The sequence below is a fragment of the Solwaraspora sp. WMMD792 genome (genome assembly GCF_029626105.1).
In the GTDB taxonomy this organism is placed as follows: Bacteria; Actinomycetota; Actinomycetes; order Mycobacteriales; family Micromonosporaceae; genus Micromonospora_E.
Genome location: NZ_JARUBH010000009.1, coordinates 5638271 through 5695941 on the forward strand (window position 1 = coordinate 5638271; position 57671 = coordinate 5695941).

General features: G+C 67.5%; 49 protein-coding genes (2 of these 49 running past the window's edge). 23 read left to right on the top strand and 26 right to left on the bottom strand.

Features of this window, described 5'->3' with window-relative positions; all coding sequences use genetic code 11:
* The 3 genes from O7629_RS26235 to O7629_RS26245 all read left to right on the top strand — a co-directional run.
* Positions 1-41: the end of an ABC transporter substrate-binding protein gene (locus tag O7629_RS26235; RefSeq protein ID WP_278174689.1), read on the top strand. Its footprint begins 1306 nt before the window's first position; the window shows 41 of its 1347 coding nt (coding positions 1307-1347); its start codon lies off the left edge, out of view; the stop codon is at positions 39-41.
* Positions 42-190: 149 nt separating this feature from the next.
* Positions 191-778 carry a hypothetical protein gene (locus tag O7629_RS26240; RefSeq protein ID WP_278172507.1) on the top strand — a complete coding sequence of 196 codons (588 nt, stop codon included), beginning with the start codon at positions 191-193 and terminating at the stop codon, positions 776-778.
* 90 nt (positions 779-868) lie between these two features.
* Entirely contained in the window at positions 869-1117 is a 249-nt protein-coding gene (locus O7629_RS26245) for a hypothetical protein (protein ID WP_278172509.1), read from the top strand.
* A gap of 159 nt (positions 1118-1276) precedes the next feature.
* Here the strand turns inward: O7629_RS26245 and O7629_RS26250 are convergent, their stop codons facing one another.
* Positions 1277-1486, bottom strand: a complete 210-nt coding sequence (locus O7629_RS26250; RefSeq protein ID WP_007073996.1) for a BldC family transcriptional regulator — start codon at positions 1484-1486, stop codon at positions 1277-1279.
* 289 nt (positions 1487-1775) lie between these two features.
* Positions 1776-2624 (bottom strand): hypothetical protein, encoded by an 849-nt coding sequence (locus O7629_RS26255; protein ID WP_123606442.1) that lies wholly within the window; start codon positions 2622-2624, stop codon positions 1776-1778.
* 173 nt (positions 2625-2797) lie between these two features.
* Here O7629_RS26255 and O7629_RS26260 point away from each other — a divergent pair, with 173 nt between their 5' ends.
* Positions 2798-3916: a Glu/Leu/Phe/Val dehydrogenase dimerization domain-containing protein gene (locus O7629_RS26260; protein WP_278172511.1), complete on the top strand. Its 1119-nt coding sequence runs from the start codon at positions 2798-2800 to the stop codon at positions 3914-3916.
* Between the two features lie 318 nt (positions 3917-4234).
* Positions 4235-4456 (top strand): DUF3073 domain-containing protein, encoded by a 222-nt coding sequence (locus tag O7629_RS26265; protein WP_123606444.1) that lies wholly within the window; start codon positions 4235-4237, stop codon positions 4454-4456.
* A 232-nt stretch (positions 4457-4688) separates the two neighbouring features.
* Here the strand turns inward: O7629_RS26265 and amcA are convergent, their stop codons facing one another.
* From amcA to O7629_RS26290, 5 genes are all read right to left on the bottom strand, one after another.
* Positions 4689-4943, bottom strand: a complete 255-nt coding sequence (amcA, locus tag O7629_RS26270) for a multiple cyclophane-containing RiPP AmcA (protein ID WP_278172512.1) — start codon at positions 4941-4943, stop codon at positions 4689-4691.
* Positions 4915-6021 (bottom strand): cyclophane-forming radical SAM peptide maturase AmcB, encoded by a 1107-nt coding sequence (gene amcB / locus O7629_RS26275; protein WP_278174690.1) that lies wholly within the window; start codon positions 6019-6021, stop codon positions 4915-4917. The genes amcA and amcB overlap by 29 nt, the downstream gene beginning before the upstream one ends.
* A gap of 190 nt (positions 6022-6211) precedes the next feature.
* A complete protein-coding gene (purM, locus tag O7629_RS26280) occupies positions 6212-7381 on the bottom strand; it encodes a phosphoribosylformylglycinamidine cyclo-ligase (protein ID WP_278172514.1) in 1170 nt (389 codons plus the stop codon).
* A gap of 104 nt (positions 7382-7485) precedes the next feature.
* Entirely contained in the window at positions 7486-9072 is a 1587-nt protein-coding gene (gene purF / locus O7629_RS26285; protein ID WP_233606602.1) for an amidophosphoribosyltransferase, read from the bottom strand.
* Positions 9073-9261: 189 nt separating this feature from the next.
* Positions 9262-9576: a sterol carrier family protein gene (locus O7629_RS26290; protein WP_278172517.1), complete on the bottom strand. Its 315-nt coding sequence runs from the start codon at positions 9574-9576 to the stop codon at positions 9262-9264.
* A 196-nt stretch (positions 9577-9772) separates the two neighbouring features.
* Between O7629_RS26290 and O7629_RS26295 the strand changes: the two genes are divergently transcribed.
* Positions 9773-12205 carry a carboxypeptidase regulatory-like domain-containing protein gene (locus O7629_RS26295; protein ID WP_278172518.1) on the top strand — a complete coding sequence of 811 codons (2433 nt, stop codon included), beginning with the start codon at positions 9773-9775 and terminating at the stop codon, positions 12203-12205.
* 88 nt (positions 12206-12293) lie between these two features.
* Here the strand turns inward: O7629_RS26295 and purL are convergent, their stop codons facing one another.
* Genes purL through purS form a run of 3 tightly spaced genes read right to left on the bottom strand, consistent with a single transcriptional unit; the run spans position 12294 to position 16011 of the window.
* On the bottom strand, positions 12294-15071 hold the full coding sequence (gene purL, locus O7629_RS26300) for a phosphoribosylformylglycinamidine synthase subunit PurL (protein WP_278172519.1): 2778 nt from the start codon (positions 15069-15071) through the stop codon (positions 12294-12296).
* Entirely contained in the window at positions 15068-15751 is a 684-nt protein-coding gene (gene purQ / locus O7629_RS26305; RefSeq protein WP_278172521.1) for a phosphoribosylformylglycinamidine synthase subunit PurQ, read from the bottom strand. Before purQ ends, purL begins: the two co-directional genes overlap by 4 nt.
* Entirely contained in the window at positions 15748-16011 is a 264-nt protein-coding gene (gene purS, locus O7629_RS26310; protein WP_278172523.1) for a phosphoribosylformylglycinamidine synthase subunit PurS, read from the bottom strand. Before purS ends, purQ begins: the two co-directional genes overlap by 4 nt.
* Positions 16012-16482: 471 nt before the next feature.
* Between purS and O7629_RS26315 the strand changes: the two genes are divergently transcribed.
* On the top strand, positions 16483-17157 hold the full coding sequence (locus O7629_RS26315) for a DUF1986 domain-containing protein (protein ID WP_278172525.1): 675 nt from the start codon (positions 16483-16485) through the stop codon (positions 17155-17157).
* Positions 17158-17373: 216 nt separating this feature from the next.
* Positions 17374-17793 (top strand): heavy metal-binding domain-containing protein, encoded by a 420-nt coding sequence (locus tag O7629_RS26320; RefSeq protein WP_278172527.1) that lies wholly within the window; start codon positions 17374-17376, stop codon positions 17791-17793.
* Positions 17794-17825: 32 nt separating this feature from the next.
* Here the strand turns inward: O7629_RS26320 and purB are convergent, their stop codons facing one another.
* Positions 17826-19259 (bottom strand): adenylosuccinate lyase, encoded by a 1434-nt coding sequence (purB, locus tag O7629_RS26325; RefSeq protein ID WP_278172528.1) that lies wholly within the window; start codon positions 19257-19259, stop codon positions 17826-17828.
* 324 nt (positions 19260-19583) lie between these two features.
* On the opposite strand from purB, the gene O7629_RS26330 reads away from it, so the two are divergent.
* Positions 19584-20873 (top strand): IPT/TIG domain-containing protein, encoded by a 1290-nt coding sequence (locus tag O7629_RS26330; protein ID WP_278172529.1) that lies wholly within the window; start codon positions 19584-19586, stop codon positions 20871-20873.
* On the opposite strand, the gene O7629_RS26335 is transcribed toward O7629_RS26330, so the two are convergent.
* Positions 20809-21522 (bottom strand): class I SAM-dependent methyltransferase, encoded by a 714-nt coding sequence (locus O7629_RS26335; RefSeq protein ID WP_278172530.1) that lies wholly within the window; start codon positions 21520-21522, stop codon positions 20809-20811. The two genes, O7629_RS26330 and O7629_RS26335, sit on opposite strands and share 65 nt — an antisense overlap.
* Positions 21523-21853: 331 nt before the next feature.
* On the opposite strand from O7629_RS26335, the gene O7629_RS26340 reads away from it, so the two are divergent.
* Together O7629_RS26340 and O7629_RS26345 are read left to right on the top strand one after the other, a co-directional pair.
* The gene (locus O7629_RS26340) at positions 21854-23029 is read left to right on the top strand and encodes a tRNA guanosine(34) transglycosylase Tgt (protein WP_278172531.1); all 1176 of its coding nucleotides are present in this window, start codon (positions 21854-21856) and stop codon (positions 23027-23029) included.
* Positions 23030-23036: 7 nt separating this feature from the next.
* A complete protein-coding gene (locus O7629_RS26345) occupies positions 23037-23948 on the top strand; it encodes a hypothetical protein (RefSeq protein WP_278172533.1) in 912 nt (303 codons plus the stop codon).
* A 12-nt stretch (positions 23949-23960) separates the two neighbouring features.
* Here O7629_RS26345 and O7629_RS26350 read toward each other — a convergent pair whose 3' ends face one another.
* The 5 genes from O7629_RS26350 to O7629_RS26370 all read right to left on the bottom strand — a co-directional run bounded on the left by O7629_RS26350 (position 23961) and on the right by O7629_RS26370 (position 29807).
* Positions 23961-25214 (bottom strand): aminotransferase class III-fold pyridoxal phosphate-dependent enzyme, encoded by a 1254-nt coding sequence (locus tag O7629_RS26350; RefSeq protein ID WP_278172535.1) that lies wholly within the window; start codon positions 25212-25214, stop codon positions 23961-23963.
* Positions 25211-26836 (bottom strand): GMC family oxidoreductase, encoded by a 1626-nt coding sequence (locus O7629_RS26355; protein ID WP_278172536.1) that lies wholly within the window; start codon positions 26834-26836, stop codon positions 25211-25213. Before O7629_RS26355 ends, O7629_RS26350 begins: the two co-directional genes overlap by 4 nt.
* Positions 26837-26899: 63 nt before the next feature.
* Positions 26900-27703, bottom strand: coding sequence for an SDR family NAD(P)-dependent oxidoreductase (locus O7629_RS26360; protein ID WP_278172537.1), 804 nt, complete (start codon positions 27701-27703; stop codon positions 26900-26902).
* Positions 27700-28947: a glycosyltransferase family 4 protein gene (locus O7629_RS26365; protein ID WP_278172539.1), complete on the bottom strand. Its 1248-nt coding sequence runs from the start codon at positions 28945-28947 to the stop codon at positions 27700-27702. Before O7629_RS26365 ends, O7629_RS26360 begins: the two co-directional genes overlap by 4 nt.
* Before the next feature lie 35 nt (positions 28948-28982).
* Positions 28983-29807, bottom strand: a complete 825-nt coding sequence (locus O7629_RS26370) for an Rmt family 16S rRNA (guanine(1405)-N(7))-methyltransferase (RefSeq protein WP_278172542.1) — start codon at positions 29805-29807, stop codon at positions 28983-28985.
* 293 nt (positions 29808-30100) lie between these two features.
* On the opposite strand from O7629_RS26370, the gene O7629_RS26375 reads away from it, so the two are divergent.
* From O7629_RS26375 to queF, 7 genes are all read left to right on the top strand, one after another.
* Positions 30101-31363: a DegT/DnrJ/EryC1/StrS family aminotransferase gene (locus tag O7629_RS26375; protein ID WP_278172544.1), complete on the top strand. Its 1263-nt coding sequence runs from the start codon at positions 30101-30103 to the stop codon at positions 31361-31363.
* A gap of 128 nt (positions 31364-31491) precedes the next feature.
* Complete coding sequence (locus tag O7629_RS26380) at positions 31492-32676, top strand: 2-deoxy-scyllo-inosose synthase (RefSeq protein WP_278172546.1); 1185 nt, start codon at positions 31492-31494, stop codon at positions 32674-32676.
* The gene (locus O7629_RS26385) at positions 32669-33694 is read left to right on the top strand and encodes a Gfo/Idh/MocA family oxidoreductase (RefSeq protein ID WP_278172548.1); all 1026 of its coding nucleotides are present in this window, start codon (positions 32669-32671) and stop codon (positions 33692-33694) included. Before O7629_RS26380 ends, O7629_RS26385 begins: the two co-directional genes overlap by 8 nt.
* A 28-nt stretch (positions 33695-33722) precedes the next feature.
* On the top strand, positions 33723-34955 hold the full coding sequence (locus tag O7629_RS26390) for a glycosyltransferase family 4 protein (protein WP_278172550.1): 1233 nt from the start codon (positions 33723-33725) through the stop codon (positions 34953-34955).
* Between the two features lies 1 nt (position 34956).
* Positions 34957-36939, top strand: a complete 1983-nt coding sequence (locus O7629_RS26395) for a radical SAM protein (RefSeq protein ID WP_278172551.1) — start codon at positions 34957-34959, stop codon at positions 36937-36939.
* Positions 36936-38192 carry a DegT/DnrJ/EryC1/StrS family aminotransferase gene (locus O7629_RS26400; RefSeq protein WP_278172552.1) on the top strand — a complete coding sequence of 419 codons (1257 nt, stop codon included), beginning with the start codon at positions 36936-36938 and terminating at the stop codon, positions 38190-38192. The genes O7629_RS26395 and O7629_RS26400 overlap by 4 nt, the downstream gene beginning before the upstream one ends.
* Before the next feature lie 7 nt (positions 38193-38199).
* On the top strand, positions 38200-38571 hold the full coding sequence (queF, locus tag O7629_RS26405) for a preQ(1) synthase (RefSeq protein ID WP_278172554.1): 372 nt from the start codon (positions 38200-38202) through the stop codon (positions 38569-38571).
* A gap of 92 nt (positions 38572-38663) precedes the next feature.
* Here the strand turns inward: queF and O7629_RS26410 are convergent, their stop codons facing one another.
* The 4 genes from O7629_RS26410 to O7629_RS26425 all read right to left on the bottom strand — a co-directional run bounded on the left by O7629_RS26410 (position 38664) and on the right by O7629_RS26425 (position 44457).
* Complete coding sequence (locus tag O7629_RS26410) at positions 38664-40001, bottom strand: aminotransferase class III-fold pyridoxal phosphate-dependent enzyme (protein ID WP_278172555.1); 1338 nt, start codon at positions 39999-40001, stop codon at positions 38664-38666.
* 68 nt (positions 40002-40069) lie between these two features.
* Entirely contained in the window at positions 40070-40897 is an 828-nt protein-coding gene (locus O7629_RS26415; RefSeq protein WP_347403695.1) for an APH(3') family aminoglycoside O-phosphotransferase, read from the bottom strand.
* A gap of 16 nt (positions 40898-40913) precedes the next feature.
* A complete protein-coding gene (locus O7629_RS26420) occupies positions 40914-42266 on the bottom strand; it encodes an aminotransferase class III-fold pyridoxal phosphate-dependent enzyme (RefSeq protein WP_278172558.1) in 1353 nt (450 codons plus the stop codon).
* A gap of 319 nt (positions 42267-42585) precedes the next feature.
* Complete coding sequence (locus O7629_RS26425; RefSeq protein ID WP_278172560.1) at positions 42586-44457, bottom strand: radical SAM protein; 1872 nt, start codon at positions 44455-44457, stop codon at positions 42586-42588.
* Positions 44458-44792: 335 nt separating this feature from the next.
* On the opposite strand from O7629_RS26425, the gene O7629_RS26430 reads away from it, so the two are divergent.
* The gene (locus O7629_RS26430) at positions 44793-45998 is read left to right on the top strand and encodes an aminotransferase class III-fold pyridoxal phosphate-dependent enzyme (protein WP_278172561.1); all 1206 of its coding nucleotides are present in this window, start codon (positions 44793-44795) and stop codon (positions 45996-45998) included.
* Positions 45999-46035: 37 nt separating this feature from the next.
* On the opposite strand, the gene O7629_RS26435 is transcribed toward O7629_RS26430, so the two are convergent.
* From O7629_RS26435 to O7629_RS26445, 3 genes are all read right to left on the bottom strand, one after another.
* Positions 46036-46548: a DinB family protein gene (locus tag O7629_RS26435; protein ID WP_278172563.1), complete on the bottom strand. Its 513-nt coding sequence runs from the start codon at positions 46546-46548 to the stop codon at positions 46036-46038.
* Between the two features lie 59 nt (positions 46549-46607).
* Positions 46608-47498 (bottom strand): WD40 repeat domain-containing protein, encoded by an 891-nt coding sequence (locus O7629_RS26440; RefSeq protein WP_347403738.1) that lies wholly within the window; start codon positions 47496-47498, stop codon positions 46608-46610.
* 95 nt (positions 47499-47593) lie between these two features.
* Positions 47594-48604, bottom strand: a complete 1011-nt coding sequence (locus tag O7629_RS26445; RefSeq protein WP_278172564.1) for an alcohol dehydrogenase catalytic domain-containing protein — start codon at positions 48602-48604, stop codon at positions 47594-47596.
* Between the two features lie 529 nt (positions 48605-49133).
* Between O7629_RS26445 and queC the strand changes: the two genes are divergently transcribed.
* Genes queC through queD form a run of 3 tightly spaced genes read left to right on the top strand, consistent with a single transcriptional unit; the run spans position 49134 to position 50835 of the window.
* Positions 49134-49835, top strand: a complete 702-nt coding sequence (gene queC, locus O7629_RS26450; RefSeq protein WP_278172565.1) for a 7-cyano-7-deazaguanine synthase QueC — start codon at positions 49134-49136, stop codon at positions 49833-49835.
* Positions 49832-50479, top strand: coding sequence for a 7-carboxy-7-deazaguanine synthase (queE, locus tag O7629_RS26455; protein ID WP_278172567.1), 648 nt, complete (start codon positions 49832-49834; stop codon positions 50477-50479). Before queC ends, queE begins: the two co-directional genes overlap by 4 nt.
* A complete protein-coding gene (queD, locus tag O7629_RS26460) occupies positions 50479-50835 on the top strand; it encodes a 6-carboxytetrahydropterin synthase QueD (RefSeq protein WP_278172569.1) in 357 nt (118 codons plus the stop codon). The genes queE and queD overlap by 1 nt, the downstream gene beginning before the upstream one ends.
* A 62-nt stretch (positions 50836-50897) precedes the next feature.
* Here the strand turns inward: queD and O7629_RS26465 are convergent, their stop codons facing one another.
* Both O7629_RS26465 and O7629_RS26470 read right to left on the bottom strand, forming a co-directional pair.
* Entirely contained in the window at positions 50898-54347 is a 3450-nt protein-coding gene (locus tag O7629_RS26465) for an MFS transporter (RefSeq protein ID WP_278172572.1), read from the bottom strand.
* Positions 54344-56293, bottom strand: coding sequence for a hypothetical protein (locus tag O7629_RS26470; protein WP_278172574.1), 1950 nt, complete (start codon positions 56291-56293; stop codon positions 54344-54346). The genes O7629_RS26465 and O7629_RS26470 overlap by 4 nt, the downstream gene beginning before the upstream one ends.
* Before the next feature lie 1025 nt (positions 56294-57318).
* Between O7629_RS26470 and O7629_RS26475 the strand changes: the two genes are divergently transcribed.
* Positions 57319-57671, top strand: the start of a protein-coding gene (locus O7629_RS26475; RefSeq protein ID WP_278172576.1) for a PIG-L family deacetylase. Its footprint extends 427 nt past the window's final position; 353 of the gene's 780 nt are visible here — the first part of the coding sequence; its start codon is at positions 57319-57321; its stop codon lies beyond the right edge, outside the window.

Sequence of the window (57671 nt, forward strand, 5' to 3'; positions counted from 1 at the left end):
TCAAGTCGCTGGCCGCAGCCGGGCTGCCGATCGCCGAGTAGACCGGGCCGGTAGCAGATCGGGCCGGCGGTCGCCGGTCCCCCGCCGGCCGGTCCGTCCAGCTGGCACTTTCTCGGGATCACAGGCAGGTCGCCGCTGCGTACGGTTTCCCTTGTCAGCAGCCAGGACGATCTGCGGAAGAGGCGGCAGGATGAGTGAGTGGGTCGATCCGGCCCTCGGTGACGAGGCGGTCGAAGCGGAACAGGGACTGGGCCCGAGCGGCGACCCGGGCCACGACGATGCCGGCTACGAGCCGTACGGCGACGGCCCTTACGGCGTCGAGCCGTACGGCGACGGTGGGTCCTACACGATCGTCCAACACAATCTTGACGGCTCCACCGACGTGCTGGTCGACCGGGACGGGGACGGCCTCGCCGACGTGGTCCTGCACGACGGTGACGGCGACGGGCTGGCGGAGGCCGCGTACGTCGATGGCGACGGGGACGGTCGGCTGGAGAGCATGCTGCGCGACTTCGACGGCGACGGGCTGGTCGACGAGGTCAGCGCGGACACCAACGGCGACGGCTGGATCGACGTCGTCGCCACCGACACCGACGGTGACGGCCTGATCGACCAGGTGGCGGCCGACACCGATCACGACGGACGGACGGACACCTGGGTCCAGGACACCGACTACGACGGTCGGGCGGACCAGACGCTGCGCGACGCCGACCAGGACGGCGTGCCGGAGACGGTGACCTACCTGCATCCGACGGTCAACCCGTACGCGGCGAGGTGAGGCCGGGTCGCGCCCGGGTCGCGGCCGGCCGGATGGCACCCTACTGTCGACATCCGCAGCTGTTGTGACTGAGCGATGGAGGGACCTGGGATGACCGAGGCACAGGAGTCGGTGGAGACGCGCGGTGACGATCGCGTCGATCTGCTCAAGGCCGACACCAACAACGACGGGCAGACCGACGTCTGGGTGGTCGACACCGACGGGGACGGCAAGGCCGACATGTACCAGTTCGACACCGACGGGGACGGCAAGGTGGACATCACCATGGTCGATCTGGACGAGGACGGCACCCCGGACGAGGTGGTCGACGGCGACGGCGGGCACCCGCCGGCGAGCTGAGTACGGTACGCATCGTGACGACGGCGGCCCGGCGGATCTCCGCCGGGCCGCCGTCGACGCAGTGCACGTCGACGTCCATGAAACAAGGGGCGGTGACCCCGGACGAACCGGGATCACCGCCCCTTGGCGTAGCCGATGTCAGCCACTTGGAGAGGCCAGTCAATCACCCTGCCGCTGCTGGGGAATCTGCCCCTGCAGCAGGGCACGTACTTCCGACTCCCGGTATCGGCGGTGGCCGCCCAACGTCCGTATGGCGCTGAGCTTGCCGGCCTTCGCCCACCGGGTGACGGTTTTCGGGTCGACTCGGAACATCGACGCCACCTCGGCCGGCGTGAGCAACGGCTCTGGTTCGTGCGTACGCGATGCCATCAGTCACTCCTCCACAGTGCTATAGACATCGGCCGGGGTCCCGCCGGCCGACGCGTCTCCCATGGTCCGGCTAGTCCCCGATGTCCGACATGGGCCGAACGGCCGAACGTCCTTGGATGGACGGATGAGCAATGACCGATTTTTATCCCTTTTTTGTGACAGAACATACCATAATCGGACTCTTGATCACCGGTCGTGAACGGGTGATTACGAATCTTATTCAGGATTCGCGGCAGAATCTGCGCCTAATACCCGGTGATTGAAACCGATTCGTCCTTTTGATCGACTACTAGTTGCAGCGCTCCAGTAGCTGAACGGCACGCCACCGGGCAACCAGCTTCTCGTACGCCTCGCCGGCCGCCTCGGCGTCGCCCCGGCCGAGCGCCGCCAGCCCGGCGCTCACCAGACCCGGCGAATCGTCGGCCTCCAGCGTCTCGTCCGGCAGCAGCCGCACCAACCCACCGTAGTCAAGCTCCACCACCGACCGGGGATGGAACTCCTCGAGCCACCGGGCGCTCTCTTCCACCGCCTCGGTGATCGGCGCATCCCCCACCGACTTGCGCAACACCGACAGTCCGCGCGACGCCCGGCGACGGGCCTTGGAGATCTCGGTCCGATAGCGCAGCGCCCGGCGCGCCCCAGTGACGATCAGGTCACGCTCGGCCAGGTCCACGAAGACGAACCATCGCAACGGCACCCCCCAGGTGGCGGCCTGCTCGTGCACCCGCGGCACCCCGTGCTCCAGAACCCGGGCCCCGCTGCGCCAGTCGTCGATCACCGCCCTGGCCTGACCGGCCAGTACCGGCGGGACGAACGCGTCGGCCAACACCGACGGGACACCGTCGCGCGCGCTCAACGCCGCCTCCGCTACCCGCACCCGCAGGTTCCATGGGCAGACCAGCAGCGTGTCGTCCGACTCCAGCACGTACGCCTCGTCCGGCAGGTCGGGCAGCCGGGTCCAGCCCGCGCCGAGCGCCTCGATCACGGCCGTCCGCTGCCGGCCCGGCCCTTCCAGCGGGCCGACCGCGCGGCCTTCCCGCACGTATCGGCGCCAGTAGACCTGACGCTCACGGTCGAACGCGGCCAGCGGCTCGTACACCCGCAGGTATGAGGCGAAGGAAGCGAAGAGGGACGGCACGGCGCGATCCTCCCACGAAACCGCACGACACCGCCCCTGCCGGGGGCAAACACCCCCGCAGCGGGCTGGTCCGTCGCGCTGCGGCCGATACTAGGCTCGGAGCCAGCAGGGCCCACCGGCCCGGCGCACCGGACGCACCTCACGAGGGTGCCGACACCGTCTCAGGAGCAGACATGGGCGTCTTCACCACCACTGCCGGCCCCGGCACCGCCACCGGGCACGAACAGGTCGTCTTCTGCCAGGACCAGCCGACCGGGCTACGAGCGATCATCGCCATCTACTCGACCGCGCTCGGGCCGGCGCTCGGCGGCACCCGGTTCTACCCGTACGCCTCCGAGGCCGACGCCCTGCACGACGTGCTGGAGCTGTCCCGGGGGATGGCCTACAAGAACGCGATGGCCGGACTGGACCTCGGTGGCGGCAAAGCAGTCATCTGGGGCGACCCGGAGCAGCTCAAGACCGAGCCGCTGCTGCGCGCGTACGGCCGGTTCGTCGAATCGCTCGGCGGGCGCTACTACACCGCCTGTGACGTCGGCACCTACGTGCCGGACATGGACGTCGTGGCCCGGGAGACCCGGTTCGCCACCGGGCGTAGTCGCGAGCAGGGCGGGGCCGGTGACTCCTCCGAGCTCACCGCCTGGGGGGTGTTCCAGGGCATGCGCGCCGCCGCCGAGCACCGCTGGGGTTCGGCCAGCCTCGCCGGCCGGCGGGTCGGCGTCGCCGGGCTCGGCAAGGTCGGCCGGCAGCTGACCGGTCACCTGCTCGACGACGGAGCCGCGGTGGTGGCCACCGACGTCAGCGAACGGGCGGTGGACTGGGCCCGGAGCACCTACCCGCAGGTCGACCTGGTGGACGACACCGACGTGCTGATCCGTCAGGAGATCGACGTCTACGCGCCCTGCGCGCTCGGTGGGGCGCTCGACGACGACACCGTGCCGGCCCTGCGGGCCGAGATCGTCGCCGGGGCCGCCAACAACCAGTTGGCCCACCCCGGCGTCGAGAAGTTGCTCGCCGAACGGGGCATCCTCTACGCCCCGGACTACGTGGTCAACGCCGGTGGGGTGATCCAGGTGGCCGACGAGGTGACCGGGGCCGCCACACCGTCGGCCAACGGCCGGTACGGGTTCGACTTCGACCGGGCCAAGGCCCGAGCGACCGGTATCTACCAGACCACCCGGGAGATCCTGCGCAGCGCCGACCGGGAGGGCGTACCCCCGGCGGTGGCGGCCGACCGGCTCGCCGAACGCCGGATGGCCGAGGTCGGTCGGCTGCGCGCGATCCATCTCCGGTGAGCCACCGCCAACCCGAGCGCCGCCGTCCTGGGCGCTGACTCGCCGGTCCGCCCCGGGTGGCCGTCACCGGGCGTGTGGAGAATCACCCGTACGGGTCACGAGCGGCGGGGATCGGGCTCCTTACCCCGCCGCTGCCCGTGACGGACCCCGCCGCTGCCCCTGACGATGTCGGCCGCCGATGACGCGCGGGAGCGACCCGATGCAACCCGAGGTGCCGAACCTGGGTCCGCCCATGTACCGTAAGAGCCACGAGAGATGCCTGACGTCATCGGGGCCCGCCTTCGGGCTGCCCCGAATTCTGTGCGAGGGGGTCGAGCCATGGGGCGCGGCCGTGCTAAGGCCAAGCAGACAAAGGTGGCCAGGGAGCTGAAATACCACTCCCCGAACACCGACCTCGCCGCCTTGCAGCGAGAGCTCGCCGGCAGCGGCAAGTCGGACCGTGATTTCGACGACGAGTACGATCCGTACCTCGACGACGATGACGAGGACGACCCAGCCGACGACGACCGGGGTAACTGGACACCCTCATCGTCCCGCTGAGGGTCCGACTGATCAGAGCACGCGGTCAGTGTCCGCGTGCTGATTCATGTCGACGAGGACTCCGGCCCGGCTGGTCGCCGTACGTCTGTCGGAATGCCACCATCCGGTGGTGCGTACCCCGAACGGGGTAGGCACCACCGGATGTCCGTCGCGCCAGGCGGGCGACTGATAGGTGCCGCCCTGCCCGGGGACGGGGCCGGGCAGGGCGCCAGATACGCGCTGGTCGGAGCGGTCAACGGGGGCGGTTGTTCCAGTTGTAGAAGGTCGGGATGTTCTCGAAGTGGTTCCAGGCGCAGACCGCGCCGTCGGCACCGGCTGCCTCGGCGCGACGCCGCCGGGCCTGTTCCGCTTCGGCGAGCAGCAGTGCCAGACCGTCCCGGACGGCGTACACCCGGTCCGCCACCTGATCGTCGCCACCTGCCTCGGCGACGGTGGCTCCCGGGGCCGCGCCGACCGGTTCAGGCCGCTGCCGGCTGGTCTCTGGCATGGGCCAACACTCCCTCCAGTAGATGGATCTTGCTGTTACGGCAGTGGTTGGTCTCCGTACCATCAAAACGCCCGTGTTCGAAGTAACGGTTGGCAGCGTGACCACCTCCGCAGAACCCGAAGTACGGGCAGGTGGTCCGGCATGCCTCGACGCCCGCCACGAACTCGGTGACCCAGGGTGTCCGTTCCGGCGTGGCGAGGATCTCGGCCAGCCCGCTGGCCAACACGTTTCCGCTGGTGAAGTCCCCGTACCGCGGGTCGGAGAAGCCGGCCAGCTCCGGCGAGAGCAGCACCACCGACCCGTCGTACCCGATGGTGGGGATCGGGTCGAGCTGGCGGGGCAGCACCTCGTCGGCCGTGCCGTCGAGTACGGCTGCCGCGTACCGCAGTGACCATTCCACCTCGCGCAGATGGATCCGCGGTGCCTGCCGCCAGGCTCCGACCAGTTCCGCCCAGAAGCCGGCGACGGCCCGGTCCGGCCAGCGGTTCGACCGGACGTTCACGCCCTCCGTCTCCTCGATGTTGACGCCCAGCACGTCACAGCCGAGGTCGAGGAAGAACCGGTACAGCTCGGTGGCCAGGCCGGGGCTCGGGTCGCTGACCACGCAGAGCGCCGAGAATTCGATCCCGTGCCGACGTAGCGCTTCGACACCGCTCCGGATCTGGTCGTACGCGGGCCGACCACCCCGGGTGTGCCGGCTGTCGTTACGCGCCCGCGGGCCGTCGACGCTGACGCTGACCCGGATCCGGTGTTCGCGGAAGAACTCGCACCAGGGGTCGTCGATCAAGGTCGCGTTGGTCTGCACATGGTGCTCCACGTCGGCGCTGAACGGGCTGATCAGCGCCGCCAGGTGGTCCCGCCCGGCGGCCAACGGCTCACCGCCGTGCCAGACCACGGAGAACCGGCGTCCCTGCTGCGCGGCCCAGATGTTCACCGGTCGGGCGACGGCGGCGGCCACGGGGACCGGCATCCGTCGGTTGGCTGCCCGCAGCGGCAGGTAGCAGTAGCTGCAGTCCAGGTTGCACAGCGTAGTGGGTTGCATGACGACGTAGCTCGGGACGGTCGCCACGCCGCGCATGCCGGTGGGGGCCGGCCGCCCCCCACCGGCCGGGTCCTGCCGGGTTTCGGCCCTGCTCATCCCCATCCTCCTGCCTGTGACGGATGTCGTTTCAGGCTAGGTGTCGGGGTCTGCCGAGGTGAATCGGCGGTACGGCCCGCCAGAGCGCGGCGGCGACGACCCGCCACGGTGGCGCGGCAGCGGCCCGCTGTCAGCCCCGGGTGTGGTGGCCGACCATCTGTACGGTGCCGGTGCCCTCGATGATGTCGCCGGCCTGCCAGGCGTCGATGCCGCTGCCGGTCAGGCAGGCGAGCGCCCGGTCGGCGTCCTGGGCGGAGACGATGGCGAACATGCCGACGCCCATGTTGAACGTCGACTCCATCTCGTTGTCCTCGATCCGCCCCTTCGCCTGCACCAGGTCGAAGATCGGCTGCGGCTTCCAGGTGGCGCGGTTGACCAGCGCGTCGACGTGCTCGGGGAGGATCCGCACCAGGTTTCCGGGGATGCCACCGCCGGTCACGTGGGCCAGGGCCCGGACCTCGCACTCCTCGATCAGTTTCAGGCAGTCCCGGGCGTAGATCTTGGTCGGGGTGAGCAGCTCCTCGCCCAGGGTCCGCTGCCGGCCGAAATCCTCGACCACCGTGTCCAGCCGCATCCGACCGGCGCCGAGCAGCACGTGGCGGACCAGCGAGTAGCCGTTGGAGTGCAGACCGGAGGACCGCATCGCGATCACCACGTCGCCCACCTCGACGCGGTCCCGGCCGAGGATCTCGCTCTCCTCGACCACGCCGACGCCGGTCGCGGAGACGTCGTACTCGTCCGGCCGCAGCACCCCGGGGTGTTCGGCGGTCTCGCCGCCGAGCAGCGCGCAGCCGGCGTACCGGCAGCCGTCGGAGATGCCGGCGCCGATCTCGGCGACCTTGTCCGGCACGACCTCGCCGCAGGCGATGTAGTCGAGCAGGAACAGCGGCTCCGCCCCGCAGGCGACCAGGTCGTCGACCACCATCGCGACCAGGTCGATGCCGACCGTGTCGTGGATGTTCATCTGCTGGGCGATGACCAGCTTGGTGCCCACCCCGTCGGTCGACGAGGCCAGGATCGGGTGCCGGTACTTCTGCACGTCGAGCCGGAAGAGCCCGGCGAAGCCACCGATGTCGCCCATCACCTCGGGCCGGGTGGTTTTGTGCACCTTCGACTTGAGCAGCTCGACGGCGCGCTCACCGGCGTGGATGGAGACGCCGGCGTCCGCGTACGTCACCGTGCGTTTGCGGCCGGGCCGGCCGGCGCTGGCCGTCCACGGCTGGCGGTTGACCGTCCGGGCGCCGGAGTCGTCGGCGGTCGGGCCGACGTCCGCGCTGCCGCGCTCAGTCACGTGCGTCACGGTTCTCCCCTTTGTGCTTCTCGCGGCGGGGCCGCGTCGGGTAGCTGTCGAGGATCGCTCGACTCGGGCTGCCGGTCGGACGACCGAGGCCGGTCCGGCCGGTGCTACGGGCGGTGCAGGGCCTCGGGGCCGCCAGTGCTGACAGCGAACCGTTGAGCGCCCGGGCCGGTCCGGTCGCCACCGGCCTGATAGTCCTGCTCGGTGATGTCCCCCGGATGGCCGACCCCGCCAGCGACCCGGCGGTCCACACCTTCGAGCACGTGCTTGCCGATCAGATTGCCAGCTGGCAACTCGATCGGGTACTCCCCATCGAAACATGCCCGACACAATCGTGTCTTCGGCTGCTCGGTTGCCGCTATCAGACCGGCAAGCGAGACATAACCGAGAGTATCCGCACCGATGGACCGGCGTATACCCTCAGTGTCCAGCCCGTTGGCCAGCAGTTCAGCCCGGGTGGCGAAGTCGATGCCGTAGAAGCACGGCCAGCTCACCGGCGGTGACGAGATGCGTACGTGCACCTCCAGGGCACCCGCCTCGCGCAGCATCCGCACAATCGCCCGCTGGGTGTTGCCCCGCACGATCGAATCGTCGACCACCACCAGGCGCTTGCCACGGACGTTCTCGCGCAGCGGGTTGAGCTTCAACCGGATGCCGAGCTGGCGCAGCGTCTGGGAGGGCTGGATGAACGTACGGCCGACGTACGAGTTCTTCATCAGGCCGGCGCCGTAGGTGATGCCGGACTGCTCGGCGTAGCCGATCGCGGCCGGCGTGCCCGACTCCGGCACCGGGATCACCAGATCCGCCTCGACCGGGTGCTCCCGGGCCAGTCGACGGCCGATCTGCACCCGGGCGGCGTGCACGTTCCGCCCGGCGATGGTGGTGTCCGGGCGGGCGATGTACACGTACTCGAACAGGCAGCCCTTCGGCTCCGGCGGGGCGAACCGGGCCGACCGCAGCCCGTGCTCGTCGATGGCGATCAACTCACCCGGCTCCACCTCGCGGACCACGGTGGCGCCGACGATGTCCAGCGCGGCGGTCTCGCTGGCGACCACCCAGCCCCGCTCCAGCCGGCCGAGCACCAGGGGCCGGACGCCGTGCGGGTCGCGGGCCGCGTACAGCGTGGTCTCGTCCATGAAGACGAAGCTGAACGCGCCCCGCAGGGTCGGCAGCACCTCCAGCGCCGCGGCCTCGACCGACAGGTCCGGGCGGCTGGCCAGCAGGCTGGTGACCAGGGCGGTGTCCGAGGTCGAGCCGTCACCGGACAGCCCTCGGTCGACCACCTCGCGGGCCAGCTCGGCGGTGTTGACCAGGTTGCCGTTGTGAGCCAGCGCGATCGTCGTGCCGGCGCTGGTCGCCTTGATCGTCGGCTGGGCATTTTCCCAGGTCGAGCCGCCGGTGGTGGAGTAGCGCGCGTGCCCGATGGCGAGATGGCCACGCAGGCTGGCCAGGGTCGGCTCGTCGAAGACCTGGGCCACCAGGCCGAGATCCTTGTAGACCACCACGCCGGAGCCGTCACTCACCGCGATCCCGGCGGCCTCCTGGCCCCGGTGTTGCAGGGCGTAGAGACCGAAGTAGCTGAGCTTCGCGACCTCTTCCCCCGGTGCCCACACCCCGAACACGCCACAGGCGTCCTGCGGACCGGGTCGTTGGGGATCAAGATCGTGACTCAACCGGCCGTCGCCTCGAGGCACCTGCCGCTCCCTCGTACTGGTCTGCACTGACGCCTGGCCTGCACGTGGCCTGCACGCCTCAGCGCGGGGTGTCACCGGACTACCGTCGCCGAACAGTGTACGCGAGGTTCCGGTTGGCCCAGAGTGCTCCATTTGGCCCCACACCTGCCGGGTGACCGCCGCAGCCGGCCGGCAAATCGCCGGCCCGGCTCACAGCGGCAGGTACGGCGATATATCGGACCTCGGACCACTCGCAGAGATTTGTCCGTTCGCCACGGCCGAGGCCCAGTCGAGATCGCCGGTCGCCAGCAGCACCCAGGTCACCGGGTCGATCTCCACCACGTTCGCGGGGGTGCCACGGGTGTGTCGCGGCCCGGCTACACACTGAATTGCACCGTAAGGTGGGACACGGACCTCCACCGATCGGCCCGGCGCTCGCTCGGCCAGCGCCGCCAACAGCAGGCGGACCGCATCGCGTAGCTGCACACGGGCGGGGACGGCACCGGCCGCCAGGGCGTCCCGCACGGCGGCGACCGTAGTGGACTTACTGTACGGAGAGGACACATCGGGACGATACGACTAGCTCCGGTACCAGTTGCTCCCGCCCCTGGGTCGCGCACATCCGTCCCGGCAAGGCATAGTTGCCGACGGTGTACTCGTCACGGGTGACCCCTGCCCGAATCCTGGTGCGGGGGAAGGATCAAACCGGAAGGCGGTGGACGTGACAACACACCTACGAGCCTGGCTTTCGCGGGCCGGTGTTGTCGCAGCGCTGGCTGCCGTCACACTAGTCGGCCTGCCCGCCGCGCCAGCGGCCGCCGCTGCACCCACAGTCACCATCACCAGCCTCTCCAACGCCAACCTCAGCTCCGGTGGCCGGGCCACCCTCGTGTTCAAGATCGTCAACAACAACCCGGCGGGCGAAGAGGTGGAGGGCGGGACGTCCTTCAACATCCGGGTCGCCACGAACATCAACGAGCTGCGGTGCGAAGGTCAGTGCGACTTCACCGACACGATCGAGCGGGGCGCGAGCAAGGAATACACGGTCGAGCTGATCGCCGGCAACGTCGGGACCAACCAGAACCGCAACGGCCGGGTGGAGATCGTCGCCGTGGTCGACGGGGAGAACGGCCGCGTCCAGCGCGACGTCTCGGTCCGCGGGCCGCAGGAGGCGCCCCGGGTGAAGGAGGTCGCCGGCAAGGTCACCGACGTCTCCACCGGTGAACCGATCGAAGGCGCCGTGGTCGTGATGAGCGACTCGCAGAACAACAGCTACGACACCACCACCAACGCCAACGGCAACTACCGGTTCACCTCCAGCAACGACCGGCCCATCGCCCCCGGCGACATCCGGATCGCGGCGACCGCCGACAAGTACGACGACAGCGATGTGAAGGTCGTCACCGCCGCCGCCGGGCAGTCGATCACCGTCGACCGGATCACCCTGAAGTCGAACGTGGAGCCGACCCCGTCGGCCACCCCCGAGGCGACCCCGTCGGCGACCGCCGAGGCGACGCCGAGCGGCGCGGCCACCGACGCCCCACCGGTCGACACCCAGAACCTGGCGAACGAGAGCAGCGGCGGGGGGATGGGCTCCTGGCTGCTGATCATCATGGGCGGTCTGCTGGTCGCGCTCGGTGTCGGGGCCATCGTGCTGCTGCTGGTACGGCGCAAGGATGGCGACGTCGACGACGGACCGGAGCCGGCCGACGACGACGATCCAGCTGGCGGGCGGGCCGCCCCGCCGGGCAGTCGCGGCGTCTACCACGGTGCCGACGACGCGACCCGGGTGGCGATGCCGCCGATGCCGCCCGGTCCGGTCTCCGACGCCACGATGGTGACCCGGCCGTCGCTGTCGGACGCGCCGACGATGCTGCACCAGATGCCACCGATCAAGGACGAGTTCCCCGACCCGTACGGTGCTCCGCCGCCCCCCGGCCCGAACCCGCCGGCCGGGCCCGAGCCACGGTACGGCGCGGACCAGCGCCCGGGCTGGGGTGGACCGCCGACCCAACCCGGCTACGGCTCCGGCCCCGCCGGTGCCACCAGCGTGTACGGCGCGGTTCCCGGCGCCGACCAGCCGGGCAGTGGGGCCGGGTCCGGCTACGGCGGACCCGGCGGCGCGGCCCGCCCGGGCGGCACCTACGGCGGCAGTCAGTACGGCGGCAACGCCCCGTCCTCCGGGGCACCCGGCACCTACGGCACCCCGCCCTCGTCGGGCGGCCCGTACGGCGGTGCCCCGTCATCCGGCGGCCCGTACGGCGGTGCCCCGTCATCCGGCGGCCCATATGGCGGCAACGCCCCGTCGTCCGGGGCACCCGGCACCTACGGCACCCCGCCGGTACCCGGTCAGTACGGCGAGCCTGCCGGTCGGCCGCCAGCCGACGAGGCCGGCGGCTACCGCGGCGGCCGAGGCTACGGCGACGCCGGCGGCGCGGGCTACTCCGGTGCCAGGTACGGAGCGGACTCCCCCGCCGGCGGGTACGGCACCGACCGTTACGACGAGCCGACCGGGCGCTACGAGCCGGGCAGCTACGGGCAGTCCGGCCCACCGTACGAATCCGCTGGTTACCCTGGCCCGGATCAGGGGCGGGGCGATGTGCCGCCACCACCGCGTGGTCCGGAACCGCCGCAGCCCGGCTACCGGGGCGGCAGCCCTGGCTACGGGCCGGACGGCGGCGGTTACGGCGGAAGTGCCGGTTACGGCGGAAGCTACGGAGAAAGCCCACCCCAGGCCGGCGGTTACCCCGATGCGGGCTACCCGGGCGGTGGCTACGGTGGCGACCGGGGCAGCGGATACGGCTCCGACCAGGGCTACGGGTCGCCGGGCTACGGCCCCGGCGGGTCGGCGGGCTACGGCCCCGGCGGGTCGGCGGGCTACGAGTCCGGCCGGGAACCGGGCGGGTACGGCTCCCCAACCGGTGGCGGCTACGACCAAGGTGGCGGCTACCCGCCTGCGGGCGGCGGCTACGACGACCGCCGCGTCCCGGACCAACGGGGCGGCTACGACCAGCAGATGCCGTACGGACAGCAGCCCTACGACCAGCAGCCGTACGGCGCCGAGCAGCCGCCTGGCGACCAACCTCGGCACGGTGCCACGCCGCAGGCAGGCAACCGGGGTGAGCGACGTTCCCTCGACTGGCTCGACGACTGACGGCCACTCGACGCCACATCGATGAGATGGGCCGGACCCGTTCGGGTCCGGCCCATCTCGTCGGTCAGTCAGCCTGCCGACCGCCCGGTCAGCTCTGGTTCTTCGGCTTGCCGGCGGACGGGTCGGGTCGGTCCACCGGCTGAGCCGCGTCGTCGGCGGTCGCGTCGCCGGCCGCCGTTTCCTCGGCTACCGCCTCGCTGTCGGTGACTGCTTCCGTTTCCCGCTCGGTCACCGCGGCAGGCTCGGTCACCGCTTCGGCCGGATCCGAGGACTCCCCGTCCTCAGCAGAGTCGTCACCGTCGTCCGACCCGGCACCGGCGTCCGCCGGCTCGGTCACCGCTTCGGCTTCGTCGCTGTCCGGGTCGACGTCCACCGTCGCCGTGGTCTGCTCCGGCGTACCGGCCGGGGCGTCAATCGCGACCGCGTCGCTGGCCAGCACCCCGACGGCGTCCGGATCCTGCGGGTCCGCCGGCACGTTACGCGGCCCCACCGCACTGAACAGCGCCGGCAGGGTACCGGTGTGGGCACCGCGCAGCTCGTCCAGGCCGACGCTGAACTGGTCGCGGACCTCCAGCAGCCGGGCCGCCGGGTCGGTCACTCCGATCATGGTCCAGGGCAGTCCGTGCTCCACGCAGAGCGCGGTGAATGCCTTCTCGTGCCCGCGCGGCACGGCAACCATGGCCCGCCCCGCCGACTCGCTGAACAGGAACACGAACGGCATCGAGCCGTCGGTGAACTCCGGCGGCAACGCGATCCGTGCCCCGATCGACCGGCGTAGGCAGGCCTCGACCAGTGCCTGGGCGAGCCCGCCGTCGGAGAGGTCGTGGGCCGAGGTGATGTGCCCCACTCGGGCCGCCGCACCGATCACTGTGGCCAGCACCCGCTCCCGGTCCAGGTCGACCTTGGGCGGCGTACCGCCGAGGTGCCGGTGGGTGACCCAGGCCCACTCCGATCCGGAGAGTTCCAGCTCGGTTTCGCCGAGCAGCATGATCAGGTCACCGTCGCTGTGCGACGGCGGGACGAAGCCCATCGGGACGCGCTGCGCCACGTCGTCGAGCACCCCGAGCACACCGACCACCGGGGTGGGGTGGATCGCGGCGGCACCGGTCTGGTTGTAGAAGCTGACATTGCCGCCGGTCACCGGGATACCGAGCTCGGCGCAGCCGTCAGCGAGGCCGCGAACCGCCTCGGCGAACTGCCACATCACGCTCGGGTCCTCGGGGGAGCCGAAGTTGAGGCAGTTGGTGACCGCCACCGGGCGGGCACCGGTCACCGCCACGTTGCGGTACGACTCGGCAAGGGCGAGCTTCGCCCCCTGGTACGGGTCGAGCCGGGCGTACCGGCCGTTGCCGTCGACCGACAGGGCGACGCCGAGGCCGCTCTGCTCGTCGATCCGGATGACCCCGGCATCCTCGGGCTGGGCCAACACGGTGTTGCCCAGCACGTACCGGTCGTACTGCTCGGTCACCCAACTGCGGTCGCACAGGTTAGGCGAGGCGATCATCCGCAGCAGGGTTTCCCGCAGCTCGTCCGGGGTGCCGGGGCGGGGCAGCGTCTCCGCCCGGTCGGCCTGCAACAGGATCAGGTCCGCCGGCTCGCGCATCGGCCGGGCGTAGACCGGGCCGTCGTCGGCCAGCGACCCCGGCGGTACGTCGACCACCACGTGGTCCCGCCAGCTGATCACCAGCCGCCCGGGTCGACCGTCCGGCTCGGCCGGGGTGACCTCGCCGATCGCGGTGGCCAGCACGCCCCACTTCTCGGCGGTGGCGAGCACCGCGTCGAGCTGCGCCGGCTCGACGATCAGCAGCATCCGTTCCTGCGACTCGCTGGCCAGGATCTCGTGCGGCTCCATCGACGGCTCACGCAGCGGAACCCGCTCCAGCCAGACCCGCATGCCGGTGCCGGCCGCAGCGGCGGTCTCGGTGAGCGCGCAGGTCAGGCCGGCGCCGCCGAGGTCCTGGATGCCGACGACCAGCCCGGCGTCGTACAGCTCCAGGCACGACTCGATCAGCAGCTTCTCCATGAACGGGTCGCCGACCTGCACCGACGGGCGGCGCTGCTGGCTGGCGTCGTCGAAGGTGGCGCTGGCCAGCACCGACACCCCGCCGATGCCGTCCCGGCCGGTCTTGGCACCCATCAGCACCACGACGTTGCCGGCGCCGGCGGCGGCCTTGTTCTGCAGCCGGTCCACCGGCAGTACGCCGAGGCAGAGCGCGTTGACCAGTGGGTTGCCCTGGTAGCAGGGGTCGAACACGACCTCGCCGCCGATGTTGGGCAGGCCCAGGCAGTTGCCGTAGCCGCCGACCCCGGCGACGACGCCGGGCAGCACCCGGGCCGTGTCCGGGTGGTCGGCGGCGCCGAACCGCAGCGGGTCCATCACCGCGACCGGGCGGGCACCCATGGCGAGGATGTCGCGGACGATGCCGCCGACGCCGGTGGCCGCCCCCTGGTACGGCTCGACGAAGCTGGGGTGGTTGTGCGATTCGACCTTGAAGGTGACGGCGAGGGTGTCGGAAACCCGGATGACGCCGGCGTTCTCGCCGATGCCGGCGAGCATCAGGTCACTGGCCGGGGCCTTCTCGCTGAACTGCCGCAGGTGCACCTTGCTCGACTTGTAGGAGCAGTGTTCGCTCCACATGATCGAGTACATGGCGAGCTCGGACTGGGTCGGCCGGCGGCCGAGGATCTGCTGGATCCGCTCGTACTCGTCGTCGCGCAGCCCCAGCTCGGTGTACGGCTGCAGCTCACCAGGGGTGTCGGTGGCGCGTTCGACGGTGTCCGGGCCACCGGCGTACCGGTCGACCGGTACGCCGAGGTCGGTCGCTGCCGGGCCGACGGCGGCCGACGCCTCCGACTGGGTGGTCATGCCGGCACTCCCGCGAGGTACTTGAGGATGGAGGTGAAAAAGCCCAGTCCGTCCCGGGACGGGCCGGTCAGGTCCTCGACGGCATGTTCCGGGTGGGGCATCAGCCCGACGACGTTGCCGGTGGGGTTGGTGATGCCGGCAATGTCCCGCAGCGAACCGTTGGGGTTGCCGCCGACGTAGCGGGCCACCACCCGGCCGGTCGACTCCAACTCGTCGAGGGTCTGTTCGTCGGCCACGTAGCAGCCTTCGCCGCTCTTGAGCGGGACGAGGACTTCCTGTTTCGGGGAGAACGCGTTGGTGAACGCGGTCCCGGCGGTCTCGATGCGGAGCATCTGGTCCCGGTTGCGGAAGTGCAGGTGCTGGTTGCGGGTGAGCGCGCCGGGCAGCAGGTGGGCCTCGCAGAGGATCTGGAAGCCGTTGCAGATGCCGAGCACCGGTAGGCCGTCACCGGCGGCGGCGACGATCGACTGCATGACCGGGGCGAACCGGGCGATGGCTCCGCAGCGCAGATAGTCACCGTACGAGAAGCCGCCGGGCAGCACCACCGCCTCGACGCCGCGCAGGTCGGCGTCGCCGTGCCACAGTCGGACCGGCTCCCCACCGGCGAGCCGCACCGCGCGGGCGGCGTCGCCGTCGTCGAGCGAGCCCGGGAAGGTGACCACCCCGATCCGGGCGCTCATGACGGATCACCGGCTGTCTCAGGCTGCTCGGCCAGCCGGACCTGGTAGTCCTCGATGACCGGGTTGGCCAGCAACTTGTCCGCGATCTCCCGAGCCCGATCCAGGTCGGGCTCGCCGGCGAACTCGATCTCGATCCGTCGGCCGATCCGCACCGCCGAGACGTCGCTGACACCGAGCCTCGGCAGCGCGTTCGCGACAGCCTGGCCCTGGGGATCGAGAATTTCCGGCTTGAGCATGACGTCGACGACGACGCGAGCCACGTGGCACTCCTGACCGTGTACGCGTTGGGGGTGCCGGCCTCGAACGGGCCGCGCACCGCTCAGCCTACCTGGTGGCACCGGGTACGACGCACCGGCGGTCGGAGAGCCGAATCGGTGATCGGGCCACAAATCAGCCACGAACCGATAACGACGACATCGGCCACCGCCGACGGACCGGCTCACTGGGCGGGCCGGGCACCCACGGACGGCCTGCCGCACCCCCGTTGGCGACCGCCGCCGGACGCAGCGCGGGACCTCGAGGGGCGTGGGACGCCACTGCGGGACATCAACGCATCGTATGACTTCGATTTGATTCTTGTAGATGACCATCGAAGCGCTTAACGTCTTTCGTCAAACGCCCGGTGACGACCGTCGGACGGGCGCTGTAACAAACTCCGCTGCCGGATACCCGTCCGGCGGCGTGGCTCACCGACCCGTACCCGGGTTGCCCCCTCGGAAGGAGCCCCACCCATGCGCGTTCGCCTGGCTGTGGCAGCAGTAGCCACCACCCTGATCGGCCTGCTGGCCACGCCAACCGCGGCGACGGCCGCGCCGGAGGAGATCATCGGCGGCGGGACGGTGTCGTCCGCCCCGTGGGCCGCCGCGGTCTTCAGCAACGGCTCGTTCACCTGCTCCGGCACGATCATCGCCGCCAACTGGGTGCTCACCGCGCGGCACTGTGTCAGCGGCTCGATGTCGGTCCGGATCGGCAGCGTCTACCGCTCCTCCGGCGGCGTCACCCGTACGGTCAGCTCCGCGTACGGCCGCTACGATCTGGCGCTGCTCTACTTCTCCAGCCCGGTCAGCACCAGCTACGTGACGCTGTCCAGCAGCTACCCGCCGGTCGGCTCGACCAACAGCATCTACGGCTGGGGCATGACCTGCTACAGCGGCTGCGGCGCGTCGACCCAGCTGAAGACCGCCTCGGTCCAGGTGACCAGCACCAGCGTCACCGACGCGTACGGCGGCCGGGCGATCCGCAGCACCCGGATCAACGGCAACGCCTGGCGGGGCGACTCCGGCGGCCCGCAGTTCTACAACGGCCAGCAGGTCGGGGTGGCGTCGACCGCCAACGGCGTCAACATCCAGAACTACGGCAGTGTCGCGTACAACCGGGCCTGGATCCAGTCGGTGGCCGGCGTCTGACCTGACCTGAACTGGCGTGACCTGGCCAACCGGTCCTGGCGCGTGACGGCGCGGACTCCGTGATCAGCCACGGGGTCCGCGCCGTCGGGGTTGGCGACCGGGCGTCCGCGCCGTCGGGGTTGGCGACCGGACGTCCGCGCCGTGCCGTTTCACACATGGCGCAGGCTCCACCAATGCCCGCGATCAGGGCACACTGTCGCTCATAGCATCGGTTCCGTGCTGATCGTGACGACGAACGATCTACCCGGATACGAGATCCGCATCGTGCTGGGCGAGGTGGTCACCTCGGTGGTCCGCTCGATCAACCCCTTCAAGGAAGGCGTCAAGGCGCTGCGGGGCGGCAAGTCCGACCCGGGCGGCCCGGCCAGCCTCACCAAGTACCGGACCGAGATCATCGGCAAGCTGGGCGATGCCGCCAAGAAGAAGGGCGCGAACGCCGTCATCGGGATGCGGTTCGACACCCGGCAGGTGGGCAGCACCCACATGGAGCTCTGCGCGTACGGGACGGCCGCCGTGGTGCTGCAGATCCGGCCCGACGCCGGCGACGACTCGAAGCAGTCGAAGGTCGACGCGAGTCACTCCGACGCCAGCGCCGGCAACGAGACCGGCGGCTCGGCCGGATCGGGCAGCAGGTAGGTCTACCGGATCGGGGCCGGCAGCAGCTAGGTCTACAGGATCGGGGCCGGTTGGTAGGCGGCGGCCACCGGGTGGTCGGCGACCACCGCGGCCACCCGGTCCGCTACCGCCCGCACCTGCGACGGCGCGGCACCGACGAAGCCGACCCGGTCGGCGACCACCGTGGCGATCTCGTCCCGGCTCAACCCGAGCCGCCCGTCGGCGGCAAGCCGGTCGAACAGGTCGTTGTCGGCGGCGCCCTGCTCCCGCATGGCCAGCGCCACCGCGACCGCGTGCTCCTTGATCACCTCGTGCGCTACCTCCCGGCCGACGCCGCCGCGCACCGCCGCGACGAGAATCCGGGTAGTGGCCAGGAAAGGCAGGTAACGGTCGAGTTCCCGGGCGACCACCGCCGGGTACGCGCCGAACTCGTCGAGCACGGTGAGGAAGGTCTGGAACAGCCCGTCGGCGGCGAAGAACGCGTCCGGCAGCGCCACCCGGCGTACCACCGAGCACGAGACGTCGCCCTCGTTCCACTGGTCGCCGGCGAGCTCGCCGACCATTGACAGGTAGCCCCGGATCACCACCGCCAGCCCGTTCACCCGCTCGCTGGAGCGGGTGTTCATCTTGTGCGGCATGGCGCTGGAGCCGACCTGCCCGGGCCGAAAGCCCTCGGTGACCAGCTCGTGGCCGACCATCAGCCGGATTGTGGTGGCCAGCGAGGACGGGGCGGCGGCGACCTGGGCCAGGGCGGAGAGCACGTCCAGGTCGAGGGAGCGCGGATAGACCTGGCCGACGCTGTCCAGCACCCGCCGGAAGCCGAGGTGACCGGCGACCCGGCGCTCCAGCTCGGCGACCTTGGCGGCGTCACCGTCGAAGAGGTCCAGCTGGTCGGCGGCGGTGCCGACCGGCCCCTTGATGCCGCGCAGCGGGTAGCGGTCGATCAGGTCGGTCAACCGTTCGTACGCGATGAGCAGCTCCTCGGCCGCCGACGCGAACCGCTTGCCCAGCGTGGTGGCCTGGGCGGCGACGTTGTGCGAGCGACCGGCGAGGACCAGCTCGGTGTGCTCGACGGCGAGCCGGGCGAGCCGGGCCAGGGTGCTGACGACCCGGTCGCGGATCAGCTCCAGCGACGCCCGGATCTGCAGCTGTTCGACGTTCTCGGTCAGGTCCCGGGAAGTCATTCCCTTGTGGATGTGCTGGTGGCCGGCGAGCGCGCTGAACTCCTCGATCCGGGCCTTGACGTCGTGCCGGGTGACCCGCTCGCGCTCGGCGATAGCGGCCAGGTCGACCTGGCCGACGACCCGCTCGTACGCGTCGATCACCCCGTCCGGCACCGCGATGCCGAGGTCGCGCTGGGCGCGCAGGACGGCGAGCCAGAGTCGCCGTTCCAGCCGGATCTTCTCCTGCGGGGACCAGAGAGCGGCGAGCTCGACGGAGGCGTACCGGGCGGCGAGCACGTTGGGAATCTGCTGACGCGATGTCACGTACGGCAGTCTGACATGCCGACCTGCTGGCACCGCCGGGCAGCCGGAGAGCACCGGCGGACCGCTGACCCTGTCGGCGTCCTCGTGCTCCCTAGCTGCACCGGCGCCCTGGCAGTCGGTCGCAATCCGACTGATCTGGCCGATCTAGCGATAATTGCGTAACTGGTCGCATTTTCTCTCGTTCAGCCTGTCGTTGCCGAATTCTTCCGGCCACGCCACTCCTGCTCCTGCCCGCCAGTGCGAGTCGTATCCCCACCTGGCGCGGTGTGATGCCGAAGTCCGAGACGAGGAACTGTGTGTACCACCACACGCCGCAATACATCCATGCTCACCGTCGCAGCCCTGGCCGGAGCACTCGCCAGCCTGTCTGCGTCCGGGCCGGTCACGGCAGCGGAGAGTGACGAGCATGCCATCGGCGTCCGGTTCGACCTCGCCGCCGACGTTCTCGGCACCACCGTGATCGATGCGGATGCCGTCGTCGGCAGCGCCACCGCCCCGCCGACGCCCGGCACCGACAGCGGAAACGCGCTCGATATCGTCCTGCCGACGGCCGTCGGTGTGTCGGCCAGCGGGACGGTCGAGGGGGTGTCCGTCACCAGACGGCCATACCACAGCACCGGGTCCGGCACGGTCAGCGACCTGGCCGTCAGCGTTCTCGGCGTACCCGCGCTGGCGGTGACCGCAGCCTCTGCCTCGGTGAGCTGTGGAGCGGACCGGCGGGCGGCGGTGGAGACGGCGCTCGACGGGCTGACCGTGTTCGGTGCAGCCGTCAGCCTGCCCGTCGACGGGTCACCGATCACGTCGAGCCGTTCGCTGCCGGTGACCGGGCTGACCGACGCGCGGCTGACCGCGAGCGTGACCGGAACCGAGATCCGCGAGCTCGGCCCCCGCGTCACCGCCGTCACCGCCGCCACGGCGACCTTCGAGATCACCGGCGACACGGCCGGTGGCACGGTCACGGTCTCGGCTGGCACGGTGACCGTCGCCGAGGCGGCGTGCGCGCGGCCAGCACAGCCGTCCGATCCGGCAACACCAGGACCTACGGGCGTCGACACGCTCACCGACTCCACGTATCGGAGCGCTGCCACGCCCTGGATCGACTCGGTGAACCCCGGTGAGGGAACCGCCGCCGGCGGCACCACGGCGACGGTCAGCGGTACTGGCTTCGTTCCCGGGCAAACCCGGGTGACAGTCTGCGGCCAGACGCTCGGGCCGGCGGTCGTCACGGTCAGTGGCGCGTTCAACGTGTTGACCTTCCCGACCCCCGCCTGCGAGGCCGGCGAGACGACGATTTCCGTCAGCACCCCGGCCGGCACCTCCAACGAGATCGCTTTCCGGTACATCGGGGAAGGACCGCCGGTAACCGACGAACCGGGCGACGGCACATCGGACGACGGACTTCCGGTCACTGGGCGTACCCTGGGCCCGCTCGTTGTCAGCGGCCTTCTGGCGATCCTGGTTGGCGCCGCCCTGCGGTTCGCCGCCGGCGGAAAACTCGGCCAGGGACGCGACGGATTGGCGACGTTCACCCGCCGCAGGCACTTTCGTATCAGCCGCCGACCGAGTAGATGCTCCACGGCCAATGGTCACCCTTGTCATGGCCGACGAGAGTGAATCCGGCTTGTTTGACAAGATCGTCGTAGTCCGGCGAGTAGTAGATGACGGTAATCTTTTTCTGGTTTCTTCGTGCCGCCGAAACCAGGTTGTTCATCACTGTCGTGAATACCGGCGGCCCGAATGGCGAGAACAAGTACACGACCAGATTCTCGGCAGGCACAACGAAGTCAGCAGCATCGATAGCAAGCAACTCGACCTCGGCGGCCTCCAGCGGCCCGGTGTAGCGGTGCAGGTTGTCCTCAGCCTGTTTGACGAAGGTGGGCGAGAAGTCGACACCGATGACCTTCTTGTACGGCTCACCGGCCGCCAGCAGCACGATTCGACCCTTGCCACAGCCAAAATCGATGAAGACGTGATCCCGATGATCGATGTCTCCGACGCTCGCTATCATACGCTCGAACTCACGTCTGCGGGTCGGCAGGTAGTGGGATGCCTCCTCCATGTGCGGCCCGACACCGTCGATATCAGCGAGGCCCACGATCCCGTTGGTCTCGGTGCCGAATGTCTCGTCGAAGCGCTCACGCCTCTCGTGGGATCGGATCCGGATGTATTCGATACTGTCGACAACAGATTCTCGAAACGTCGAAGTGCGCAGCGTTTGTCGAAAAATCTTCCAGTCGGTCCGCAGATCGGCGAAGATCGGCACGTCTCACCTGCAAATCAGGGTGATGGAGTCGGTTGAGCCCGGCTGCCATCTGACGGCCGGAACGCCAGTCCATGATCGGACCAGAAGGAAATGCTGTCCAGCGCGATTCACCGTACGGCCGGCCAGGAAAAAGCCACCGGACAGTGGTAGCGTACGAGCCCTCGCACGTGCATGTCCGACAAGGACACGTGCCGGTCCGACGAGGAACAGACCCAGTCAAGACCTACCAGTCCAGCCAGTCAGCTGCCAGTCCAGGCGGCGGCCGAGATGGCGTCCGGCGGGTCGCGTATCGTGGGGAAGCCGTCTGCCGCCGTCGAGGAGCTGCGACCTGATGATCTCCGCAGACCCTGCCGCTCCCGCTGGGCACCGATTGCAGGCCGCGCACCGACTGGAGACCGTTCACGGTTCGGTCGTTCTGCCGACCTTCCTGCCCGACGGCACGCGGGCCTCGGTCCGCGCGGTCGACAGCCGTGACCTGGCAACAGTGGGGATCCAGGCGGTGATGGTGAACGCCATGCACCTGGCTCAGCGCCCCGGGCTCCAGGCCGTCCGACGGGCCGGCGGGCTACACCACTTCATGGCCTGGGACGGTGTGATCGTCTCTGATTCCGGCGGGTTTCAGATACTCTCCCTTATCCGCAAACGGGGACAGATCGGGTCGATCCGATCGAACGGGGTGACTTTCCAAGAGTCGCCAGATACGAAGAAGATCGTGCTCACCCCCGAGAAGGTCATCGAATGGCAGTTCGGCCTCCGATCCGACGTGGTGATCGCCCTCGATGACTGCACCGGCCCGGAGGACTCCCCGGCTCAGCAGCTCGCTTCCACCGAGCGCACGATCCGCTGGTTCCGGCAGGCCCGACAGGCGTACGACCTCCAGTGTCGGCAGCGCCGGACGTCGGAGCCGCCCCTGTTGGTCGGGGTGGTCCAAGGCGGTACCGATCCGACGCTACGCCAACGCTGCGTCGACGCCCTCGTCGAGTCGGGGGCGCAGGGGTTCGGATTCGGCGGCTGGCCGCTGAACTCCGCTGGCGAGTTGGAGCGCGATATGTTCGCCCTGCTCGCCCGGATCACTCCACCCGACGCGCCGCTGTTCGCCCTCGGAGTCGGCCGGCCCGAGCATCTGGTCTCCCTCTGCGAACTCGACACTCGATGGATCTTCGACTGCACGATCCCGACCCGGGATGCCCGGCATGGCCGCCTTTACGCGTTCAAACCTGATATCGCCAGCCGGCAGCTCACTCCGGATCGGAGCTTCTACCAGAACATCTACATCCTCGACGAGGAGAATTCCCGCAAGGACCAGCCAATCTGCCCGACCTGCGACTGTCCGACCTGCCAGAGGTACAGCCGCAGCTATCTGCACCACCTGTTCCGGGTGAAGGACGGACTGGCGGACCGGCTCGCCACCCTGCACAATCTTCGCTTCTACACCCGCCTGCTGGAGATGATCCGGTCCGGCCAGCTGACCGGACCCACCGGACGCGAGCCGGGCGGGCAGGGATGACCGGCCGGTGACCTCACCTCCACCGGACCGGGCGCCGGACCACGATCAACCACTGGCCAGGCTGCGACCAGCAGGTGCCCACCCGCCGGGCATCGCCGCGTCATCAGCACGAACGGCCGAACCTCCCGCCGTCCACAAGGTGATCGCCCGGATCACCTCGGCCGCCAAATACCGCGACATCCACCCGGAGACGATTGTCGACCTGGTGCGGCGGGAAGGGCGGGGCACTGGCGACCCGGCCGAGCTGGAACGGCGGGTCCGAGCCCGGTTGCACAAGGTGGCTGCGTTGCATCTGCTCACTACTCGGCCACCGGCGCTACGACGGGCGGTCGACCGAGCCGATCTCGACGATCCGCAGGGCCGGCGGGACTGGTGCCGGCAGATGCTGGGCGGCCACTTCTCCACCGCCGAGCGTCTGCCCGACCTCGACGACTTCTACCCTGTCCTGTTCGGACTGGTACCGCCGCCACGGACGGTGGCGGACCTCGCGTGCGCGCTGAACCCGTTCACCTTGCCCTGGTTGAGGCAGGTCAGCGAGGCCCGGTACGTCGGCTACGACTTCAACGCGTCGTTCGTTGGGTTGGGTAACGCGTTTCTGGCGCAGACATACCCGGACTGCGAGGTCCAGCACGAGGATGTGCTCGCCGACGGCCGGCCGGTGAGCGCAGACCTGGCGCTACTACTCAAGACGTACCACTGCATGGAGGGACGCCGTGCTGGTGCCGGGCAGGCGCTGGTCGACCGACTGGACTGCCGCGACGTGGTGGTTTCGTTCCCCACCCGGGCCATGAACGGTCGAGCTGCGGTCTTCGTGTCTCGACATGTCGAGGAGCTCGCCGAGCTGGCCCGCGATCGGGGTTGGCGCATTTCACGGGCCAGCCTGGCGTCGGAGGAGCTGATAGCGATCCACAAGGGGTGAGGCGAGATGGTCTCAGTCCGCCCAGAGCCGCTCGACGATCGCGAGGGTCTGCTGCCGGGTACGAGGCCGGTCAGCCAGACCGTCCATGGCACCCCATGCGCTCGCGTACCAGGAATGCTCGGTGATCTCCCGGTCGGCGAATCGGCCGGCGAGCGCACGGCACACGCGGTCGATCCGCCCACACGCGTCTTCGACGACCGCCCCGGCGAACGCCGCCGAGGGAGTCTGGTTGTCGCCCTCGAAGAAGAGCAGCCCTTCGGCTGCCGCCGCGGCGTGGAAGGCATCCTGCACCTCGCTGTCGGCGCAGACGAACTGGAAGAGGTTGCCATTGCCCGCGATGTCGATCGGCACGCCGGTGCTGGCGAACGCCGACCGCGTGTGGGTGATGAACGACTCGCCGGCGGCGCGGATGGACCGTTGCGGTCCGCCGGTCGCCATCCGACGCAACGTAGCGGTCGCGGCCGCCAACGTGGTCGGTTCGAAGTACGAGGTGAACGAGACGTCCCGCAACGGGGTGAGCAGATCTGCGTCGCCGCCGACCGCCGCAACCGGTGAACCATTGGCCAGGCACTTCGCCACGATCCAGACCGCCGGGTCGAGCAGCTGGGTGGACAGGCCGGCCCGGTAACGCAGGCCGACCTTGACCTCGTCGGCGATGACCGGGACGTCCGCTGCCCTGGTCAGCCGGCTGAACTCGGCATACCAACGATCACCCAGGTGCATGTGGTCGGGAGAGATGACCACCGCCGCCACCTGCGCTGGGCGGCTGAGCCATTCAGCGAGCACGTCGAGATCAAAGAGGAACTCGACGATCCCGTGCCGGTTGGGAGTGAACGGCTCCTCGCAGTGCCACATCGGGTCGTACCCGTGGTATCCAGCGCTGAGGACGATCGACCGGTCCCGGATCTCTCGAACGGCGCAGGTCACCGAGCGGAGCGCGGCGGTGCCGGTTCGGTAGAGTCCGACGACGTCGCCGCCGAACACCTGCCGCAGCTGGCCGGTCAGGTCGTCCAGCATCGGGCTCCAGGAGGTGCCCACTCCGCTGCGGCCCCGGGCGGCCTGAGCGATCGCCTCGGCGATCTCCTCGTCACCGTGGCCGAGGACGACTGAGCCTCGGGCGTTGTCGAAATCGATCCACTGCCGGCCGGTCAGGTCCGTCAGGTACGCCCCCGCCCCTTCGACGAAGACCCGGGGGCGTCCGTCCGCGTCCCGGGGGCAGGTGGGCTCCTGCGCCAGTGGATTGCGCGCACCGATGTCGATGGTCATTGACTCCGCTCGTTTCGCTCCGTGCCGACAGGTGAGTAGGACAGGTCTGGTTCGATGCCGAACTCCCGGCGCAGCAGCCGGTGGGCCATCCGCAGGGCAAGGGCCTGGATGGTGAGCGTCGGATTGACCCCGCCCGGGTAGGGCATCACGCCGCCGTCGACCACCATCAAATTGGTCAGTCCGTGCACCCGCCCGTCCGGGTCGGTGACCGACGTACGCGGGTCGGTGCCCGCGCGACACGTACCGTGCAGATGGGTGCTGCCCATCCAGAAGTACGATGACTCGCGCCAGGTCAGCTCACAGCCGGCGGCCCGTAGAATCCCCTCGGCCCGCCGTTGGAGGTACTCCAGGCGGGCATGGTCGCGAGGGTGGGGCGAGTAGTCCATCACCACGTCCGGTAGGCCGAACTGGTCGACCCCTCGGCCGAGGGACACCCGGTTGTCGAGACTGGGCTGGTCCGGTACGAGGCACTCGAGTCGCAGAATCTGCTCGTCGGGGCGCATCCGAACCGCCTGCTCCGGACCGGACTCGATGATCAGACCGCCGAATCCACCAGGTGCGTCATCGGCGGTGTAGTAGTCGGTGATCGCAGCGGAGGAGAAGGGCCCCGGTCCGGCGGGGCGGTAGTCGGGCGGAGTTGCCGGCGGGTCGGCCCGCCGGTAGCCGAGCACGTACCCGCTCATCTTGAAGCACAGGCCACGACCGACCATGTCGTGATCGTTACCGAGACCATGCGGGCTCTGCTTGTCGGTGGAGCGCAGCAGCAGGGCTGCGCTCTGGACGGCGTTTCCGGCGACGACCACGTGACGGGCACGTAGGACATGCCGGTTGCCGCTGTCCATCCGGATGCACTCGACACCGTCCACGGTGGTGGCGTCCCGGCGTCGGATCCGCACGGCCTTCAGCCCGGCGAAGAGACGCAGACCGGCTTTGCGGGCCGGGTCCAGGAACACCGTGACCGCGTCGCCCTTCGCACCCCGGTCGCACTGGTTCGAGATACATGGACGTTCCCCGCCGCATGGCGGCCGACCCTGATATGCCGTCGTGGTGATGGCCAGCGGGGTCGGGAAGGGATGCAGGCCGAGCGAGCGGGCCGCAGCGCTGATCACCGCGCCCTCCGCCGTGGTCTCGACCGGCGGCATCGGGTAGACAGGGTCGCTCGGCAGGCTCGGGTCGTGCCCGCCACCGGCGATGCCGAGCGCGGACTCCACCAACGCGTAGTAGGGCTCGATCTCCGCCACGGTCCACGGCCAGCGCAACGGCAGGTCTCCATGACCCAACCGGGTCTCCGAGTCGAAGTCGACCGGACGATGACGAAACGCCGCGCCACCGAAGAAGACGGTTCCGCCGCCGACGTTACAGGTGGACCAGGGATTGCCGGTCTTCTCCCACAGACCGCTGTCCTGACGGATCCAGGCGGTCTCGGCATTCGTCTCGATGTCGTCGTAGCTCACCCAGGGATCGACGAAGGGGCCCTGTTCGACGACGACGACGTCCAGACCGGCACGTTGCAGGGCCCACGCGGTGATCGCGCCGGAGGCGCCGCTGCCGATCACACAGACGTCGGCGACCCGGGTGCTGTCCTCCGCGGTCGGCTCGGGGCCGTACCGCAGCCGGGTCATGGCATCATCGTGACCGGTACCGAGGTCGGCTGAAACGCTGATGAGAACCTCCCGGGGTCTGATCTACCTGCTGCCTGCTGTGGTCATGTCCACCGCGCCGGCTGCCAGCTCTTCGATCGTCTGCCGGACGGTGAACACCTGCCCGGTGGTCCCGCGCCGGCGGGCAACGGTGGCGGCCCAGGCCACCAGCCTGGCGGCGGCCATCGTGTCGTCTGGTGCGTCCGGGCCACCCATGTCGGTGGGGATCCAGCCCGGGTCGACCGCGTTGACGACGACGTCCTGGCTGCGCAGGGCGACTGCCAGGTTGACGGTCATGACGTTCAACGCGGCCTTGGACATCCGGTAGCCGGTGGCCTCGCCGTCGGCGGTGCTCGGGTCGGCGTCGTCTGCGGTCACGTTGACTACGGCGGCCCCACCTGCTGCCCGGAGCAGCGGCAGCAGGGCGCAGGTCACCAGCAGCGGACCGACCGCGTTGACGGCGAGCAGTTCGTGGACCGCCTCGGCGGTGATGCTCTCCGGGCCGGCGTCGCGTCCATCGAGGAAGACCCCCGCGTTGTTGACCAGGCCGGAGAGGTATCCGCCGGTGTGGGCGGCGACCAGTTCAGCAGCAGCCGCGATACTCGCCGGAGAGGTGACGTCCAGCGGTACGTGGGTGGCCCGGCCACCACTGCGGCGTAGCGCCCTTGCCGCGGCGGCTCCGCGCTGATCGTCGCGGCAACCGAGCAGGACCGACCAACCGGCATCGGCCAACAGGGCAGCAGCGGCAAACCCGAGACCACGGTTGCCACCGGTGATCAGGACATGGCTCCGGCCAAGGTCGCCGTCCGCACTCGCCGGAGCAGTACTCGGTCCCCGTCGCCCGGTCACGTTCCGCTCGCCGTCCCGGCTCCGACGAGGGCGGCGCGGTAGCAGTCCAGAATCCGGTCCCGGGTGGCGGCGAGATCGAACGTGCTCGCCGTATCGGGCTGAGCTGCGCGGAGCTGGGCGACCACCGAGTCACGGTGGGCGAGTACCCGTCGAACGACCTCGGCGAGCCCGTGCACGTCACCGGGATCGCTGAGCAGATCAGGGCAGGCCGAACCGATGGTGCTGCGCAGACCGCCGACAGCGTACGCCGCCACCGGGGTACCCGTCATGATCGCTTCGATCGCGCTGCCGCCGAGTTCCTCGTGGATCGAGGGCATGACCAGGGTGTCCACCAGGGCGAGCGCGGCCGGCACCTGGTCGTGCGGAAGGAAGCCGGTGACCACGAACTGATCCGTACGGCCGGCCTCGGCGATCTCCCGTTGCATGCGTTCCCGTTGCGGGCCGTCGCCGACGATGAGGAAGGTCGGAGCTAGATCATCGAGAAGCTCGGCCAGCCGGAGCAGGTCGGGCCAACCCTTCTCATGAGCGACCCGGCCGATGTATCCGATGAGCGGCCGCCGACCGGCCAGCCCGTACCGCTGAGCGAACAACTCCGCCTCGGTGGCCGTTGCCGGGGTGATGTCGACCGCGTCCGGGTTGACCACGATGCTGGACCGGTCCAGGCCGGTCGCGGCGCTCACCACGTCGGCGGTCCGGGCGGTCAGCGTGCTGACCCTCGCCGCGGAGCGCAGGGCCTGCCGTTCGGCCCGGGTGACCATGCGGTGCGCCATGGCGTCGACCGCCGACATCGGCTGATAGACCGAGAGTCGGGAGCAGTGCAGGGTGAGTACGTACGGCACGCCCAGAATCCGGGCCGCGACCCGGCCCGCGATCAACGGCCAGATCTGACCGTCCGCGTGAACGTGGACAATGTCCGGACGCCAGGTCCCGCGACGCAGCCGGAGACACTCACGGATGGTGGCGATCAGCCAGGCCTGTCCGAGACCCACCAGGCCGGTGATCTCGGAGCGGACCTGCGGCAGCGAGACCCGGGCTATCCGGACGGTCAGTCCCGGCTCGATCTGCTTCGTCGGTGGCAGCCCGGGGAAACCCAGGGTCAGCACAAGCTGATCGACACCCGCCCTGGCCAGGCTGCGGGACAGCGCCAGGATCTGGACCTGCATACCGCCTACCGGATCGAACTCCGCCGGCCAGTGGTCGACATAGTCGTGATGGAAAAAGGGGGTCAGCCGAAGCACACGCACGACGCCATCCAGTTCTCCTGAAAGAGCGGCGAAAGCTACTTTTGAATGACGTAGACCAGCTCGTTGCCAATCTCCAGTTGCCGAAAGCCGTATGACCGCTCCCGGGCCTGCGACTCAAAGCCCTGCGAATAGTTCTGGAACATCCCTTTCGATCGCTGACCGAGAGATCTGGTCGGAAAGGTTACCACGATAATCGGCGAGTTGACAAGGTCGATAGCTTCCCAACCGGATCCTCGGCGCTGAGTTTCCAGGCAGGGCAACGTCTTCAGCAGTAGCGTGACATCGGTCGGCTCGTCAACCCGATCCTCAAGGATGTCAGCCACCCCTACCCGGTGGTCTACACCCAATCTCGTCAGCACCGAACCCACGAAGCCGATCAGGCGGGCGTCGATGTCGGATGCGACGTACACGGCCCGCTCGGGTAGCCCCATCCACGGCGCAGCCAGCGGATTGAGACCGCAGGCCAAGTCACGCACCGTGTTCGGCTCGGGCAGGTCACGGAAGACTTCTCGGTAGAACTCCGCCAGGTGTGGGAGTCGCTCCCTGGTGGATAGGTGCACCGACATCGCACGTCGGAGGGCTTCCTGGACCGCTTCGTCGTCTCCCGCGTCGACGGCAGAGTCGATCTGTTTAAGTAACGCTGAGTAGTTAGGCGGCTTGGGTGGCAGAAAGGCGCCGTAAATCTCATGTAGCCCGCGTTTGGTGCGCTTCACCGCATCGGGAACATCGCCGCGGGCCGCGACGAGCGCGGCTCTGGCCAGGCGGCGCACGGTGGCTGGAGCCACCGTCTGGTACCGCCGACTCTTCACGATGGCCTGCTCGATCTCGCCAACTCGGTCGTTGGCCGCAGATTGTGTCATTGATCGATCCCTTTCGAACCGCTGGACCGGCATCAATCAGAGATATTCCCCGACCGATCACCGCATCGCCCCGCTAGCCATTGACTATATACTAAAAACCGATAATGCGGACATTGCGCAATATTCCGGAGTGCCCACATTAGAACCACGGCATCACGCCCGTAATGATCAGACTGTCCAGCAAGCCCGTCTTGGGGGTTTTCTTCAAGTCGACACTGGTAATTGCGTCTGGCACACTAGGCCCAGCCGATGATCCGTTGGTTGCCGCAGTCCCGGCTCGGGGAGGACCTGACGTGACCCATCTTGCCGCCAATGGCGGCCCCCCTATACGTTTGCAGCAGTGGCCAGCTTGGCCCGCTCCCGCACCCAGTGCCCTCAATGCGCTCAATGAGGTTCTCCATTCCGGTCGCTGGGCAATCAGCGGACCATATCAGGGGAAGCAGAGCTTCGAACGGCGCTTCGCGGAGGCATTCGCCGCGTACCATGAGATCGCACACTGCGTACCGACAGCCAGCGGAACGGCCAGTCTCATGGTCGCGCTCGAGGCATGTGGGGTCGGTGCTGGCGACGAGGTTATCATCCCTGGCCTCACCTGGGTCGCCAACGCCTCCACTGTGGCGGGAGTCAACGCGGTTCCCGTACCGGTCGACGTCGATCCCTTGACTCTATGCCTCGACCCGGCGGCCGTCGAACGGGCGATCACCCCGCGAACCGCAGCCATCGTCGTGGTGCATCTCTACTCGGCCGTGGCGGACCTGGACGCGCTGACCGCGATCGCGAAACGGCACGACGTCGCACTGATCGAGGATTGTGCGCAGGCCCACGGCGCCCGCTTCCGCGGCCGTCGGGTCGGCACGTTCGGTGCCTTCGGCACCTTCAGCATGCAACACAGCAAGGTGCTCACCAGTGGTGAAGGCGGTGCCGTCATCACCGGCGACGGCGTGCTCTCCCGGCGTGCCGAGCATCTACGGGCCGACGGTCGCACGTACACGGCGCACGAGCCCGCTGTGGGTGAGATGGAGCTGGACCAGACCGCCGAGCTGATGGGCAGCAATCGGTGCCTGTCCGAGTTCCAGGCGGCGGTCCTCCTCGGCCAACTCGAGCTGCTCGACGAGCAGAACGAGAGGCGGCGGGCCAACGCCGCGCTCCTCGACGACGGCCTCGGGGCGCTCGGCATCCGGCCACAGGTCTCCTCACCCGGCACCACCGAGCGGACCTACTACGAGTGGGCGGGGCGGATCGAGGACGACGAGATCGGGCAGCTCGGCGTCGGACCGATCGCTTCGGCGGTCGCGGCCGAACTATCCGGTGCCGGCATCTACACCAGCTACCCGCCCATGAACCACAACCGGCTCTACCGTCCCGCCAGCCGGAGCCGGTTCAAGGCCATCGCCGGGCTCGATCTGACCGGCTACTCGCTTCCGGTCGCCGAGGACGCCGGCCGGCGGGTGGTCACGGTCCATCACTCGGCACTGCTCGGCGACGAGTCGGACGCGAAAGACATCGTTCGGGCATTCGAGAAGGTGTTCACGCATCATCGGGAACTACGCGGCTGACCCGGCGGAATGGACGGGGCAGCCCGCCCATCCGCCGTTCAGCCGTGACAAGGAGGTATCGACTTTCGGCCTCCGCCGGTAAGGGCCCCATCCAAGGGTTGCAAGGACCCGTGACGAAGGGTTTGCGTATGAAGGTCGAGATACGTTTGGGTACGGTTCGGTATCCGTTCCGGCTCGGCACCGATTGTCTCGGCACCATCGTTGAAGACCTGGTCGACATGTCGGCCAGCCGACTTCTGATCGTCTGCGACAGCAACACCGGCCCGCTCTTCGGTGCGGAGCTGGTCGAACGGCTCTCCCCCCGAGTCCCGGCCAACCTGCTCATTCACCGCGCCGGGGAACCGTACAAGGACCTCCAGGCAGTCGGCACGCTCGCCGAGTCGGCACTGCGGCTCGGCGCGGATCGCGCCTGCGTGGTGGTCGCCGTAGGTGGCGGCGTGATCGGCAACATCGCAGGGCTGATGGCCGCTCTCCTCTTCCGTGGCATCCGCCTCGTGCACATTCCGACGTCGCTGATTGCGATGTCCGACTCGGTCCTCTCGCTGAAGCAGGCCGTCAACGCGAGTGCGGGGAAGAACCTCATCGGCACCTTCTACCCGCCCGAGTGTGTTCTCGCCGACACCGCGATGCTGCGAAGCCTGCCGTTCCGGGAGACAGTCTCCGGCCTCTGCGAGGTCGTCAAGAATTCGCTGGCAGTCCGTCCCAGCATGGTTGAAATGCTCCGGGCCTCGCTGCGCCGGGACGGAAACTACGACAACGAGACGATGTACCGAATCATCTCCGAGAGCATTCTGGCGAAAGCCTCGGTGACCATTGACGACATGCACGAGTGCCGGGCCGGATTGGTACTCGAGTACGGCCATACGGTCGGCCATGCCATCGAATACACCGCAGCCGGGGAAATTTCCCATGGACAGGCGATCGGGCTCGGCATGCTGGTCGCCGCCGAGGTGTCCCGGCGGCTGGGCCACCTCGACGACGATACGGTCGCGCTGCACCGGGAACTGCTGGCCAGAGCCGGAGCGGCGGTGACCGTTCCTTCGCATGTCGACCTCGACGAGGTGATGCACCGGCTCCGCTTCGACAACAAGCGCGGTTACCTCAGTGACCTGGCCGAGAGTAGTGCAATGGTCCTGCTGCGCGGGCTCGGCGAGCCACTGTGGCACGACGGGCGTCCACTGGTCCCGGTGCCGATGAAACTGATCGGCGAGGTAATCGGCGAACTCGCCCGCCCTGAGCTGCCGGGCTTCGGACTGAGCATGTCGACAGGTGCGGAGAAGGTACCGGACGCGGTGGGGGCTACCGATGGTTGAGCGGGTTGGTGTCGCCATCGTCGGCGGCGGATTCATGGGCGGTGTGCACGCCGACGTACTGGCCGCCGACCCCCGGGCCGAGCTGCGGTGGGTGGTGGACCGGGACGAACGCGTCGCGGCGGACCTGGCCGCCCGTACCAGCGCACGTGTCAGCACGAGCCTCGACGACGCGCTACTCGACGACGCGGTCCGGCTGGTGGTGGTGGCCACGCCGGCGGCCACCCACCAGCCGATCGCGGCGCAGGCGATCTCCGCAGGTCGGCACGTCCTGGTGGAGAAGCCGCTGGTGCTCTCGCCCGGGCACGCGCGGGAGCTGGCCGCCGAAGCCCGCAGCCACGGGGTGACACTTGCCCATGGCGGCAACTTCGGCTACGCCCCGAAGTTCGTCCGGGCGCACGAACTTGCCGCGGACCGGGATGCGTTGGGCACCGTCCACTCGGTCCGGGTCGTCTTCCGCACCTCCGGTCCGGACGCCGACTGGTTCCGGTCGAAGGCGACCGCCGGTGGCGGTGCTCTCACCGACCTCGGGTGGCATGCGGTGGAATTGTGTCGCTGGATGCTCGGCAAACCGGCCATCCGATCGATCACCGCGTGCACCCGGCAGCTCAGCGCGACCGGCGATGTCGAGGACCAGGGCATCGTACTGATCGAGTTCGCCGACGGCGCGATCGGACAGTGCGACGTCTCATGGGTCTGCCCCGGCGGCGAGCAACTCACGGTCGAGGTGATCGGCACCGAAGGTCTGGTCCGCGCCGACTTCTGGCAGGGCATGGGCGTCGAGGCCTACACCAACACCAAGTTCGGCGCGGTATGGGAGCCCAACCAGGGGTGGTTGCGGCCCGAGTGGGAGTGGATCCGCAACAGCGGATACGTGCACCAGGACCGTCAGGTGCTGGACGCGATACTCGCGGGCCGGCCGATGACGCACACCCCTGACGACGCGATCGCAGTCGTCGAAGCGCTCGACGCCGCATACCGCAGCGCGGAGGACGGACGGAAAGTGGAGTTGAATGACTGAAGGTAGCGCCCCACGAGGCGTCCTCTCGATGACACCGTTCTACCTGTACGCCGACCACCAGAAGCTGTGGCAGCCCCGGTTCGACCCGATGGGCGGCATGCACGTGCTGGGCCATGCGATCGTGACGGAGATGGCCCGACGGGGATTCCCACAACGGGTTCTCACCATGGCCCCGCCCGGCGTTCCGAAGGACCTCCAGACCGCGCCGAACATCAGCGTGCACGCCCGGCGACTGCCGGTACTGCCGATCCCGTCCAAGCTCGAGGGCTACTTCGGGCTGGTCGGAGCGTGGGCCAAGGCGAGCCTCCTCTACGTCGTTCGCAACCGGGAGCAGCTCCGGCGCGAGATCGGCGTCGTGCACGCGCACTGTGACGGGTCCGGGTCAGCGCCGGCGTACGCGTACGCCGCCGCGAAGGTACTCGACGTACCGATCGTGTCGCACATCTATTCCTGCCGGTCGTTGACCCAGCACCCGACCACGGTGTTCGAACGGGTGGTCGACCCGTTGGCGAAGTCGGCCGAGAAGTACGTCATCCAGCGCTCCGGAGCGGTTCTCACTCTCAGCGACAAGGTGCGCGAGCAGATCCGCGACGAGTTGCACGTGCCGGACGATCGTGTGCATCGGCTCGCCCACCTGGTGACCGACAAGTTCGTCGGCCACGATACGCCCGAACGCCGAGAGGAACTGCGTCGTAGGTTTGGGCTCACCGATGACAAACCGACAGTTCTCTACGTTGGACGAATATCTTCGGAGAAGGGCGTCGACTGGTTCGTCAGGACCGCGGCAGAGGTCGCCAAGCGACGTGACTGCCGATTCCTCATCGCCGGGGACGGTCCGCAACGCGCGGACATCGAGGCGTTGGCCCGCCAGCTCGGGGTCGCCGACAAGCTGATCATCACCGGTTTCCTGCTCCCCGAGTACATCCCGTCGATCATCTCGCTCTCGACGCTGGCCGTCCTGCCGTCGCTGTACGAGGAGCTCGGCGTGGTGGTACTCGAGTACATGTTGATGAGGCGACCCGTCGTAGCGCACGACGTCAGCGGAGTACACAAGCTGGTCGAGCACATGAAGACGGGTGTGCTGGTGCCACCGTTCGACCCGCCGAAGCTCGCCGACGCCATTGAGATGGTGCTCGACGACCCGGAGTTGGCTCGGCGCCTTGCAGAGAACGCCGAACCGATACCTGCACGGGAGTATTCACTCGCGTCCGCAGGTGCTCGCCTTGAGGCGATTTATCTATCCCTAATGGAGGAGTCCTGAGATGACCATCCCTGACAAGATCGTCACCGGTGTCGCCTTCCCGCCATCGTTGCTGGCGGAGACCCCACCGATCTCCGTGGCGACCCTGACGGCGTACCTTCGCGACAAGGGCATGCCGGCCCGGGGCCTGGACCTCAACGCGGACTTCAACGAGTACCTGCTGAGCCGAGTCGAGATCGAACAGGTTCAGGGCACGGAGAACATCCATGAGTTCACCAAGCCCTTCATCAAGCAGTTCTTCTTGAATCACATCACCGGCAACTACTTCACCGAAACCGACTTCGAGCAGTGGGAACTGCAGCAGCAGTGTCGGGTGGCGCCGGAGAGTCTCTCAATCTGGGACCCGCCGTTCCCGTTCTCGTACTGCGAGTTCCTGTCGATCCTGCGCGACGAACCGGAACGTGTCGCGAAGCTGGTCCGAGACCCGGATGCAAACATCTACCATGCGTTCTACCGGGAGAAGGTCGCCGGCCGGGCCTCCGAACTCGGCCTCATGGGCTTCTCGATCATGGGCTACAACCAGGTCATCCCCGCGCTGACCCTGGGCTACCTGATGAAGCAGGAGAACCCCGATCTCTACATCTGCTGGGGCGGGCCTTGGGTGACCTCCTTTGCCGACATGCTCATCCCCCGACTGGAGTCTTGTCCGGAACTGGGCGACCTGATCGACGCGTTGGTCGTTCGCGAGGGCGAGGAGCCGCTGCTGAAGATGGCCGAGGCGCTGTCGCGGGGTGAACGGCCGGTGGGTATTCCGGGCGGCTGCAAGCCGATGTCCGAGCAGAGCGTGCTCGACACGAAGCCGGTCGGCCGCAAGCTGCTCCTGGAGATGTCGAAGCCTCGGGAGAATGTCCCCAACACCCACTGGCGCACCGAGAACGGCAGCTACGAGCGCAGCGGCGACATCTCCTGGGTCGCCGACATGAACCAGATCCCGACTCCCGACTACAGTGACTTCGACCTGTCGCTCTACACCACGTTTCGCGAGGGTCAGGGCAGCCTGGTGCTGCAGGGTTCACGCTCCTGCTACTACATGAAGTGTTCGTTCTGCAACGCGATCACCAACTTTGCACCTTGGAGCTACCGGGAACGCAGCACCGAGAACATCGAGAAAGACATCGACACGTTTCTTGAGCTGTATCCTGGTGTCGTACACTTCGATTTCGCGGACGCGGTCTTCCCTGCAAAGCGGCTGGTGGAGATCGCCGACTTCTTCATCGCGAAGAAGCGACCGGAGTTGTTCTGGGAGGTCGACGTCCGCTTCGAGGGCAACATCGACAAGGCCGTACTGACGAAGATGCGTGACTCGCAGGGCACGCTCCGCTTCGGCTTGGAGACAGCAAACGAACGGCTGCTCGATCTGGTCCGCAAGGGCAACCGGATGGACGTCGTCCACCGCTTGCTCCAGGACAGCCGGGAGTTGGGCTACAAGCCGTTCCTGATGACCATCGTCGGCCTGCCCACCGAGAATCGGGACGAGGCTGAGGAACTCTACGAGTTCCTCAGTAACTACCACGACACCGTGACCTACCAGATCGCCGACTTCATCGTCGAACGAAACTCCCCCATCCAGCTACGACCAGACGAGTACGGAATCCACATCGACGAAGACGAGCAGCAGAGCTTCCATCACAATCTACATTTCAGCCGTCGCTCCGGGTACAGCGACGAGGAGGCCCAGGAGGTCTACCGCGACATCCTGGTCCGGACAATGCAGCGGTTCAAGGGTGCCCAGGAAGTCGACGTGGAGCAGGAACGTTCCCGGGTCGCGCCGGACGATTCCGTGTATCGGCTGAGCCTGCGCGCCGGATCGTTCGCGCTCGAAAACTACTGGGTGAAGCACAACAACATGCCGTTCGACGGACTTGTTCCCATCGGTTACAAGGTCCAGCAACAGTGGACCGACATGACAGACAAGGGCACGGTCTTCGAGATCGACCCGGACATCGCCCTCGGGGCCCTCGCCGGGGCAGGTAGCCGCGGATGAACCAGAATCTGGCGATCCTCGGTGGCGACCCGGTCCGGACCCGACCATGGCCCGAGTGGCCACACGTCGGTCCGCAGGACGTGGAGCGGCTCCGCGGTGTGATCGAATCCCGCAACCTCGGCGGCATCCCCTTTCCGAACACCCTGCACCAGCAGTTCGCCGAGCAGTTCACCAGCAGGCTGGGTGCCAGGTACGGGGTGCTGATGACCAACGGCACCGTGAGCCTATCGGTGGCGTTGCGGGCGCTCGGGGTGCACGCTGGCGACGAGGTCATCACTACCGGCTTCACCTGGATCGGGACGGTCGCCGGCATCGTGCACGTCAACGCGGTGCCGGTGCTGGCCGACATCTCCGACGACAACTGGTGTATCGACCCGGCCAAGGTCGAGGAGTCCATCACCGACCGGACTCGGGCAGTCATGGTCGTGCACCTGGGGAACCAGGTCGCGGACATGGATGCCCTGCTGGACATCTGCCGCCGACACGACCTGCTACTCATCGAGGACTGCGCACACGCCCATTTCGCGCAGTGGCGCGGACAATGTGTCGGCACCATCGGCGACGCCGGCAGCTACAGCTTCGAGACCAGCAAGATCATGACGTCGGGCGAGGGTGGCTTCCTGGTCACCGGCAGCGAGGAGGCCTTCCACCGCGCCATGTCCCTGGTGCACGTCGGCCGCAAGGAGGCCCCGTACGACCGGTTCCCGGGGCGGGTCTTCGGCTGGAACCATCGGGCCACTGAGATGCAGGCGGCCGTGCTGCTCGGCCAACTCGATCAGTACGACGCCCTCGACGAACAACGCACGGCGATGGCGGAGCTGCTCACCAAGGGGCTTACCGAGATCGGCGGGTTCCTCCCGCTGCCGGACGATCCGCGGGTCACCCGACGGCAGCGGTATGAACTTCTCTTCCGTTTTGACACGGACGCGTGGGAAGGGCTGCACCGGGACAAGGTGCTGGAGGCGATCCTCGCCGAGGGTGTGGAGTTCGAGGGGAACACCTTCTACCCACCGCTGCACCGTGATCCGTTGTTCCACATCACCGCCGACGACTGGCCGGCGATCCGGGAGCGGTACGGCGACAAGATCTCCCCGGACGCGTTCCATTTGCCGGTGGCCGAGCGGGTCGCCTTCGATGAGGCGGTGTGGATTCACCACTCTCTGCTGTCAGTCGAGCCCGAGGACGTACAGGACATGCTGGACGCAGTGGTCAAGGTTAGGGACAATCTGGGCGCATTACGGCAGAGCCTATGATCGGATCATGGCGCTGACTAAGCTCGGGCAGGCTGAGGCCAAGCCTGACGGGACACTCGACACCTTTCCGATCACGGACAGCTCGCAGGAGATCACGATCGACTGCCGGGAGTTCACCTGCCGCTGCCCCATCACGGGGCAGCCGGACTGGGCGACCATCCGGATCGACTACCGTCCGGGTGACCGGGGTGTGGAGACCAAGAGCCTCAAGCTCTACCTGGAGACCTTTCGGGATGAAGGCATCTTCCACGAGCACCTGGCCACGAGGATGCGTGATGATCTCGTCGCCGCCCTCGAGCCCGTCTTTCTCAAGGTGACTGTTGATTTCAACGTCCGTGGCGGCATCGCGCTGGCGGCGTCGAGCACGTACCAGCGCTGACTGTCAGCGCACCGAGTGGGGCGCGGCGAGACGGCGATGGCCCGGCGGTTCCTCAGCGGAACGCCGACCACCGCCGTCTCGCACTGTCCGGGTCAGTCCTGGGCCGGGACGAGGACCGGCTTCACCTTACGGTCCCGGTTCACCACCTGCTCGATAGTCGCTTCGATCAACATGCTCGTCCGCTCATCATCGCGCAGCAGACCCCCGAACGCCTCCTCAGCGAAGTCCAACTTCCGCTCCTGCGTCAACTCCCCACCCGACCCCGACACCAGATCCGGCCGATCCACGACCACCTGACGCACAGCCTTCCGGAACGCCGACAACGCATGATCCACCGCAGCCTCGTCAAACGCCATCGTCACCAACTGCGTACCAGAATCCTCGAAATACACTCCGTACTCATGCGCCGTCCGATAAATCTCCCAACCCAGATCATCACTCGGCAAAACCACATCAAACATCAACTCCGGCCCACCAACCCAATTCGGAATACCCTCCCCAACCAGAACATCCCGCATACCATCCGCCAACCGCCGCCCCATCGCCTCAGCATTCCCATAAACACCCGGCGTGTCCAAAACATCCAACACCGCCAACGCAGCCGCCATCGGCGGAACCTCACGCGTGTACGTGCCCTGAATCCCCGACACATCATACGCGTCGATGATATCCCGCCGACCCATCACCGCAGCCAACGAATGACCATTCGCCAACCCCTTACTCACCACCACCACGTCCGCCGGCACCCCCAACCCGTGCACACCCTTCGGACCCGCCCGGAACCCCGTATACACCTCATCCATCATGAACGGCACACCATAGCGCCCACACAACGCCGACATCCGACGATAGAACTCGACATCAAAATACAACAGCTCAGGCGAGACAAGCACCCCCGCCACCTCATCACCAAAGGCCTCCAACATCCTCCCCAAGGCCTTCTCGTTGTACCCGAAACCCACCACACCAGTCGTCTGCTGATAACCAAAAAGCTCCGACGCCAACTGCCACTCATGCCACCCGTGATACCCACAAGACAAAACCAGCTCCCGACCCGTCGCAGCCCGAGCCAGCCGAACCGCCATCGCAGTCCCCTCGGAACCAGTCTTGTGGAACACCACCTTCTCCGCACAGGCATACCGCTCGCACAACCGCTCCGCCAACTCCACCCGCGGCACCGACAACGTCGAAGCAAACGCCGTACCAAAATCCCGAATCTGCCGCACCATAGCCTCAACCACCGCAGGATGACGGTAGCCGAGGATCACCGCCGCATCGGCACCCGTAAGGTCGACGTATCGCTTACCGGACAAGTCCGTCATCCAGGCGCCCTCAGCGTGCGCAATGACCGATGGATACCGGCCCGATATATCGGACTCTTCCGCCGCAGTCGTCCGGCGGGCCCGCGCTATCAGTTCATCGTAGTTCATCTGCCCATCACGTCATTTCGCATCGTGGTTGGCGGGCGTCCGGCCAGCACCGGTCCGCCCCGATCGGATCAGAGAAATTCGTCCAACAGCTGGAAGTAGGTCAGTTTGTCCTGGTCGACGGTCGTACAGCCGTACCGTCGGAGGAAGTGCTCGGCGTGCGGCTTCCCGTAACCCCAGACGTCGTCCTGGCCGATGTTGTACAGCGCCAGTGCAAGATCCGTCCACCGATCAGCGACCCCGGCCCGATCGACATCGAGGATCCCGGCCAAGGTCAACGTCTCCGGGTCCACCAACACGTTGTCCAGGCAGAGGTCACCGTGGCACACAACGAGGTCGTCCTCGGGTGGCGGCGTCAGCCGGCTCAACTCGTCCCAGAGTTGCTGCGCCGTCCAACCTTCGTGTGACTGATCCATGTCGTCGAGGTCCAGGGCGCCGAGCGACATCGAGACCCGCGCCTGGTGGACCAGTTGGGCCAACCGCCGCTCGAACGGGCACTGCTCGACCGGCAGCCCGTGCAGCGTGCTGGCGACCTCGGCGACCACATCGATCACCCGCCACCGCTCGTCCGGATTCCAGTGGCGGGCTGCCGGACGCCCGGGCAACCTGCGGGTGACGACCCATTCCAGCTCGTCGTTGCGGCCGAGCGCCACCACCTCCGGGACAGGCAGTCCCTGCTCGGACAGCCAACGGAGACGTTCGGCCTCCCGTGCCGGGCTGAACCTGTGGTCGTCGGGATGTCTGGGTGGCGTCGTCTTCACGTAGAAGCAGGGCTCCGCACCGACACTGTAGACGGTTGCACCTGATGAGCGCTCGCCCAGGCAGACCCATTGATCGCTCTTGTTACCCCAACCAGCCACCGAAATCGGTGCTGCTACAACCATCTTGGTGGCCCGCATCAAACTACGACCCGGGTCAGTCCTGGGCCGGGACGAGGACCGGCTTCACCTTACGGTCCCGGTTCACCACCTGCTCGATAGTCGCTTCGATCAACATGCTCGTCCGCTCATCATCGCGCAGCAGACCCCCGAACGCCTCCTCAGCGAAGTCCAACTTCCGCTCCTGCGTCAACTCCCCACCCGACCCCGACACCAGATCCGGCCGATCCACGACCACCTGACGCACAGCCTTCCGGAACGCCGACAACGCATGATCCACCGCAGCCTCGTCAAACGCCATCGTCACCAACTGCGTACCAGAATCCTCGAAATACACTCCGTACTCATGCGCCGTCCGATAAATCTCCCAACCCAGATCATCACTCGGCAAAACCACATCAAACATCAACTCCGGCCCACCAACCCAATTCGGAATACCCTCCCCAACCAGAACATCCCGCATACCATCCGCCAACCGCCGCCCCATCGCCTCAGCATTCCCATAAACACCCGGCGTGTCCAAAACATCCAACACCGCCAACGCAGCCGCCATCGGCGGAACCTCACGCGTGTACGTGCCCTGAATCCCCGACACATCATACGCGTCGATGATATCCCGCCGACCCATCACCGCAGCCAACGAATGACCATTCGCCAACCCCTTACTCACCACCACCACGTCCGCCGGCACCCCCAACCCGTGCACACCCTTCGGACCCGCCCGGAACCCCGTATACACCTCATCCATCATGAACGGCACACCATAGCGCCCACACAACGCCGACATCCGACGATAGAACTCGACATCAAAATACAACAGCTCAGGCGAGACAAGCACCCCCGCCACCTCATCACCAAAGGCCTCCAACATCCTCCCCAAGGCCTTCTCGTTGTACCCGAAACCCACCACACCAGTCGTCTGCTGATAACCAAAAAGCTCCGACGCCAACTGCCACTCATGCCACCCGTGATACCCACAAGACAAAACCAGCTCCCGACCCGTCGCAGCCCGAGCCAGCCGAACCGCCATCGCAGTCCCCTCGGAACCAGTCTTGTGGAACACCACCTTCTCCGCACAGGCATACCGCTCGCACAACCGCTCCGCCAACTCCACCCGCGGCACCGACAACGTCGAAGCAAACGCCGTACCAAAATCCCGAATCTGCCGCACCATAGCCTCAACCACCGCAGGATGACGGTGTCCGAGAATGATTGTTCCGCTGGCGGCGGTAAGGTCGACCATCCGGTTTCCCTCCAGGTCAGTCAACCACGCGCCCTCGCCCGACCGAATCATAGCCGAGAAGCGGGTCTCGATATCGTACTTTTCCGCCGCAGTGACTCGGCGGGCACGCTCCACCAGCTCTTGGTTCGTCAAGTTGGCAGGCTTCATGAATCGTATACCTTCTCTCGCCGATTCGACTCGAGTCCAGGAGATCACTATGATCGATGCGGACTGTACGGTTCGGTTACCAGACGGGGTCTGCCCGACAGTCGGCGATCATCAGCCACCCTAGGAACACCGTTGGCATCAGTATAGGTCACGGCAACCGCACAGGGAATAATTTTTTCGCGTTCGACATCAGTGCTGCGGCGACTCCGCGCACAAGCGAGGTCGACCTCGACAAGCCGAGCTGGGCCGAACGGTCGGTCGCAACTCGAACGGCTCACCAACCCAGCAAAGCTGAGGGCATATTCCAATTGTCTGCGGGTCAGGAAGCAGCGACTTCGGCAGGGACCGGGTCGGCTTCCTTGCGTCCCTGATCGAGCAGTTCAACGAAGCGGCGTTGGATTCTGCCGATCCGCTCATTGTCCGTTGGCCGGATGATGAACGAGCACCCTTCGACGTCGCCGGCGGTCTGCGCCCCCACCTGGCTACTGACCTGCGCCTCGCCGGTGTACAAAGCGATGGCGGCAGCGATCATGTCGCCCGCGAATCGACAGAACTGCTCGGCGCCCGCGCCCTTGTCGGGGTCCGCGACGTGCTGCATCACGCAGACACATCCCAACGGATGACTCAGCGCCAGCAGCCCGTCTGCCCTCTCCTGGACCGCCCGCACCGTGGCCGGCAGTTCCTCCGGGCTCGCCGGATCCAACTGGGCCATGCTGTGCTCGACCAGGCGCTCGCCGGCCTCCGCAACGGTGACCGGTCCCTGTTCACGGCGCTCCGCACCTTCGACGACATACTTCGGCCAGAGCGCCATGGCCAGAGTTCCGACCCACACGGTATACAGTTCATCTGCTGCTAGGACGCCGTTTGCGAAGGCAAAGTTGAACTGGTCGAACAAGGCTGGATCGGTCAGCGGGTCGACGATGCCCCGCGACAGGCAGGTCTGGTAGTCCGGTGACCCGTAGATTGGATAGAACGGGTTGGTCCAGAATTCGACCCCGGCCAGGACCAGGTTCACGGCATCCTGAATGATCGCGTCGAGACTCTGGTCAGGCAGGCCGACAATGATCGCTGCGCTCGCGCTCAATCCGAACTTCTCGAACAATGCGACCCCGGCGGAGACCTTGTCCAGCGAGGTGAAACCCTTGCGCATCTTTCGCAATCGAGCTGCGTCGGTGGTCTCCAACCCAAGAAAGAGGTCGTCGAAGCCCGCTTGGACCATGCTTTCCACCAGGTCCTCGGTGAGTTTCACGACGGTCATGCCGTTCGGCAGACTAAGGCGGATATCCAGGCCGCGCCGGACGATCTCCCGGCAAATGGCGTGGACTCGCCCGATGTCGAAGGTGAAGTTGTCGTCCTCGACCAGGAACCGACGAATCCCGTACACGTTGACGTAGTGCTCGATCTCATCGACGACGCGCTCCGGGTCCCGGGCCCGGAACTGCTTGCCGACCGTTGCGTGCACGGTGCAGAACGAGCAGGAAAACGGGCAGCCGCGGCTGGTGATCAAGGTGACCGCAGCACCGTACCGGTCGAAGTCCAGCTGGTCGGCGGCCGGCGGCGCGAGCGAGTCGAGATCCGCAACGAACGGTGCCCGCGGACGGACATGCGGCGAGCCGGTCGTCGCGCACCCGCAGAGCGCCTCGCCACAGCGAAACGCCACCCCGAGCATCTCGGTCAAGGGCCGGCCGGTGCTCAACGCGTCAAGCAACTCGACGGTTGTCACCTCGGCTTCGCCGAGCATTACCACGTCGATCTCGGGAACCTCCAGGACGTGCGGGAAAGCGACGGTGCCGTGCTGCCCACCAAGTATGACCTTTGCGTCCGGCAGGACCCGCTTTGCCATTCTGGCCAGCTCGTAGGCGCTCTCGTAGTAGGGGGTGAACATGCATGAGATGCCGACAACATCCGCGTTACTGGCTGCCAGGGCAGCTTCGATACGCTCCGGTCGGGCGCCCCAGTGCATGATGTGCTGCCACCGTGGATGGCGGTCCAGCTTCGCCTGTTCGATCGCGGTCAGCTCGCCAGGCGGAACTACGTGGTTGTCCTCGGTATAAGCCAACGAGTCGAAGATCTCCGTGTCGTGGCCCGCCGCGCGCAGCGCGCCCGACACGTAGGCCAGACCGATAGGCACGTGACGTCCGATTTCTACCATGCATCCACGGATCGGCGGCTTAACGAGGAATACTTTCATTTGGTCACCTTCCATAATAGAAGGCGCTGGCCACCAGCGCGTTTGCCAGATCGCTCCGCGCCCCCGCTACATGATAATCGACACTGCGACCGAGGCAAATGCCCAAGTGGATCCGGCTCTGCGCATACCTACATAGTGGACTAGCTGGCGGACAATAGCTGACAGTCACCAGATACCGCCCCTCAGATGCCACTCCGCGGCGAGCGCTCGCGGTTCGCCAATTTGGCCCCTATGATTTGCAGGTGTCGCCCACAACCGGCCGAGGGGCGCAGGACGAGCCGGAGGTCATCCTTCTGATGAGAATAGCCAATGCTGATGGTTGCACGCCGTACGAAGTGGCACGGAACCTCACCCTCGTTCGGGGCGAGGGCGCGTACGTGTACGACGCCGCAGGTCGTGGCCTCATCGACCTCTCCAACTCCTTCGGAAGCGTGCTACTCGGGCATCAGGACCCCGTGGTCACCTCCGCAGTCCTCGATGCGGTACGTACCGGTCTGCCAGCGGCCGCCTCACTGGACCTGCAGAACCGGCTAGCCGCGCAGATCGCCGGAGACCTCCCCGGTGAGCAGCGGGTGGCGTTCTTCAAGACCGGCACGGCGGCGACCCGGGCCGCCGCTTCGGCCGCGCGTCAGGTCACCGGCCGACGGTTGATCGCCAGCTGCGGCTACCACGGCTACGACCTGATGTGGGAGTTCACCCCGCCGGGCCAGCCGAACTCGGAAGGCGTGCTGCACTGCTACCACCTGCCCGAACTGCTCGACAGGGTGCTCGACGAGCACGCCGACGAGCTTGCCGCGGTCATCATCGCACCGGACTACATCCATGTCTCGCCGCAGTACATCGCCGACCTGTTCCACCGATGCCAGCGGGCCGGGGTGGTGACCATCGCTGACGAGGTGAAACACGGTTACCGCATGCTCCGGGGCGCCTCGGTCAACGGAGCCGGGGTCCGAGCCGACATCTACACCTACGCCAAGGGCATCAGCAACGGCTGGCCGTTGTCCTGCGTGGCTGGGGATGAACGTTTCATGGACCCGCTCGCCGAGTTCGTCTCGACTCTCACCTTCGAGGCGCCCAGCTTCGCGGCCGCCGCAGCAACCCTCGACCGGCTGACTGAGCTGGACGTCCAGGCCCGGCTTGGCACCGATGGTGGACGATTCGTATCCGAGGCTACCAAGCTGATCGATGCCCACGACCTGCCGATCGAGATGGCCGGGACCGGCGCCGCCTTCCAGTTCGTCTGCGCTCCAGAGGTAGAGGAGATTTTCCTGCCACACGCCCTGGCCGCAGGACTCATCCTTGAACCGTCCGATCAGCAGTATCCCTCGGCGTGCTTCCGGGACGAGGTGGTCGACGACGCCCTCGACAGACTCGGCCGTGCGCTCACCGCGATGGCGGCTTCCCGGCCCGACCTCGTCGGGCGGGAGGTCACCCAGCTCGACCGGGTGCAGTCGGCCTTCTGCCAGATGGACGGGCTCCCGGGGCGGCCGGACGGTTGGAGCTTGGCGGAGTGTGTGGACTACGTGACCGGCCAGCTTTGAGTGAACCTGGTGGCCACCGGTGGCGCACGAAGGCCGGTCAATCGCCCTTCGCACCGTCGATGCTCTGCCTGATGAGGTCCGCGTGGCCGTTGTGCCGGGCGTACTCCTCGAGGATGTGCACCACCGTGGTCCGCAGGTTACGTACCACGCCCTCGTCCTCGTAGGTGTCGTCCAGGTCGCGCAGCAAGAAGGCTTTGCGGGTCAGCTCCACTTCCTGTAGGTAGAGCTCGAAGTTGGCCTGCGCATCCGCCGTGGCGACGTCGTCGAAGGCAGCGTCCGGACGCTCCTCCGTGGAGTACGGATCGTCGATCGTCTCCCCGGAGAGGAGGCTACGGAGCCACCGCTCGAGCTCGGTCATGTGGCGCAGCAGACCGAGCAGGGTCAGATTGGTCACCGGGACGCTGTTTGTCGTCAACTGCTCGGCGGTCAGGCCCGAGCACTTCAGCAGCAGAGTGTCCCGGTGGTAGTCGAGCCAGCCCGCCAGTACGGTGGCCTCGTCGCCCGATACGGGATCCGGCTTCCGGTCGACGGTAGGGGCGGTCCAGGTCATCTGATGGTCCTTCCGTTGTCGGGTCAGGAGATGCCGGTTAGCCGGCGGCTGATCTGCTCTTACGAGAATGTCGGAAACGGCAAGATCCGGGCGGTACCGTCCTGGCTGGCCGTGACGATGCGTGCGCCGGTCCGGTCGAAGGCAACGTTCCACACCGGCATGGTGTGTCCGGTCGCCAACTGCCCGATCTCTCGCCCGCTCCCGACGTCCCAGACCCGTACGGTGCAGTCCTCGGCTGCGCTGACGAGCAAACGACCATCCGGATGGAACGCCACGCCGTCCACCGCGTCGGTGTGCCCGACCAGCGGGTCGACCGCCGGCCCGTCCACCGCGCAATCCCAGATCCGAACGGTTCGGTCGTCAGATCCGCTGGCCAGAAGCCGTCCGTCAGGGCTGAAGGCGACACTGACCGTGCCCTTCGAGTGGCCGACCAGCGGTTCGCCGACCAGACCGCCGGTGGCGGTGTCGTACAACCTAAGCGCGTCGCCGGTCGATGCGATCAGGTGACCGTCCGGGTGAAAGGCCACCCCGTCGATCTCGTCCCGGCTCGCGGTCAGCGGGCTCCCCACCGGGTCGCCACCAGGGACCCCCCAGAGCCGTACGGTATGGTCGGCGCTGCCGGTGGCCAGGAGGTCTCCGGTGGGATGGAACGCCAGGCCGTAGACGCCGGCGGTGTGGCCGGTCAAGGGTTTGCCGACCTGCCGACCGGTGGTGATGTCCCAGAGCCGAGCGGTGCGGTCCTCGCTCGCGCTGGCCAGCAACCTGCCATCAGGGTGGAAGGCCACCAGCCAGACCGTATCGGTGTGTCCGCCCAGCGGGCGGCCAACCGGCTCCCCGGTACTTGCGTCCCATAGCCTGACGGTGCCGTCCTCACCGCTGGTAGCGACCAGATGGTCCGCCGGGTGAAAAGCCGCGCTGATCACGCCCCGCTCATGCCCGACAAGCATCATGGGTTCCCGGGTCGGGCTTGCTGCTGCCAGCTCCACCTGTCTACTCCGTCTTGACGTCGGGGCACGGGCCCAATCGAGACTCGAACCAGGCGGGACTACTCCTCACGGAGGTCGAAGACGACCCGAATCGTGTTTCCGGTTCGGTTGATTGCCCGGTCGATGGCCGGGGAGTACTCGTCAAGTTGGACAATATCGGTAAGAATCCGCCGAGTATCGATCGCGCCGTCCGCAATGAGGTCCACGGCCTCCCGGTACTTACCGCCCGGTCCCATCACGCCGACCATACTGGCGTACGCCAGCGGCAGCCGTGCGGTTTCCAGCGGGTGTTCGGCACCCACCTGGTAGCCCACCAGGCAGACCCGGCCGCCGGGGCGGACCAGGTCGAGCGCACGGACCACCGACTCCGGATCACCAGATGCCTCGAACACGACGTCCACCTTGTCCGCGTAGCTGGTGAGTTCCGGCAGCTCGCTGGGATGGACCGAGATGACGGCTCCGCTCTCCTCGGCGACCTTGCGGCGCTCGGCAACCAGGTCGGCGACGAGCGTTACCGTTGCCCCGGCGGCGCGAGCCGCCTGGATGAGGAGCTGGCCGATCCCGCCGGCGCCCAGTACGGCCACTCGCTCGGCAGGGCGGAGACCGATCCGGTCCACCGCGTGCAAAGCGACAGCGAGCGGTTCGGCCTGGCTCGCGGCGGCCAAGTCCATCCCCTCCGGCAGTGGATAGAGGTTGGCGAGCGGGGCTGCGACGTAGCCCGCGCAGCCGCCGTCCACGGTAAAGCCGATCTCGACGAGGTTCTCACACATGACCGGTAACCCGTCCCGGCATGGTCCGCAGACCTGGCAGCCGACGATCAGATCACCCGTGACCGCGCGACCGACCCAGGATTCGTGACCCTCCGGAGCGGAATCCACCACACCGGCCCACTCATGGCCGGGCACGATCGGGTACCGGTTACCGTGCCACTTGCCACGGAACAGCCATAGGTCGCTACCGCAGAGACAGCAGTAGTGCACCTTCACGACTGCCCAACCAGGAGGAGCCGTCGGACGAGGAAGGTCTACAATCTGGGCCTTGTGTCCACCGTGGAACTGCAGCGCCCGCATCCGTCCCCCCACACGGTCGTGAGTCGATCTCTGGAACACTTTAGATGCCGGGAGATCAAGGCTCAACAGTTTCCGCACCACAAACTGGAGCTTGACAGATGATCGAGACTCAACTAGGATTTCTCGCCAATTATATGCGGCAGCACCGATTAGGTTGGGTGACTGATCCGCACGCTGACGTCATCGCAGATCCGGAGCGGTTCCGGAGCAGATTCGGTTGATGCCGCACCAATGATCGAATACGTCCAGTTTGAGGTACGACGATCGGCATTGCGGCGGTTCTTGACGCACTGAATTCCGGCATGAATTCGCCAGGACCCGAGGTCCCGGCACGCTGCTTCACAGGGCAGTGGCGGCACGGCGCACCCGTTGCACCGGATCACGGCGAGTTGCACCGAATCAGGGCGAGTCGGCCGGCGGGGCTCCCGCCGGAGTCCTGGCCCTGATCGGGGCTCTGGCGGCACGCTGGGTATGCTTGCCAGCTGGGTAGACCTGTGCCGATAGACGAGGGTGGAAGGTGGCGGAGTAGGTGCCGACGGGGACGCGTAATGCCGTGGTGCTGCTCAGCGGCGGCCTCGACTCCACGACGGCGCTCGCGATCGCGATACACGAGGGCTACCGGGCCCACACGCTCAGTTTCCGGTACGGGCAGCGCCACACCGTCGAACTTGACGCCGCCGCCCGCGTGACGAAGGCACTCGGCGCGGCCCAGCACATCGTCGCGGACATCGACCTGCGGGCCTTCGGTGGGTCGGCACTGACCGACGACGCGCTCGCGGTACCGCACCGTACGAACGCCGACGAGATGGGCGACACCATCCCGGTCACGTACGTACCGGCACGCAACACGATCTTCCTGTCGTTCGCACTGGCCTGGGCTGAGACCCTGGACGCCTCAGACATATTCATCGGGGTGAACGCACTGGACTACAGCGGCTACCCGGACTGCCGCCCGGAGTACATCGCTGCGTACGAGGCGATGGCCAATCTTGCCACCAAGGCCGGCGTCGAGGGGCAACAGCGGCTGCGCATCCACACCCCGCTGATCCGGCTGACCAAGGCCGCGATCATCCAGCGGGGCCTGGAGCTGGGTGTCGACTTCGCCTGGACACACAGCTGCTACGACCCGGTCGACGACCGGGCCTGCGGCAGCTGCGACTCCTGTCTGCTCCGGCAACGCGGTTTCGCCGAACTCGGCATGATCGACCCTGCCCTGTCCGGCAACGGATGATCGGCGTGTACCGGGTCAAGGAGATCTTCTACACGCTCCAAGGCGAGGGTACGCATGCCGGTCGCCCCGCCGTCTTCTGCCGCTTCACCAGTTGCAACCTGTGGACCGGGCGAGAACGCGATCGGCATCGTGCGATCTGTCGCTTTTGTGATACCGACTTCGTCGGCACCGACGGCACCGGGGGCGGGCGATTCCCTTCCGCCGCCGATCTGGCCGCCGCCGTCGCCGAGGCTTGGCAAGGGCGGGCGCACCCCCGCAGCCGGCGGTACGTGGTGTGCACCGGCGGCGAACCACTGCTGCAGCTGGACGAGGCGGCCGTGACCGCCCTGCACGAAGCAGGCTTCGAGGTCGCGGTCGAGACCAACGGCACTTTGCCCGCGCCTGCGGGCATCGACTGGATATGTGTCAGCCCCAAGGCCGGCGCGGAGGTGGTGCTCACCCGGGGTGACGACTTGAAGCTCGTCTTTCCCCAGCCGGAGGCCGACCCGGCCCGCTTCGAGCACCTCGACTTCGGCCATTTTCTGCTGCAGCCGATGGACGGGCCGGACCGGGTCGCCAACACCGCGGCCGCGGTGCGGTACTGCCTGGAGCATCCACAGTGGTGCTTGAGTTTGCAGACTCACAAGTACATTGGGATTGCCTGATGGAGATCTTCCGGGAGTTCACCTTCGAAGCCGCGCACCGGCTGCCGCACGTGCCCGAGGGACACAAGTGCGCCCGCCTGCACGGCCACTCGTACCGGGTCACGGTGCACGTCAGTGGCCAGGTCGGAGCGCAGACCGGTTGGGTGATCGACTTCGGCGACCTCAAGCAGGCCTTCGCACCGGTCCGCGAGCAACTCGACCACCGCTACCTCAACGAGATCGCCGGACTGGAGAACCCGACGAGCGAAGTGCTGGCCCGATGGATCTGGCAGCGACTTGTCGGTCAGTTGCCGTTGTCGGCGGTTACGGTCCGGGAAACCTGCACGTCCGGCTGCGTCTACCGAGGCGAGGACTGAGCGGGCCGGGCTCTACGGGTGGCCGGGCCACCGCAGAGGCCGGCCCGACCACCTCCAGATGTTCACACCCGGGACTCGCTCGACCGGTCCCCTTGATCGACTACCATCCCAGCCTGCTCCTCGGTTGCCGTCACGGAATCTTCCGGCCGACCGGCGCGGCTCGCCATGGCAGCCGTTGCCATCTTTGCCTGCTCGTCCGTCTGCCTGGCCTGCTCGTCCGTCTGCCTGTCGCGCGCTTCGGGCGGCATCGGATGCAGCGGACGCAGGCCGAGAATCTGCAGCCGGCCAGGAAAGACGTTCAGTCGGCCGAAGTCGTCCAGGCGGTTGCTGGTCCTGACGATGGACCGACGGTGCCGTCTCGTCTCCTCGAGAATCCGTTCCCGAGCCAGCGGATCGAGCCGCATGCCGGTCCGCGGATCGGTGCCCGCACGGGCATGCCCCGGCTGGGCGAAGTCCGCCTCGCTAGCTCGCAGCCAGGCAGCGGTGTCCTCGCGGATGCCGTCGGCGAGTCGACGCACGGCAGTACCGTGGCTGGCCCCCGCGTCTCGGTCCTGCCAGTAGCGGAGAACCCGGGATGCGTGACCCATCATGCCGGTTGCGGAGCCCCCACTGAGCAGGAAACTGCCGTTTCCGAACGAGTCTCCGGCGACCACGCAGTTCGGGGCAACCAACGCGTCCCGCCCGATCCGCTCTACATTGCTGACCAGCTTCGGGGTGGCGAGGCTGAGGGTACGAACAAGCTCCTGGCGGGGAATTTCGGTAAGCAGCGGCACCTGGTCCAGGAAGTAGTCCCGGATCAGGTAGCGGTGCGCTCCGAAGTACTCAGCGGAGTCCTGACGGGTGATGGCCGGCACCATGCCCGCCTGGATCGGATCGAACGTCCGGTAGTCCGGTACCTCCAGGATCGTCCAGCCGGTTTCGCTGAAGCCGTCGTGCCCGAGCGTGATCTGCCGCACCCAGTACTCGTTGCCCTGCTTGTCGAAGGCCGAGGCGATGCGCTGACGGGAGTTCGCCCCGACGTTCACCGCGATCAGTCCGACGATGTAGTCGGCTTGAGCCACGACCGGACCACGTCCGTCCTGGTGGTCGATCGTCACGATCTCCTGGGTGAACCCGAGTCGACTGGCGTCGGCGCTCTCCACTCCCTCAGCGATCATGATCAGACCGGGGGTGCCGAGATCGATCGGTTCGGTGCCTCGGGCCCGGATCCGCCGGTAGCTACCCTTCTCGTCGATCTCCCGGATGGCCTCGATCTGAACCCTCAGCCGACCGTCCGGGCTTCGGACGAACCCATGGTCCTGAGCCGGTTCCCGGCGAAGCCAGCGCCGCCATCCGCTCGGCCGGCTCGGCTCTGCCACTCGGTGGTAGGTGAAGAGGCGGCACCTTGGCTCCCGGCCGGCCGCCAGGTCCATCCGCTCTATCTCCTCCAGGTACCGACGTAGCATGATCAGCAGATCCTCCGCGTTGACCTGGAAGGCGGGGGACTCCGCGAAGACCTCGTCCATCTTGCGTCCGACGGTTTCCGAATCCGGGCCCAGGTCCAGGGAAGGCACTGCCGGGTGTGTGACGGTGACGGCCCGATGCGGCTTTCCGTCCACCCACCTGTCGTCCACGAACTCCGCTGTGCCGACGTGTCCCCCGACGCACGAGTCGGCCCATCCGTACAGGATCTCGTCGGCCCGGGCCTCGGCGCCGTCCTCGGCATCGGGCCGGTAGAAGACCTCGTGGAGGATGAACGGGTTCCCGTCGATCCGGCGTGGAATGCCCTCCGGGCCGTAGCGCTCCCGCATCATCCGGTCGATGACCGCGAGATGGTGGTAGAGGTCGGCCCGGACTTTCCACTGCATCAGCGTCAGGTACGGGTCACCCCGCAGCTCGACACCGACCGCCCGCCGGCCGCTTGCGATCGACCAGAGCATCGCCATCATGTTGGTGCCGCCCAGGCCCACCGCGAGGAAGTCCGGATCGGCAGCGCCGGTCGGGTCGACCTGCCGGTTCGGCGGTGTCGATGCCGTCTCGTCCAGCGAGTCGGGCGCAGTCCTGGGTACCTCGCTCTCCACCGCGAAGGCGGCGAGCAGCATGGCTACGGCCATGGTGCCGAAACCGACCAGGAATGCCATCTGGAAACCGTCGGTCAATGCGGCAGCCGTCGTCTCACCTCGGGCGATGGCTGACTGCGTGATGTTGGCCGCTACTGGGGCCAGCACCGCCAGTCCGATCGCGGAGCCGAGCTGCTGGGTGGTGTTGAGCAGGCCGGACCGAACCCCACTGTCCTTGAGCGTGGCGTCGGCCAGGGCGATCCGCAACACGGGGGGTGTCGCAAGGCCGGAACCGGTACCGATCAGCAGCAGTGCCGGGAGTACGTCGATCCAGTAGCTGCCCTCCGTCGGGATTCGGGCCAGCAGCAGCAGACCGATGGCCATCAGGCCCATCGCGGGAAGAAGCAACGTCTTCGCGTCCCGCTTGCGGGCGAGCCGGGGAGCGATCTTCAACGAGCCGACCCCGATCGCGACGGCGGCCGGCACGAACGCGAAGCCCAGTTCCAGCACCGTGAAGCCGAGGACGTTCTGCAGATAGAGGGCGCAGAGGAAGAACATGGCAGTCGGCCCGGCGACCATCAGGGCCAGGACGATGTTCGACCAGGCGACGTTGCGGGCGCGAAGTATCGCGCCGGGCATCAGCGGATTTCGGGCCCGCCGCTGCCAGCGGACGAACACGGCCATCAGCAGCAGCGCCGCACCGGCGAGCAGCGTTGTCCGGAGCTCACTGAAATCGGCCTGCACGATGGCGGAGACCGCCAACATCAACGAGCCAACCAGGGCCAACGCGCCGATCCAGTCGATCCCGTCACCGGCCGTCACGTCGCGGACGTTGTCCAACAGCCGGACTGCCGAAAGAATGGTGACAAGCCCAATCGGAACGTTGACGAAGAAGATCCAGTGCCAGCTCAACGACGCAGTCAGCGCTGCGCCGGCCAATTGGCCGAGCGCGGCTCCGGACGCCGCTACAAAGGCGTAGAAGCCGAGTGCCCGGGCCTGTTCCCTGGGTTTCGGAAACATGGTCACGATCATGCTGAGCACGACCGCGGTGGTGAACGCGCCACCCACCCCCTGCACGAACCGTGCTCCGATCAGCACGGCCTGGTCATTAGCCAGCCCACAAACGACCGACGCGGCGGTGAACAGGCCGAGACCACTGAGGAAGACTCGCTTCGTACCGATCAGGTCGCCGAGCCGGCCGGCGAAGAGCAACAGCCCGCCGAAGGGAATGAGGTACGCGTTTACCACCCAGGCCAGGTCGGCCTGGGAGAATCCCAGGCCGACCTGGATGGACGGGAGGGCGACATACACCGCAGAGCCGTCGACAACGGAAATCAGCACGCCCACGCAGAGCACGACCAGCGCGAGCTGCCGCTCCCGCAGGCTCCGCAGCGGCCGTACTGTTTCACGCACGACGACCGTCTCGCCCGAACCGCCGTAGGAGTCGCCGCGGGGTTGGCTGAGCAGGCTCACGATTCCGAACCGGCCCCGACCGCGACGGTCTCCCGGATGTCGCCACCCGTCGACGCGCCATCTTCGGTTGCGGACATGACCCGCCGCTGTTCAGGATGGGTCGTCATCAGCGGCGGTAGTTCACTGCTGTGCAGGCGGCCGCTACGTACCGAGAGGCGTCGCCAATCTGACGGGTCGAGCGGCACGAGCGAATGCCGGTGCCGGCGGGTCGCGTCGATCGTGTTCGCCCGTTCGCTGGAGGCACGTCCGCTCTGTTTCTCGATTTCCTTGATCCGCTCCTCGCCGAAGTTGATCGGCACGGCTTGACTGAACTCCTGGGCACTGGCCTGGAGCCAACCGAGGGTGTCGGCCTTGATCTGGTCCGCCAGGGCCCGGATCGCCGCTGGCCGGTCCATCCCGGCGTCGCGCGCCTGCCAGTACCGCAGCACCCGGGAGCCGTGCCCCACCATGCCGGTGATCGCGCCGCCGCTGGTCATGAAGTGGCCGTTGCCGAAGGAGTCGCCAGCTACGACGCCGTTGGCGGCGACCAGTGCGTCGGCGCCGATCCTCTCCACCAGGCTGAACAGCTTCGGACCGTAAGGAGCTTGGACCTTGTCGAGCTCCGACACGGGGATCTCGGTGATCAGTGAAACCTGCTCCAGGTAGAACTCGCGCAACAGCTGCTGATACGCGTTGAGGTACTCCTTGGCCCGTTTCGGTGTACCGGCGGGGACCAGCCCGGCCAGGATCGGGTCGAAAGTCTTGAAGTCCGGCACCTGGACCAGAATCCAGCCCACCTCGGGGTCGTCCTCGTGGCCTACCGCGATCTGGCGAACCCAGTACTCGTTCCCCTCGCGGTCGAACTCGGACGCGATCCGCCGCCGCAACCGGCCGCCGACGTGCAACTCGAGGTAGCCCGCGAGGTAGTCGGCCTGGGCGACGACCGGCCCTCGACCGTCGTGGTGATCGACCGCGACATCCTCCTGGCGGAAGCCGAGGCGGTCGGCGTCGCTGCTGTCGAAGCCTTGCGCGATCATGAACAACTCGGGGACGCCCAGGTCGATCAGCGGGGTGCCTGGCTTGCGGATCCGGCGGTACCGGCCGCGGTAGTCAAGCTCCTGGACCTCCTCGATGATCAGCCGTTTGCGCCCGTCCGGCAGACTGACGAACCCGTCTTCCTGCCGCATCCATTTGAGGAAGCCGTCGCCGTCCCCCTCGTCGCCGATCGCGACCCGGTGGGAGAGGAAGAGGCGTACCCGCGGCGGGACGCCTGCGGCGATGTCCATCTCCTCAATCAACTCGAGGTAGCGGCGCAGCATGATCAGCACCTCGGAGGCGCCGGCCTGGAAGGTGGATGGACCGTCGAGGACCTCAAGGACATCCCGCCCGACCTTGCTCGGGTCGTGCTCGGCTGGTGGTTTGGCGGGCTGCAGAACGGTCAGCACCCGTTCCGGTTTGCCCGCCGACCACCGGTCGTCGATGAACTCGGTGTGGTGAATGAGCCCCGATACGTGCGAATCCTCGCCGCCGGCGATGATCTCGTCGGCGTACACGTCACCGGGCTCGGTGACGGCACTGTAGAACGTCTCCCGGAGCTTGAAGAGCCGGCCGTCGCCCTTGCGAGGGATGCGCTCCTCGCCGTACCGATCCAGCATCAGCTGGTCGATCAGGCCGAGATGATGCCAGAAGTCTTCCCGGATGTTCCAGTGGACACCGAGGGAAGGGTCGCCGCGCAACTCGACGCCGACGCACTGGCGGCCGTTGGCCACCGACCACAGCATCGCCATCATGTTGGTTCCGCCGAGCCCGAGTGCGACGAAGTCCGGGTTGTGAATCCCGGTCCAGTCGATCTCGGTTTTCGTCCCACGCGACATCCGGGAACGCTCCGTCGGGTCGAGCGCGGTCGGCGGCCCTCCGCGCGACATACGTTCGACCAGGGAAGCTAATCGGAAATTCTTCATGGCCATTTCCCTCGACTCTCGAAATCAGATGTGACCGGAACAGTCAAGAGGACTTTCGTTGGCCAGGGCGGCGATGGCACATTTTCCCAAATACACCGATCGACTACCCTCGGTCTACGTGCGCCCTCCGGTCCACGCACGGCACTGTGAGGCGGGCGTGAATGATGCGCTCAACGTCATGCACATGCACATCGGTGGCCAGGTAGCTCGGTACCGGCCAGCGGCATCGCCATCGGTCGATCGCATCGCCACCCAACGTTACGAGGCGTACACCCGGCCCTGACTTTAACAGCGGGATTGGGAAACGTCCACATGAGCAGTTTAGCCGGCCGACTCAACCCGGAATCGGCGGTCTGCCCGCACCCACGTGGACGCGTCCGATACTTAACGTATTCCCGACTGCTCCGGCATTCCACCATCACCACCCTGGCCCCGGCATGCCGCGCGGTCGACGCACCCACCTGGCCGGCTGCGGCGCGGCCTTGGCAGGCTGCGGCGCGGCTTGGACGGCAGGCGTCACCCACCGCGCCGACAACCGGTCGCTGCGGACGGGCGCACCCGGGGCCACTGCGCCGAAACGGCTTCCCCAGGCGCCAGGAGTGGCCGGCGGCACCGCTCCCTGGCCGCACAGTCCAGGCAATTGACGGCAGCGGGCGCGGATTCGGTGCGATCGGACCGAGGCGCACCGCCACCAGTGCACATTCCACATCGTACCGAAGCTTTGCCTACTGGACCCCACCCAGGCGCTCGAAGACGTACGGAGCCGCGCGCCCAACCACCCCGCCGAAAGATCCGCACCAATTCCACTCGGACGGACATACCGGCGGATATGCGTGAACCGCCCATATCAGACACCGACAAAGCCGCCATCGGATTGCTTGACGGTCATTCGGCTCCATCTTAGTATCAAACCCCGCCGGAACTTCCGCCACCGCACGACAAAGTCGACCTCGCTTGGGGATATCCGCTGCCACAATCGCTTCAAACGGTCCAGCCCGGCCTCCGCCCACCATCCCTCGAAAGGGCGCCGAATGCCCGACCAGGACTACTCGGCGATAACGGACATCGTCGTCTCGCCGCATTTCGACGATGGCGTACTCTCGGCAACCTCGGCACTGCATGCCGGGCACTCCACACTCCTGATCACCGTGTGTGGCGGCGTGCCGGCAGAGAACCAGGAGAGGAGCCATGAGGAGTGGGACCGTCTGTGTGGCTTCGAATCGGGTCCCGCCGCTGCCAAAGGACGGGCCGCTGAGGATCGGGCCGCCGCAGCGGTCGCCGGCAACTCGGTGATGCACCTTCCGGTCCCGGATGCTCCGTACCGCAGCGGCTTCCCGTCGGAAATGGTGGTGTCGGCACTCGCCTGCCTGATCCGGCGGGACGT

Coding starts and splice junctions, on each gene's coding strand:
- O7629_RS26240 (WP_278172507.1), top strand. CDS start 191: ATGAGTGAGTGGGTCGATCCGGCCCTCGGTGACGAGGCGGTCGAAGCG.
- O7629_RS26245 (WP_278172509.1), top strand. CDS start 869: ATGACCGAGGCACAGGAGTCGGTGGAGACGCGCGGTGACGATCGCGTC.
- O7629_RS26250 (WP_007073996.1), bottom strand. CDS start 1,486: ATGGCATCGCGTACGCACGAACCAGAGCCGTTGCTCACGCCGGCCGAG.
- O7629_RS26260 (WP_278172511.1), top strand. CDS start 2,798: ATGGGCGTCTTCACCACCACTGCCGGCCCCGGCACCGCCACCGGGCAC.
- O7629_RS26265 (WP_123606444.1), top strand. CDS start 4,235: ATGGGGCGCGGCCGTGCTAAGGCCAAGCAGACAAAGGTGGCCAGGGAG.
- amcA (WP_278172512.1), bottom strand. CDS start 4,943: ATGCCAGAGACCAGCCGGCAGCGGCCTGAACCGGTCGGCGCGGCCCCG.
- amcB (WP_278174690.1), bottom strand. CDS start 6,021: ATGCGCGGCGTGGCGACCGTCCCGAGCTACGTCGTCATGCAACCCACT.
- purL (WP_278172519.1), bottom strand. CDS start 15,071: ATGACCACCCAGTCGGAGGCGTCGGCCGCCGTCGGCCCGGCAGCGACC.
- purQ (WP_278172521.1), bottom strand. CDS start 15,751: ATGAGCGCCCGGATCGGGGTGGTCACCTTCCCGGGCTCGCTCGACGAC.
- O7629_RS26315 (WP_278172525.1), top strand. CDS start 16,483: ATGCGCGTTCGCCTGGCTGTGGCAGCAGTAGCCACCACCCTGATCGGC.
- O7629_RS26330 (WP_278172529.1), top strand. CDS start 19,584: ATGCTCACCGTCGCAGCCCTGGCCGGAGCACTCGCCAGCCTGTCTGCG.
- O7629_RS26340 (WP_278172531.1), top strand. CDS start 21,854: ATGATCTCCGCAGACCCTGCCGCTCCCGCTGGGCACCGATTGCAGGCC.
- O7629_RS26350 (WP_278172535.1), bottom strand. CDS start 25,214: ATGACCATCGACATCGGTGCGCGCAATCCACTGGCGCAGGAGCCCACC.
- O7629_RS26355 (WP_278172536.1), bottom strand. CDS start 26,836: ATGACCCGGCTGCGGTACGGCCCCGAGCCGACCGCGGAGGACAGCACC.
- O7629_RS26370 (WP_278172542.1), bottom strand. CDS start 29,807: ATGACACAATCTGCGGCCAACGACCGAGTTGGCGAGATCGAGCAGGCC.
- O7629_RS26380 (WP_278172546.1), top strand. CDS start 31,492: ATGAAGGTCGAGATACGTTTGGGTACGGTTCGGTATCCGTTCCGGCTC.
- O7629_RS26385 (WP_278172548.1), top strand. CDS start 32,669: ATGGTTGAGCGGGTTGGTGTCGCCATCGTCGGCGGCGGATTCATGGGC.
- O7629_RS26390 (WP_278172550.1), top strand. CDS start 33,723: ATGACACCGTTCTACCTGTACGCCGACCACCAGAAGCTGTGGCAGCCC.
- O7629_RS26395 (WP_278172551.1), top strand. CDS start 34,957: ATGACCATCCCTGACAAGATCGTCACCGGTGTCGCCTTCCCGCCATCG.
- O7629_RS26400 (WP_278172552.1), top strand. CDS start 36,936: ATGAACCAGAATCTGGCGATCCTCGGTGGCGACCCGGTCCGGACCCGA.
- queF (WP_278172554.1), top strand. CDS start 38,200: ATGGCGCTGACTAAGCTCGGGCAGGCTGAGGCCAAGCCTGACGGGACA.
- O7629_RS26410 (WP_278172555.1), bottom strand. CDS start 40,001: ATGAACTACGATGAACTGATAGCGCGGGCCCGCCGGACGACTGCGGCG.
- O7629_RS26415 (WP_347403695.1), bottom strand. CDS start 40,897: ATGCGGGCCACCAAGATGGTTGTAGCAGCACCGATTTCGGTGGCTGGT.
- O7629_RS26420 (WP_278172558.1), bottom strand. CDS start 42,266: ATGAAGCCTGCCAACTTGACGAACCAAGAGCTGGTGGAGCGTGCCCGC.
- O7629_RS26425 (WP_278172560.1), bottom strand. CDS start 44,457: ATGAAAGTATTCCTCGTTAAGCCGCCGATCCGTGGATGCATGGTAGAA.
- O7629_RS26435 (WP_278172563.1), bottom strand. CDS start 46,548: ATGACCTGGACCGCCCCTACCGTCGACCGGAAGCCGGATCCCGTATCG.
- O7629_RS26440 (WP_347403738.1), bottom strand. CDS start 47,498: ATGATGCTTGTCGGGCATGAGCGGGGCGTGATCAGCGCGGCTTTTCAC.
- O7629_RS26445 (WP_278172564.1), bottom strand. CDS start 48,604: ATGCGGGCGCTGCAGTTCCACGGTGGACACAAGGCCCAGATTGTAGAC.
- queE (WP_278172567.1), top strand. CDS start 49,832: ATGATCGGCGTGTACCGGGTCAAGGAGATCTTCTACACGCTCCAAGGC.
- queD (WP_278172569.1), top strand. CDS start 50,479: ATGGAGATCTTCCGGGAGTTCACCTTCGAAGCCGCGCACCGGCTGCCG.
- O7629_RS26470 (WP_278172574.1), bottom strand. CDS start 56,293: ATGGCCATGAAGAATTTCCGATTAGCTTCCCTGGTCGAACGTATGTCG.